The sequence below is a fragment of the Bordetella ansorpii genome (assembly GCF_900078315.1).
GTDB lineage: Bacteria > Pseudomonadota > Gammaproteobacteria > Burkholderiales > Burkholderiaceae_B > Bordetella > Bordetella ansorpii.
This window is the reverse complement of the sequence record NZ_FKBS01000025.1, coordinates 226,994-284,664: the sequence shown is the minus strand read 5'-3', so window position 1 is coordinate 284,664 and position 57,671 is coordinate 226,994. Positions and strand designations below refer to the sequence as shown.

Genomic DNA, 57,671 nt, shown 5'->3' with positions numbered 1-57,671 from the left:
GGCGTTCGTCCAGCCGGCGAGCGTATAGGCCGCGGTAGAACGTCGTGCCGACATAGGACCAGACAGGCTTGCCGTCCCGGCCGTGTGCAATCGCGTCACAGCCGGCATCCATCTGTCCAGCGTTCATGAGGCCCACGGCTCGGCTGGCGCAGGTATTCGGCACGCCGAAATGGTGGGCATGGCTCGACAGGGCATCAAATGCGCCCTGCGGGATGGCCACGTCGATGCACGCGGCCAGATCCAACTGTCCTTTTTCGACAACCATGCGCTCGACCTCGGCGCAGCGTTCGTCGCTCCAGTAGTCGCCCACCACTACCGGATCAGGCGATGTCCATTTCGTGATGCCCTTGCAGACGGTCGGCAGGCCACCGGCCAACTTGTCCGCATAGACAACGTTCTGCCCCTCGCCCTCCCAGCGGCCCAGGTGCTGCTGCAGCTCGGGACTGAACAACGTCAGGATGCCGGCGGAGATCAGGCCCAGAGCGCCGCCTGCGATTTTCTGGCCGGGCGTCATGCGTCACCCCTGCGCGTACCGCGCCAGCGGCGCCAGAGCTTCGGGATTTCCTCGCTGTAGCGGATGCACAGCAGGCCAATCTGCGCGACGAAATAGATGCCGGTCAGGATGGCCACCCACTCATTCAGCGTGAAGCCGGCGATGGACACGCCGGCAGAGGTGTTCAGGAGCAGCGTCTTTCCGGCGCTGCGCATATCGGGTGGTATCGCCTCGACCAGCGTGCTGGCGTGGGCGTCGATGTCGGGCGGCATGGCTAGTCCCAGAGGTTGACGGTGGGCACCGTCGTAGGTTCGGTTGTGGGCTCGGGCAGCTCGACCAACTGGCCGTGCGGCAGGATCGGTCCGGCGTCGGCCAGGCCCGGGTTCAGTTCATAGGTTTGTTCGACCACGCCGCGCGTGCGGCGCAGGTGCCGCCAGCACAGCGCGTCCAAGGTGTCGCCTTGTTGAGCGCGGACCTGCATCAGATCAGCTCCACGGTGGTACGCGGGCGGCCCAGAATCGCGGTGATGGCCCAGCTAGCATCACGGCGCAGGGCATCTGCCATGTCTTCGACCGGCTCGGTGCTGCGTTGGCCGGCCGCCGTCAGGTCGTAATCGGGCATGCGTTCCATCAGGTCGGCGTGGGCAGTGCTGTAGACCGCGCGCAGGTAGTTCTGCTGGTGAATCGGTTGGCCGCCAACGGCATCACAGGGTACGGCGGCCAGCGTGGCGTACCCGTCTGCCATGCGTGCGGCCTTCCACGGTCCCAGATCCCGGCCCACCTCGATGATGGCGGTGATGATGGCGCGCTCGAATCGTTCAGGCGTCACGGTGCCGTCCACGCGGCGCATCGTAGCGCGCGCCTTGGCGACATCGATATCGGGATACCAGCCGTCATTGAGAATCTTGGCGGGGCCTGGCGACGGTTGATTGGCAACAAAGCTCATAACGGGTCCAAGATCGGCGGTGGGCGGGGCGTCCGGTAGGGCAATGCCCAGCTTCAGCCCCGCGCCGCCGTGTGCGTTGGGGGCACTCGGTTATGCCTCGGGCGGCGCTTCACCCTGGGCGGACTCGGCCGGCGGCTTACCGTCCGTTCCTTCCTGGGGCGGTGCGCCGCCTTCGGCCTTCTTGATCTTGCGTTCCAGTTGCTCGGTCAGCTTCGTGACACCCACAGCAGAATGCAGTTGCTTGGCGCGATTCAGGTGCTGCAGCGCTGCCGCGGCGGCGCGCTGTTCGTCTTCGTCGGCCAGGTCGCCCGCCATCTGCGCCAGGGTTTCGCCCATGACGCGATGAAGCTTTGCGCGCGCCTGGTCCGGCGCGTCCTTGCCATCGGTCAGCACCTGCAGCCGCTGCAGCTCGGCCAACAGATCGGCGTCCATGGGCACGCGCTTGGCCAGCACCGCATCGGTGATCTCGTCCAGCAGCAGAGCGGGAACGCCGCGGTTGTAGTGCGGCGGCAGCGTCAGGCCGTGCCGCGTCACGTATTCCGCCAGCACCAGGGCTGCGCGGAATTGAAGCGTGTCTAGCAGCCACACCATGACGGTGACAATGACCTCATCCTGGCCGCCTGCGTCCGCCGCCAGCACGCCGTCCACATAGTCGCCGTACTGGTTCAGCATCCCGCGCTTGAGCTCGATCTTGCGTTCGATGGACTGCACGCCCTTGAGCGTGCGGCGGTCGTTCACCAGCGCATGCATCATCAGCTCATACGGGCCGGAGGTGGGCGCGGGGGCATTGGCCGGCGTCGAGGCCGCCGCGAGCGCCGCCGCGACCCGCATTTGGTGCCGTTGAACCAGGCCCGCCATTACTGGCCACCTTGGTCGATGGGGTTGCCTTCGGCGTCGAGCATCTGGACGTTTTCCAGCAGGGCGCCGCAGCCATAGTCCTCGATGGCGTAATCCTCGTTGGACGACTCGTAGAATTCGACACGGTCACGTTCGGGCGCTTCCTTGATGTGCCGGCGGCGACTACCTTCCTGCACGTAAATGGACAGGTTGTCCAGACGCGTCAGGAACACCGTGCCGGCGGGGAAGTAGGGTACCGTGACGGCGCGCTGACCGCCTACGCGTTTTTGGCTCATGATGATGTCGGTAGCCAGCTTCTCGGTGGGGGTGTCGTTGCCGTTGACCAGCGGGAAGTACTTGTCGTGCAGCAGGCCACGGCCGACGATGGCTACCAGCTCGGTGTCATCCTGAAACCACGGGTCCAGCGCCGTAACAAGGTCGAACACAGCGGCATCGATGTTGGCGTAGTCGCCACCCTTGCCGATGCGCACCTTGCTGCCTTCGGCGGCGCCCTGTCGGATGACGCGCTGTTCGGCGCGCTCGCGCATCTTCTGCAGCCAGCCCTTGTTCACGTCTTCCAGAAGCGGGTATTCCGACAGGTTGGTCTGGGCGGCGGCGTGCGTACCGTTCCACCCCACCATGATGCGGTCCAGGCCTTGGCGCTTCAGCACAGCGTCGCGGACCATGTTCTGGAACGCCTTGTGGCGCGCCCACGCGTCCAGTTTCGCGTAGCCCAGGTGCGTGTCGAAGTTGGTCTTGACACACTGGTAGCCGTTCGGGTCCATGGCAGTGATGTCGCGCGTCTCACGGCTCTTGGTCGCGGTGTCCGTGCGACTGGCGGCCGGGCCGGACACGCCCAGGCCAATTTTCTGGCCGAGCTGATCCACGACGATGGGCATGTTGATGCTTTGCAGGAAAGCCGAGCTTTCTTGAATTTTCTGTTCCATCGTCTGCTGGATGGAGGGATCGACGGAGAACGACGCCGAGGTGTCGCTGACGCCGTTCAGGTGGGCGACGCGCGCCCGGTACTTGTCGAACTGCTTGCGGGTTTCGTTGCGCATGAGGGGTGCTCCAGATGAGGGATTTGATTCGGGTGTTGCCGAGGGTCAGCAGTCCGTTTCCAGCTCGCCGTTGCCGCCGGTAGCGGGCGGGCGCTGGCGGAAATTGCGATCCGTTTTGTCGAGCTGGTCGCGCAGCGCGTCGAAGTCTTCGCGCGATACTGCCGTCTTCTTGAAGGCGTCGAGGGCGTCGTGCAACGCCTTCACCTGGGCGGTACTGGTCGCGGCGAACGTTTCGAGGGCCGATTTCAGATCGGCAGAGAACGCGCCCAAGCCTGCGGGCGCGGGCACCTGGGGCGCCTGGTTCACCGGCGGGGTGGGCGTCTGCTGGCCGCCCAGCAGGCTGAAGGCCTTGCTCAGCATGCCCATGAACGTTTTCGCCGCCTCGTCGGAGCCGGCGTCGGCCGTTTCATCGCCGAAATCCAGCGCGACCAGGGCGGCGGAGCTGAAGACGTTCCGCGGCTTCTGTTTCCGACCCGCCATGGGGTGAGCATCCTGGCTCTTGGTGGTGGCATGGAAGACCAGATAGTCGGTGCCCAGGCTGGCAGGCGAATCCGTCACGGCCAGGCCGACGAGACCGCATTTGCCCGTGCCTGCGAAATCGGGATCGATCTCGATGGACGTGTACACCTTCTGGCGCGCCTTGTTGAAGGCGATCAGGTCGGCCGTGGGATCGAGCTGGGCGAACAGCTCGGCCTTGCCCTCGGCGTTGTCTTCCACCTTCACCGCCAGGACATCGCCATACGACTTGAACGGGCTGTCCGGCAGCAGGCCGCGAACGTGTTCCATGTTGATGCGCGCGCCGTACTTCTGCGGGTCATAGGTCTCGGCGATGTCGGTCAGCCACTTCCGTTCGATGACACGGCCATCGGTGGTTTGGCCTTCCTGGGCGACGCGGAAAAACTTCTTGCTCATGGCGGTCTCTCGCTGGTGTGGTGGTGTGCGTGGTAGCGGTCTTTGAGTGTTGCCATGGTGGCCGGTGCGCCCGTTTGGCGCCACGTTGTAAGGATGTGCATCGGCCTGCGACACAGACGCTTTTCACGCGCGCGTGAGGATTGCCTGCAGCATGGCGACCATGTTGCAAATCTCCGAACCTTTGGACCCTCGGCGGCGCGCGCGACACCTCTACTGGATGGGGTGGCGCGTGTCGTCCATTGCCCGCGAGCTGGACGAGAAGCGCACGACGATTCAGAGCTGGAAGACACGCGACAAGTGGGATGAAGCGACTGCTGCCGAGAAGATCGAAAGCAGCCTGGAAACGCGGCTTGCCACGCTCATTGCGAAGGAGCGCAAGGAGGGCATTGATTTCAAGGAGATTGACCTTCTAGGGCGACAGCTTGAGCGAACCACGCGCGTGCGACGCTACGAGAGCGGCGGCAGGGAGTCGGACCTCAATCCGGCCATTGAGCGGCGCAACGCGGCTCCCAAGAAGAAGCCCGAGCGCAACGCGATCACCGAAGAGCAGGCGGCGGCGCTGCTGCTGGCCTTCGAGCGGGAGATCTTCGGCTACCAGAAGGTTTGGCATCGGAACTCGCACCAGCGCACGCGCATGATTCTGAAGTCGCGCCAGATCGGTGCGACGTGGTATTTCGCCCGAGAGGCATTGCTTGACGCTATCGCCACCGGGCGCAATCAGATATTCCTGTCTGCGTCGAAGGCACAGGCGCATGTCTTCAAGAACTACATCATCCAGTTCGCCCGCGAAGCGGCCGACATTGACCTGAAGGGCGATCCGATCGTGCTGCCGAACGGCGCACAGCTCATCTTTCTCGGCACCAATGCGCGCACTGCGCAGGGGCACCATGGGAACTTCTATTTCGATGAGTTTTTTTGGGTGCCGCGCTTCACCGAGTTGGACAAGGTTGCCAGCGGCATGGCGCTGCATAAGCAGTTCCGGAAGACCTACTTCAGCACGCCGTCCTCGATGTCGCATGAGGCGTTCAGGCACTGGAACGGCGACCAGTTCAACAAGCGGCGCGCGAAGGCCGACCGTCTGAGCTTCGACGTCAGCCACGCGGCGTTGAAGGACGGCATGCTGTTGGCAGATCGAAGATGGCGCCAGATCGTCACCATCCTGGATGCGGAGGCGGGCGGTTGCAATCTGTTCGATATCGATGAGCTGCGGCTTGAGTACAGCGAAGAGGATTTCGCCAACCTGCTCATGTGCGAGTTCATCGACGACACCGCCAGCGTCTTCCCGCTGAAGGTCATGCAGTCCTGCATGGTCGATGGCATGGTGGATTGGACAGACGTAGCCTGGTTTGCACTGCGTCGGTACGGTCACCAGCCTGTATCCATCGGCTATGACCCTTCATCAACTGGCGACTCCGCTGGCCTGGTGGTCATGGCATTGCCTACAAAGCCCGGCGCACCTTTCCGCGTGCTGGAACGCTACCAACTGCGCGGCGCTGACTTCGAGGTGCAGGCCGAGAAGATCCAGACGCTCATGCAGCAATACAACGTGGTGGACATCGCCGTTGATGCAACGGGCATGGGCCTGGGCGTCTATCAGATCGTGAAAAAGTTCTTCCCGCGCGTGCGCAAGTACCTGTACAGCCCTGAGGTGAAAACGCGCATGGTGCTGAAGGCCCAGGAGCTGATCCGCGCCGGACGCTTCCTTTTCGACGCGAGCATGAACGACATCGCGGCGGCTTTCATGGCGATCCGCAAGACCATCACCGCCAGCGGCAACGCCATCACCTACACCGCAGGCCGTGCAAAGGAAACCGGCCATGCAGACCTTGCATGGGCCTGCATGCATTCACTGGACTATGAAAGCCTGGCAGGCGAACGCGCCGGCCGGGGTTCGATGGAGATAATTTCATGAGTACGCTTTGCGACCATCGCGGCGCGCCGTTGCAGGCGCACGCATCACCCGCCGCCCGCGTGACAGCGGAGACGTTCTCGCTTGATGACGCCGTGCCCGTCATGAACCGGCGGGACATCCTGGACTATCTGGAATGCCTGGACAATGGCCGATGGTACGAGCCGCCCATCAGCTTTGAGGGCTTGGCGAAGAGCTTTCGCGCCGCCACGCACCACAGCAGCGCGATTTTCTTCAAGGCCGGCATTCTGGCCAGTACCTACATTCCGCATCCGCTGCTCCCTACGGCTGTGGTGAAGGAATTGGCGGTCAACTTTCTGACGTTCGGCAATGCCTATCTCGAACGGCGCGAGAGCTACACGGGGAAGCTGCTGGGCCTCAGGCACTCGCTGGCGAAGTTCACGCGGCCAGGCGTAGAGCCTGGCTCGCATTTCTTCGTGCCGCACTCCCGCATGGAGCATCAATTCGAGGCCGGCAGCGTATGGCACCTTCGCGAAGCCGACATCAATCAAGAGGTGTACGGCCTGCCCGAATACCTGAGCACCCTTCAGAGCGCCTGGCTAAACGAAAGCGCCACGCTGTTCCGCCGTCGCTACTACAACAACGGGAGCCACGCGGGCTTCATCCTCTACCTGTCCGACTCGCACACCAGCCAACAAGACGTAGACAGCATCCGTGAGGCGATGCGCAATGCGAAGGGGCCGGGCAACTTCCGCAATCTGTTCCTGCATTCCCCAGGTGGCGCAAAAGAGGGCGTGCAGGTGATCCCGCTCAGTGAAGTGGCCGCGAAGGACGAGTTCTTCAACATCAAGAACGTGACGAGGGATGACGTGTTGGCGGCGCACCGCGTCCCGCCGCAGTTGATGGGCATCGTGCCGGCGAACTCGGGCGGGTTCGGGGCAGTGCTGCCGGCGGCCGAGGTATTCGCGCGCAACGAGATTGAGCCGCTACAGGGGCGGTTCATGGAGCTGAATGCCTGGTTGGGCAAAGAGGTCGTGAGGTTCAAGCCCTACGTTGTTGGCAAGGCAGGCCAGGCTGGCAATGCCAAGCACAGCGCCCGCAGGCTGCGCCGCCGCTAGCGCCTTTGCATGGCCATGCGCGCAGCCTCGACCAGAAACCCGCTGCGCGTGGATCCATGGGCCTTGGCGTAGGTGTCAATCTGCGCCAACACGCGGCGCGGCACGGTGATGTTGATCTTCTCGGCGCGGCCATCGAATCGGGACACGTCCACGTCCACAACCGCCCACACGCCATCGGTGTAGTCGGGAACGTCGCGGTGTTCAACGATGGGACGCGGTACGGGCACGTCATGGCCATCTTCAACCAGGCCTTCAAGGTGCAGATCGATCGCTTCGAGGACAGAATCCAGAGCTTCCTCGAAGGTGTCGCCGGACGAGAAGCAGCCCGGCAGATCGGGGACCGTCACGCCGAAGCGCACACCGTCATCGGTGTGCAGGACAACAGGGAATCGCATGGTGGTGGTTCCTTTCACTTCCAACCCGCCTGTTTCTTGATGCTGTTCAGCGTGCCGGCGGGGATGTCGCTGTCAGGGTGCTTCACAGTCACCAGGCCGGGCCTGTTCGGATTCTTGAACTGGTGATGTGAGCCCTTCACGCGGGCCAGATACCAGCCGTCGGCTTCCAGTTGCTTGATGATCTGTTTGCTGTTCATGGTGGGTATTATACCCACCATTTCGCATTTCATCAACACTATACCTACCATTTCGGGGTCAGATGTCACCGTTGTTGGCCATGGCCCAGCAGCCCAGGGCCCCAATGCTCACGCGCGTGCATCTGCGTCGCCTGGCGCAGCGCCTCATGGAAGATCCCGGCGTCAGGGAAGAGTTCGAGCGTCGAGTGGCTGCGGACGGCCAGACCCGGCGGGACAGCGACAAGTCGCCAGCGCGTTTGGAGCCTCTACAGCGCGTCAAGCGCAGCTGAGTCCCTGCGGCCCAATGCGACCGCAACGGCCCGCCAGGGCCGTCTGGTGGGGCCGTAGGGCCATCGCCGGGTCGGTCCCCTCTGCCAAGGGCGCGCGAGGTCGGCGCCGGCCCGGCGCGCGCAGTACTCCCCCCTCCGCGCCTGCCCGCTAAATGTGCGGGAAAAGACTCACCCTGCATCACCCCTACGCCGCCAGGGCTGGTGCGGCTCTGCGGGGCGATGTCGGGCCTTGCCGGGTGACGCACAACGACGCACTACCGACGCAATTGGCGATTCGGATGCTCGTTCGGCATTCCTACGGAGCGTCGATTGCTCGATACAGCTTACGTGCAGAGACTGCTGGTAAGAAAGCTGGTAATTGAAGGTTCAGTACTTATAAAAGCACGGATTTAAGCGGCTTATGGAGCATTGTTCTGGTGACCCTCTGTCCGCCAGTTACCCCAAACTCTACCGTCCGGTAGAGGCTGGAAACCACCAGGAATCTCTGCTAAGTTATTGATTCTGCGTGGGTTTTTAGCCTCAATGCCGAACTAATAGCAACGGTAGCGATCGGTGGCACCTGGTTGGTATGTAGGTATCGGTGTAGGCATCCGCGCAAAACGGAGGCAGCGATGCCTACAAATACCCTCAGCGACACGCAATGCCGCGCTGCGCGGCCTGATGCGAAGCCTCGCAAGCTTTTCGACGGCGGCGGGCTTTACCTCTTCATCACCCCCAGCGGCGCCAAGAGTTGGCGACTCGCCTACCGTTTCAACCTATCCTCCAAGACCATGACTTTCGGGCTGTACCCGGAGGTGACGCTCGCGCAGGCTCGCGCCCAACGTGACGAGGCCAAGGCTATCTTGCGCCAAGGTCGAGACCCAGGCGCGGAAAAGGCCAAGCTGAAAGAGCCCGAAGTGGTGCTGACGTTCGCCAAAGCGTCGGAGGATTTTTGGGATGGCCGGCAGGATATCTCCGAAAGCTATCGCGCCAACGCGAAGAACGCCATCCAGCAGCATTTGGTCCCCCAACTGGGTCAGCGCGATGTCCGCACCCTCACCAAGCAAGATCTGTTGGATGCGCTCAACGTTATGGACGCAGCCGGTCTGCTCGACTACGTGCGAAAGACCCGGATGTGGGTATCCCAAGTATTCGAGCATCTGCTGGAGCAGGGCAAAGTCGCCAGCAACCCAGCGAACCAGATCAACCCGCGCAAGGCATTTCGTCGCAGGAAAGCTCAGCATATGGCCGCGCTGGAGCAGCGCGATATCCCTGAGTTCATGGCGCGGCTTGCGTTGGAGAATCCCAGCCTGTTGAGCGTTATCGCATGCGAAATGCTCGCACTGACTTGGACGCGCACCAAAGAACTGCGGATGATGAAGTGGGACGAGTTGGAGTGGGAACAAGCCTTGTGGCGAGTGCCAGCGGACAACATGAAGCGCGGCGAGTACCATCTGGTGCCGTTGAGCAAGCAAGCGCTTGCCTGCCTGGCTCAGTTGCGCCAGCGCAGTCGCGGCAGCGTCTATGTTTTTCCGCACGAGACACGGCTCGACAGGCCTATGTCCGAGAACACAATTCTGTTCCTGATGTACCGGATTGGGTATAAAGGCCGCATGACCGGCCACGGCTGGCGCAGTGTCGCATCCACCTGGGCCAACGAGCGTGGCTATAACCCCGACGCGATCGAACGCCAGTTGTCCCACGTGCCACACGATCCGGTGCGCGCTGCCTACAACCGGGCCGCGTATTTGCCACAGCGGCGGGAATTGCTGCAGGACTGGGCGAACTGGCTCGATTCATGCAAGCCTGATGCCGGCGTTGAGCAGGGTGGACAGTCGCCAGCCCTTCGTCTTGCGTGATAGGTCTACGTCCGGCGGAGGCAGTTTCCCTTCGAGGATCCACCGCCGGACGGTATTGGAGGAGACATCGAATTTTTGCTGCAAGTCCGGCCGCCAGATGATGCGATCCTCGAGCGGGGCCTGCACGCTGGTATGGGAAGCAATGGGCGGGATCGCGTACTCCGTCATTTGAACCTCCAAGAAGGTTGACCACCCCTGGTCGTGGCCGGCAGCGGCACAAAGTGGCCCTGCTGCTTATCATTCAAAAACTAGCCGCCTATCGCCTTGAGCAACGATGGCGTCGGTGACCAACTCCGTTGTGGATTCGTTAGCGGTCAGAGCTTGATCCAGTCCGGCAGTAGCTCGTTTTCCTTGGCATCTAACGGCCGCCGACCAGGAAGCCATGCCAGGCGATGTGTGGCCAGTAGGTTTGTCGCCAACTGCTCACTGTCTTTGGCATTGATCTGTAGCCGGCATCGGAAATGCCTTTGGGAGCCGTAAGGCTGCACGTCCATCGTGAGGGTGGCATCGCGGTAGCCGGTAGCATTGCTATAAGCCACCATGCTTGCTGCCGCTTCGAATTCGCCGCCAGGCGGGTCGGCAGTCAGCAGAGCATAAGTACGCGCCAAGGTCTTGGCTTCGGCCGCCAGGCGTTCATGTTCGGCAACCGCCGACGCGACGACAGCGATGACTGCTACCCAGGACGCCCCAACCCTGTCCAAGGCCTGGGGAATGGTGTAGCCCATGTCATTGAGCCAGTCGTGCCGGTTCAGTACCAGCGCGGCCATCAGCTTCTCGCCGATAGACTGCGCATTCCAGCCGCCGTGGGCAGCGTCGAGAACCTTGGCAACGATATGGTCGAACTCGGTCATGGGTCACTCCTTGTCGGAATACTCCGCCCTGACCAAGGCAGCCAGCCGGCGGCTTCCTCAAGCGGATGCCGGCTTATGCGCATTGCTCGGTCTGTAAAACGGGGCCAAGCGCCTATCGGGCAGCAGATAGCCCTGGCGCAGCTTGCGGCCATCTCGGGTGGGAAGGGGAAAGGGAATGCGCACAACCACGCACGCCGACAGGTTCGGCAATTGGACAGGCCGGCGTTTGGCTTCGCCCTCAAAGGGTGGGGCGGTGTCCCACAAGGGTCAGATCCACGTATGCGGTGAAGTCGGGCGCGTCTGCCTCGCGCAGCGCCGCTTCGACTTCAGCTCGGAACCAGCGGTCATAGCTGGCTGCTTGCTCTTCGGTCTCGAACTCCGAGGCAATCGGGGGCCGCACGTTGCCCATAACGTTCTCGATGATTTCCCCGGTCTACGGCTTTTCGCGTGCCGAGCGAGGATGATCGCGAATCCCTGGAGGCGACAGGGTCGGCGGCGCCGCGCGGGCGCCAGCGGTCAGGAATCCATTACAGTCGCAGCGGCACGCCGAAGATGCTGGCGGTGACGTTGAACACCAGCCTGACGTACCACCAGATGAACTTCAGCGCCGGCCACAGAAGATACCGCCACAGGCCGTAGGCCAGTCGTGGCAGCCAGACGGTGAACGCCGCGATCAGGATGGGCGCGGCCACGCGCCAGAAGGCGGCCCAGCGATCTTCTTGGATGGGTTCGAGCGACGAGGGCTTGGCCAGGTCGCGGACAGGGTGCGGAGCAGGCACGGTCAGCCTCCCACAGTCGACCCGCCCGGGGATCGGGTCGTTCAGCGATAAGGCGACGAAACCGCAGGCAAAGCAGGAAACGCTTGCCCAACAGATGCATCCCAGGACCACCAGCCGCCTACGTCGTATTTAGCATCGTAATACTGTACCTTGTCAGCCCGGTGACGCAAATAGTCCGGGTCGCTACGGCCCCACACTTCCATTGGAAAGTCCCGGCCCGCATCAGCCAGCCAGAAGTCGGGGAAGGTGTGCTCGCTGTCGGCGTCGAAACGCAATGGCTTCTCAAAGCGACGCCCCTGCGCGACCAACCAGTCGGCTGCCTGTGCTTCATAGGTCGAGTCTACGGGAATCCACTCGCTGGTCACGCGCATCAATGCGATATCCAGCACCGCGGCACGCATGATGCCGTTGACAAGGTCAGGGACATCGGTCTGAAAGACTGCAATTGTTCGGGCTCCCTTCCTCCAAGCGTTCAGTTCCGCGCCAAAGCGCTGGTTCAGGTCAGACCAGATGAGCGGCGTCACTGCCAGGTGGGGGATGCCATGAAAACTTGCTATCGGCAACGTCGCGCCGCCCTCGGCCTTTTCCTGATGACGCGCCAGTGGTGCGATGACAACCAGCCGACGAGATTGCTTCGATGCCGCCTCGGCGGTGCTGCGGTTGTGCTTGGCTTGGGCGCTGTTGGCTTGGGGCGTGGCAACCAGCAAAAAACGAGAGAGGCGGTTCCGACCCGTCAGAATGCTGTTCGAGGCATCGAGTAGGTGGTGATGCACGATGCCCAGGTTCCGTTTGCCAGCCATTTTTGGCGACCAACGATTAAACCCCGCTTGTGTCCAGACGAAGTGCAGCAGGCCAAGCAGTTTCATCGAGGGCTGCTTGGCTCCGCGTCCGCCAGGAGAGGGCTGAGCCGCTTGGGCCGGCGCGTCTTCATCGTCGGCTTGGCCGGGTGTGCGGCGCTGCAGTCCGTGTCGGAGCCGGATGCGCCATTCGCCGTCGTCGGTCTCGTGTACGACGCCTTGTTGATATGCGCCCAGGCCGGAACTGGCTGGGTCGGCATGCCAGTACACGCAGTCGGTGGCGTGGTGCGGGCCTGTGCCGGGGAAGCGTGCTAGGTGGTAGGTGTCGGCGTCCGCGCGGCATCGTATCGACAATCGCTTGTTGCCAGTGCCCGAGCAACTGCACGTCACGGTTGCCTTGCCGTAGTTTTGTTGAAGCACGCTCTTCCAGCCCTGCGCGAACTCGCTGCCGCGCTGGAACGCCGCGCTATAGGTTTTTGTGCCACCTTTCTGCTCGATGACTGCTGGATAAAGCTTGCCGTCCATCATGTTGCTCTCTATCTGGAACGCCCCAGTGTAAGGCGCGCCGACGGACACATTCGGGCCGGAGCGCTCATGGAACGCCGGTTCGGATGTGTGCATTTCGATTGGGCCGTCAGCAAGATGCCACGATGCTGACGGCCCTCGGCGGACTTTCACCGCGCAGGCTCGTTGGTCGCCGAGCCCATCGTCGCCTATCTGTTACCCGCCACAGTAGACCTGCTTCTCAAGCCGGGGCGCTCACATGGGACGGGTCTTGGACGACGATGCCTTGGCGCTTTCGCAGTCTGAACGCGAGCACGAAAGCGCCATGATGGTCAACGCTTGGCAGCGGCGCCACGTGTTCGGTGGACACGCGGGCTTGACCATCCCCTGTGAGACCAGCCTACCTGTCGCGCTCTGCACGCGACCCGCCTCTCGGCTGCTTGGTGTGCTGGATCTTGCCGCTGTCTTTAATGTCCGGGGCTGTGCGGCGTGCTACTCCCCTATCGCGGCGCCATCACGGCGGACGCGAGACGAATTGGTGATTCGCTGGTTAAAGATCGTCAGGCTGGCTTGCCCCGTTCTTGTCACATGGACAGACGTTTCGCACCCGAACCTGTTGGAACCAAAGGTATCGGGAAAATTTCGAACCGTCAAGAACTTTGGTTAGCAAAGTTTGTAAGTAAGTTATTTCGGTGGGGGCATGGTTGGCGTGTGCCGTTGCTTGGGGCTTCTGGCTTTCGTGGCTTATCTGTTTGCCAGCATTGCCCCGGCGATGATGTCCGCCAGGCGGGTGTCGAGTTCGCGTCGCGTGTGCGGTGGCAGTGATTCGTAGTCGGCCAAGCGTGCGCTATGAAAAGGCCAGTAGCCGCCAGACTGGGGCACTTCGCTTCGGGTTGTGCTCGGGTCGCCTGTCTTGAGCCATGCGAGCGGCACCTCCAGGGCTTTGGCCAGCTCGACCAAGTGGCGTGTCCTGCCGCCTTGTTCGATCTTGACGATGGTGGGGTTCGAGACGCCCAGGCGGGCGGCCAAGTCGCGCTGCGTGAGCTTCAGTTCTTTGCGGCGGCGCTGTGCCCGCTGCCCCATCTCTCGCCGCTCAATAACGTCGGCATCGGCGCCGCACGGCGGCACTGGCATCGGGGCCTGGTTGGGGTCTCCCGTCGTCAGCCAAGTAGCCGAGACGCCCAGTGCTTGCGCAAGCTCAGCGCCGTAGCGAGTGCCGTTGCCCTTCTCGATCTTGCGGATCGCGGTATCCGAGATGCCCAGGCGCTCGCTGAGCTGCCGCACGGTGAGGCCAAGTTCGGTGCGGCGTTGCTGCACCCGTTTGCCGAGGTTTTCAGTGTCCATATCCAGACATTTTATAACCACGGTGATAACTGAGCTAGCAACTTTTTGCGGTTATCGTTGAACTGTGATTACTAAAGTTCTACCATCTGACGTATGGGCCAGAAAGACGATGATCTCGACACGGCGCGTGGGCCTTCCTACCCGGGGTTGCTCCACGCAATGGAAGCGGCGGGCGGCACGCAGGCTGCCCTTGCCAATGTGCTCGGTATCTCTCAGAGCGCCGTGCATAAGATGCTGCGCAGCAAGCACCCCATTGACCCTCGGCACTGCACCAAGCTCGAGCGGATGCTGGGCATTCCGCGTTGGTACATGCGGCCCACCGATTACTGGACGATATGGCCCGATCTGCCTCGTTTGGGTGCAAAGCAGAAGGCTCGGCTCGCAGCTACTCGCCGCCGGTAGGGCGGGCAGCCCGCTTCGTCACGGTCTTGTTCGGTGGCAGTGTCGCGCCCGCAATGAATTCGGCGATTCGAATATCCAATTCCCGACGCTTGGCAGCGGACAGCTTCTGATAAGCATCGTAGGTGGACAGCTTGAACGGCCAAGCCACCCTGGGCGCAACCGGATCGGCATGTTCGTCCAGCTCCAAGTGTCGAATAGGCATGCCGACTTTCTTTTCCAGGCTCCTGGCACGCTTGGGTCCAAACGATTTGTTGCGTAGCAGGCCCGAGATCTCACCCTGGTTCAGGCCGTACTGGCTGGCAAAGGCCGTGACGGTCGGAAAGTGGGCAAATATCCATTGCCGCAATTTGGTTCTTCGCGTTTGTGTTTCGCGGTCCTCGGAGTCCATGCCGTATTGTCCAGCAGCGTTTGGTGTTTTACCAAAAGGAATGGTGATAGAATCACTAAATGGAATGCTGATCGGTATCAGCAAGCCGTAGGCGCACTGGTGGCGCAATAGGTCGGCCAAGCAGCCTGCCAGCGCTTATCTCTAAGCGGGGTAGTGAGGTTGATGGCTGGCGCCGCGCAGGGCTTGAGGGCAGGGCCGCGCTCTATATCGGCGAGGAACGGCAAGTGGACAAGCAGAGAAAACGTAAGAGACTTAAAGCCGGGCGCGACCCTGGCATCGACCCGCTGGCTGGGCGCTATTCGATGCTCGAGCTAAATCGTCACACGTCACAGATCATGCGGCTGGCGCGAAAGCGACCGATCTTCATTGACCGATACAAGCTTCCGTTCGTATGTGTCGTGCCTCACGACGCTTGGTTGGAGGCCATGAAGATCGATGACTTCGTGCCGAACCACCATCCCCTGGTCTCCATTAACAATGCGCTCGAGCCCTTGTTCAGGAGATACCAGAGACAACTTCGAACGCGGTGCGTGCGTGATCGACTACGGATTGGGCCGCAGACATTGGTACGAGGACTGCTGCTGCAAGCGCTGTACTCGTTGCCCACTGTCAGGGTCTTGCGTGACAGCCTGGTCAGCAACATGACGTTCCGATGGTTCGTAGGGATGGCGATGGGAGATCCGGTCTGGGATAGCGACCTCATGGCGCGCGAGATGCGTCTGCTTCTTCGCAATCGAGAGGTTGTGACGCTGCTTGCCCAGGCGATGGAGTTGGCTATTCCCTGCATCCCGGACGCCCTCAACGATATGCACTTGAACTTCAGCCTCATCGAGACTTGGCGCGCACCTCACGACCGACTTAAAGGTCACGGCGATGGCCCGTCCAAGTAAAGGTCGGTTCCAATCTTACGTATTTTGAGCAAAGAATAATTCACTGTCTTAATCGGCTTGTCATCTGTATGGTTTGCGCGATTCAAACATACCAGCAGGAGGCAAGAAGATGGTTGCGTTGAGTGCATTGGATCTGAACATGCCGCGCCAGCAAGCCTTGGCTGCTATGCGTGCAAGCGTGTCGCCGGATCTATGGGAAGAAAATGCGCAGTTTGTGGCAGCGTTGAGGGAGCAGGTGCGCACTCATCCCATCAGCAACCATCGCGCCCTTGAGTTGCTGACTTCGGGTGCGTTTAGCAAGGACCAGATGATTCGCATCCACCTCGAGTACCGCCATGCGATTGTTCAGATATTCACGGATGCATTGTTGGCTGCACAGTTGGAGGCCCGCCAGCTAGAGCCGCGACTGGCGCCGGCAGCCAAGATTGCGCCGCGCTTTCTGCTTGCCCTGAACGTATTTGATGAGTTCGGTTTTCGGCCAGGCCTAGATGGAGAAGGGTACTACCGTGGAAGCCCCTTGGCGGCGCACTATCCGCTCTTCGAGCAGGTGCTGGACAATTACGGGGTGACAGCGAAACAGCGCGCCAGCTACGAGCCCAGCGTGCTCGCCCGCGAGGTCCGGCGATGTCTGGCCGACTCTTACGCCACCTACATCGACGTCGTCGCGTTGCTGGCTGTGGGGGAACAGGAGGTCATTTGGTTCTCCCCCGCGCTACGCGACGCCACTGCCTTGCTCGGCATAGACGTGTCGGATGGCTACTACCGGGTGCATGGGGTCAGTACCGATCAGAACTCGGAGGCCGCTGACGATGACCATGAGGATGATTTGTGGCATGTCCTGACCCAGGCCTTGGTGCCCGAGGACTATGACCGTGTGCGCCGTCTGTGCGTGACCTACTCGGATCTTTGGGATGCGTTCTGGATGCACCAGATCGTCAGCGCCACATGAAGCCGTCGCCCGGACCTGCTGGCTGATCGGGTCGTGGCTTCTATCGCTCGCCGTGCGGTCGCTGGTGGGAAAGTTTGGACCCCGCGGACGGTATTCGTGATCCTATATCTCAAGCTTGGCAAGAGTGCCCACCCTCGCCATGCTCGCCCATGAAAACTGAGTCCGCGGGTCCAAATTTTATGCTACTTCGGTCACGTTTCTTTTATATGACCGTCATGCGACAGCTCGGGCGTTAGTGCAACAAATGTTGCATCAAGCACACATGTCTCGAGCATGCTCAGCCAAACCTGCGCCAGGCTTGCCTCTGCGCCCAACTGACCCGTAAAGCCAGCCATTTTTCCGGCTGACCGCGAGTAGCTGGTAAATAAAAGGTAATGCCAGTGGATTGCATGAAGAAAGTGCGTAGTTCGACGATTATGCCGAGAATTACGTATCTTTCACCACATCATTGAAACACCCCACGTCCATCATCGCAAGTCCGCTACAGGCAATCCTCTAAATAGCGAGCCTTCCGCGTATGGACTTGAAACGACGGTCACCCCATTGCCGCAAGGGCAGACAAGCAGGTTTCAGCCTCATCGAGATCATGGTGGTAGTAGTCATCATGGGTATCCTTGCGGCCCTTGTCGTGCCCAACCTCATGAGCCGTCCAGATCAGGCGCGGGTCACGGCCGCACGGCAGGACATCGCGGCCATCATGCAGGCGCTCAAGCTCTACCGGCTCGACAACGGTCGCTATCCTTCCTCGGAGCAGGGGCTGGGAGCGTTGATCGAGCAGCCCAAGAACGGCCCGCGTCCCAACAACTGGCAGCGATACCTAGAGCGCTTGCCTTCGGACGGATGGGGCAACCCCTACCAATACCAAAATCCCGGTGTGAACGGCGAGATCGACGTCTGGTCGTTTGGTGCCGATAGCCAACCTGGCGGTGACGGGTTGGACGCTGACATCGGATCCTGGCTGTTGTGATGGCCACGTGCGAAACGATCCGCGGCCAGGACAGGGACGCTCGTTGTCATCCGGCCAGTGCGATCGTGGCGCGCCAACGTGGCATGGCAGTGGTCAGCGCACTGCTGGTGGTTGCTGCTGTCACCATCATCGTCGTCCAGCTCTTGCACCAACAGTCGGCGCAACTGCGCACGGCCCAAAGCGACCAGACCCGCATACACGCAAGGTGGGTACTTCAAAGCGGATTGGCGTGGGCGCAACGCGTGCTGGTGGAGGACGCGAGCGCCAACGCGGTCACGCGGCTCGATGCCGCCTGGGCGCAGCCGTTGGTGGACTGGCGCTTTGGCCTGCCTGAACAAGCGGGCGGTGCAATGCTGTATTCCGGGCGCCTTGAAGACGAGCAAAGCAAATTCAATCTGCGCTCATTCGCCCGTCCCAATGGTGTTGATCTTGCGGCGGTCGATGCCTTCAAACGCCTATGCGCTCAGTTGGGCGTGCCTGCTCAGACGGCGGACAGGATCGTATGGCGCATGCTCATTGCGTTGCCCAGGCTCAGCCAGAACGAACCCAGCGCTAGCGAAGAAAACCAGGGTGAGGCTGAATCTGCGGGCGAGACCGCCGCGGGCAACCAGGCGCAACCTAGTCGCGCTGCTGCCCTGGCCCTTCCCGCAGTGGCGCGCGCGCCCATGATCCGCAGCATTGACGACTTGATCGAGGTACCCGGTGTGGAGCGCAGCGCGATCGAGCGCCTTCGGCCATTTGTGACGGTGCTGCCTTCGCCGGTGCTCGTCAATGCCAATACTGCTACGCCCGAGGTCTTGGCTGCGGTCATTGAAGGTCTCTCGCTGCAATCGGCCCGTGAACTGGTGCGCAGCCGCGACCAGGGCCAATGGTTCGTCTCTCGAGGCGACCTTGTCAACCGTCTGCGGCAAAACCAGAAAGACTTGCAGATCCGCACCGCGCAAGTCGCCGTCCGAAGCAGCTATTTCTCGCTGCATGCCGTCGCGCGCTCAGGCCCGCAACGCATTCTCTACCAGGCCTTGCTTGAGCGTCCTCGCACTGGGCAACCCACAGTCGTCTGGTCGCGGGAGGGCGTATGACGATTCTGCGCTTGCTCCTGCCACGGCTTGCCACATTGGACCCGCAGGCGGCCATTCCTTTCGTGCGCTTTGACAAGCGAGGCGCGGCTGAAGCCGGCCAAGCTACGTTGACCGACTTGGCGAGCCGCTGGCCGGGCACATCGCTACAGGCCATCTTGCACCCCACGGACGCCACCATTACCGAGGTGCGCATGCCTCCGTTGCCCCCCAGCAAGCTGCGCCAGGCGATGGGCGGGGTTATCGATGGCCTTGTTCTGGCCGGCCGGGCGACAGTTGTCGCCTCGCATGGGCCGCGCCTATCCAACGGACTGGTGCCAGTTGTCTGGGCCAATGAACAGGTTCTGCGAGATGCCTCAAAGCGGCTTCTCGCATTGGGTTTCGGTCCGGCGGTGTTCGTCCCGGCGCCATTCTGCCTCGCGCACCCCGCGCCAGCGCCGGCTGTCGCTGTTGCCGGGCAGGTATCGCCGTGGACGGCATGGCTGCACGCCGAAGGGTACATCGTTGTGCGCACAGGGACCTCCGGCTTTGTGCATCCAATCGTGGAAGAAAGCACCGAAGCGGCCATCAGCCGCTTGTTGGCGCGCCATCAGCCAGGTGACGTGTCATGGGTTCATGAACTGCCCCAAGCCTGGAATGCGCAGCACACGGCAGCCGCGACAATGATGCCCGTCGTCCAAGGGTGGGCAGGGGGCATTCCAACATGGGCATGCTTGCGCGCCGACGATCGAGACGCCGGCACCGCTGGCGCTTGGCGACGCCCGGCTCTCGTCTGGGTCGGTGCGGTTGCCGTCTGGCTGTTAGGGCTGAACTTGTACGCCGCAGTCCTGGCTTCGGAGGGACGCGAGATCAACCGTGCGATGGTTGACCGAGTGCGTGCCGAGTTCCCCGGCGCCGGCTCGGGCCTGAACCCGTTGCAGCAAGCCCGGCAACTGCGTGACGCCCAACAGCAAGCCGTCACGAATGCAGCCAGGGCGGAGTTCGGCGGGATGGTCGCCATTCTTGCCGAGCATGCAGGATTTGCGGCGGGCGACATTCGGACGCTGCGTTACGAGCCGGGCATATTGCACCTTGAGTTGGAACCCGATGCTGCGCCCGCCAAAGAAGGATCGCAACCGGACTGGACCGAAGCGATCTTGCAGGCTGGCCTGCGGGGTCAGCAGGAAGGAGACAAGGGCTGGGTGGTGCGTCCCGCTGAGCCCGAGGAAGGCGGGCAATGAAAGCCTGGCTGCGCGATAGCTGGCGTCTGTCGCGCGGCCGCGCAATAAGGCTCTCTCCCGCGACGCAAGCCAGGCTGAACAGCCTGCATGCGCAGCTTCTCGCGCAATGGCGCGGCTATACGCCGAGAGAACGAAGCCTTCTGATCGTCTGCGTAGTGACTGTCGTGACAGTCGCGTGCTGGATGTTGCTGATTTCGCCTCCGCTCGCAGCACTGTCCCACTGGAAGACGGAATTGCCGCGCTTGCGTTCGCAGCAGGCTGCGCTCGAGGCAGTGCTGGCCGACAAGCCACCTGCTTCCTTCAAGGCCTCGGATACGTTAGCCGGCCGGCTCGATGAAAAGACGATCCGAAACAACCTGGATGCCACGCCGCTAGCAGGTGCCTACATGCTGGCGGCCGCAGTGCCGCCGGTGCAAGGACAGGATGCTACGGCTTGGCAGATCACTGTCGAGGACGTCGACGCCACGGCGTTGATGGACTGGCTGTTGCGAGGGCTGCCGCAAACAGGCGGCAAGATCACCCAACTGCGCATCGAGCAGCCCGATCCCAACGACGACACGCAAGATCTCTCCCTGCCCGCGCCGCCTGCGGGGCGGGTCAATGCCACCCTGACGCTCGGCGCCGCCATGACGCCTGCGCCGGCCGACACATCAAACCAGGAACCGACACGATGAGCAGCCAACGTCGCCTTCGCAGCCCGCACGCGAGAAACGTAGTGGTGGGGTTGGCGGTATCCTTCGGGCTGGCCGGGTGCGCAACGCAAAACTCGACACCGAGCGCACCGGAGCGTGCTCCCCTGATCAATGCCGCTGCCGCGCGTGCCGGCCAGTTGCCGGCCGCGGTAGAAGACGAACAACGACGCCGCGAACTCGAGGAGCGTGCGAACGCACTCTCGCAGCCATCCCCGCAGGCGCCGCGGCCCTTGCCGCCCCGGCGTAACGCCTCGGTCCCAGCCGTGCGTCCCGCAAGCGGGCCGGCTGCCGGTTCGGTTTCCACACCGGCCCGGCAGCCAACCGCGCAAACCAACGCACAAGCCAGCGACGACGAACGGGTAAGCCTGAACTTCGTGGGCGCTGATCTGCCGACGGTACTTCGCGTGTTGGCACGGTTCACCGGCCGCAACTTCCTGGTCGATCCGCGAGTGAAAGGGGAGCTGACACTGGTCTCCGAGCAGCCCGTCACGCCGGCGGTGGCGCTCCAGATGCTGCAAGGCGCGTTGCGCATGCAGGGGTTCGCTATCGTCGAAGTCGGCGAAGTGACTCGGGTCATGCCCGAGGCCGATGCCAAGCTGCAGGGCGGACGGGTATTAGACACGACCGGCGCCGAAGCGTCCGCAGCAGGCGGGCAGGGCGGTCTGGTTACCCGCACGTTTCGCTTGAGCTACGAAAGCGCCGAGGCGATGGTTCAGGTGATCCGTCCGATGGTCTCGCCCAACAACCCCGTCACGGCCTATCCCAACAACAATACGGTGGTCGTGACCGACTACGTTGAGAACATTGATCGGATCGCGCGCATCATATCGAGGATCGATACCCCCGCGTCGCTAAACACCGATGTCATCCGCCTGCGCAACGGCATCGCCGTGGACATCGCCGCGATGGCCTCGGATTTGCTCGAAGGCGAGGGGAACAATCCCAATCAGCGCATCGTCGTTGTGGCCGAGCCGCGTGGCAATAGTGTCGTGGTGCGCGCGAGCAGCCCTGAGCGGGTCCGTCTGGCCCGCGAACTGATCGAGAAGCTGGACGACTCCCAGGTCGAGCCCGGCAATCTCCATGTGGTGTACCTGCGCAATGCACGTGCCTTGCATTTGTCCAACGTGCTGCGCGGTCTGCTGACGGGCGAATCGGGCGGCCTGGGCATGGAGATGGGCACGGGCGACCAAGCCGCTCGCGCTGCGCTGGGCGGCGGCGGAATGAACTCGGGGATTGGCGGTGCGGGCGGCGGCAACCGTTCTAGTTCGGGCAGTAATACCAGTGGTTCGCAAGGTAGTAGCAACAGCGGTAGCCAGTCCAGCGGAACGCGCACGGGTAGCGGCCTGAGCGGGGCATCCGGCAGTAGCGCGAGCGGGGCGCAAACCGGCGCGTCGGGCAGCGACATGACCGCGTTCTCTGCCGGAGGTGCGACGGTGCAGGCCGATGCTACGACCAACACACTGCTGATCGCCGCACCCGAGCCCGTCTACCGCGGCCTGCGCAAGATGATCGATTTGCTGGACCAGAGGCGAGCGCAGGTGCTGGTCGAGAGCTTGATCGTGGAGGTCACCGAGAGCAATGCGGCGGAACTGGGCATCCAGTGGATGACGGGCGGGCGGCGCGGCTTTTTCGGCGGCGCCAACTTCGATGGCACGGGCTTCAATGCCAACGCCAGCACGACGATCGATGCGCTGCCGGGCGGCCTGAACCTGGGCATCATGAACGGATCCATCACCCTGCCCGGTGTCGGCGAGGTTGCCAACCTGCGCTTGTTGGCGCGCGCCTTGCAAACGGACGGCGGCGCCAATATCTTGTCCACGCCCAATCTTCTGACGCTGGACAATGAAAAGGCCAGCATCATGGTCGGCCAGACCGTGCCGTTCATCTCTGGCCAGTACGTGACCGACGGTGGCGGAGGCAGCAACAACCCGTTCCAGACCATCGAGCGGGAAGATATCGGGCTCATGCTCAATATCCGGCCACAGGTGTCCGAAGGCGGCACCATTCAGCTCGACATCTACCAAGAGGTCTCCAATATCGATTCTGCGGCCTCGAGCAATGCGGGCGGTATCGTGACCAACAAGCGCGCCATCGAGACCAGCGTGCTGCTGGACGATGGGCAGATCATGGTGCTCGGCGGCCTGCTTGAAGATAGCGTGACGACCGGTGTCGATTCGGTGCCGATACTGGGCGACATTCCTTTGCTGGGCAAGCTGTTCCAGTACGACCGGCGCCAGCGCACCAAGACTAATCTCATGGTGTTTCTGCGACCGTACATTATTCGGAACGCTGCAGCGGGCCGCGGTCTGACCCAAGATCGGTACGACTTCATGCGACGCGCGCAAGCGCGTGTGCAGCCCGGCCAGCACTGGGCCCTTCCCGACATGAACGCGCCGATTCTGCCGCCCCCGGATGTGCCGGCCGCCGTGCGAGGCAATGCCGACTACGATCTGCGACCCCAGAGTTGGGACAAGACGCGCGAGCTGGTGCCGCCCACGATGCAGTCCGAGTCTCAAGTGCATCAAGTGCCGTCGCAGACACAGCCCCGTGAGGAAGACATCGTGCGCACGCGCTTGCCGCAGGGGCTGGCCGTCGCAACCGACCCAGGCACGCTGTATGGCCAAGCCAAACCGAACGTGACGGTCTTGCAGTTTGGCAACGAGTCTTCGCAAGCCGACGCTGAAACGATTGCCGAGCGCGCGCGGATCAGTGGCCTGAAGGCCTATACGATGGTCGGACCTGGCGGCATGGGCTACGTGGTCCGCACTGATGTGTCGCGTGATCCGCAGGCCGTCGATACCGCCGTCCAACTGCTGCGTGAACTGGGGTACCAGCCCGAGTTGGCTGTCGAGCCATGAATGCGCCCGCACCGGATCGTCACCTGTCGCTGCCCTACGCTTGGGCACGCGCCCACCGTATGGTCCTGCGCGCCGCTGACGATGCAACCGTGCTCACCATCAGCGACAGCACCCCCAGTTGGGCCATCATCGAGGCCAAGCGTCAATTCGAGGTGGCCCGCGTCGAGATCGTCGCCGATGCCGAGCTGGAAGCTTTGCTGGCGGCCAGCTATTCCGACGCGGGCGATGCCGCAGCCGTCGTTGGCGCGGCTGAAAGCGATCTGGACCTGGATCGCCTCATGCAGGACATCCCTGAGGTTATGGACCTGCTCGACGCCCAGGACGGTGCTCCGGTCATCCGCATGATCAACGCGCTGTTCACCCAGGCCGCGCGCGATGGGGCCAGCGATATTCACATCGAGCCCTTCGAAACCCATTCCATCGTGCGCTATCGGGTGGACGGGGCATTGCGCGATGTCGTCTCGCCCAACCGTGGGCTGCACGCCGCCTTGATCTCGCGCATCAAGATCATGGCAACTCTCGATATCGCCGAGAAGCGTCTGCCGCAGGACGGCCGGATTGCGCTTCGGGTAGGCGGGCGCCCGATTGATATCCGCGTCTCGACGCTACCCACCGGGCATGGCGAGCGGGCAGTGCTGCGCTTGCTGGACAAGGAGGCGGGGCGCCTGAACCTCGAAAAGCTGGGCATGGCCCCTTCAGTGCTGCAACCGCTGGACCGCCTGATCCATCAGCCGCACGGCATCGTGTTGGTGACGGGCCCGACGGGCAGCGGCAAGACCACTACGCTGTACGCGGCGCTGGGCCGGCTCGATGCCAGCACCAACAACATCCTGACGGTCGAAGACCCGATCGAATACGACTTGCCGGGCGTGAGCCAGGCACAGGTCAATAGCCGTATCGGCATGACGTTTGCCGCTGCGCTGCGCTCCATCCTGCGCCAAGACCCGGACGTCATCATGATTGGCGAAATCCGTGATCTGGAAACCGCACAGATCGCGGTGCAAGCCTCGCTGACGGGGCACCTGGTCTTGGCGACGCTGCACACGAACGATGCGGTGTCGGCGGTCACCCGGCTCAACGACATGGGCGTCGAGCCGTTCTTGCTCGCGTCCTCACTGCTCGGCGTGCTGGCCCAGCGCCTGGTACGCCGACTGTGTCCGCACTGCCGGCGCGCCGAAACCTCGCCGGACGGCCAGCTCGTGTATCGGCCAGTCGGGTGCGAGGCCTGCAACCATACCGGCTACAGCGGCCGCACCGGCATCCACGAGCTATTCGTGGTCGATGACGACATCCGCCGGTTGATCCATGAGGGGCAGGACGAGCAGGCCATGCGTGTCGCCGCCGCGGCCAAAGGCATGCACACCATGCGAGAGGACGGCCAGCGCTGGGTACTGGCAGGCGTGACGGCGCCCGAGGAAATCGTGCGCGTGACGCGCGATGCCTAAACGCGCAATCTCAGTCCGAAAAAGGGGATATACGCATGGCGTCTTTTCAGTTTGAGGCCTCGGACATGGACGGGCGCATCGAGCGCGGCGCGATCGACGCCGACAGCGAGCGCAGCGTCCGCGCCCAGTTGACCAAGCGCGGGCTGGTCGTGATCTCGGTAGCCGAGCGCGGTGCTGGCAAGCATGCTGGCGGTGGCCGTTTCGGGCCTCGGATCTCCAATGCCGAACTGACCTGGGCGACCCGAGAAATGGCCAGCATGCTCGCGGCCAGCATGCCGCTGGAAGCCGCGCTGCGTGGCGTCATCGAGGAAGCCGAGAAAAAGCCCACCCGCGACGCATTTACTGCCGTGCTCGAAGACGTGCTCAGCGGTACACCCTTCGCCAAAGCCTTGGCGTCGCGGCCTCGCGATTTTCCCGAGGTCTATCGGGCACTGGTCAACGCGGGTGAGAAATCGGGCGAGTTGGCCCGGGTCATGGAACGCCTGGCCGACTACATCGAATCGGCCAACGCGCTGCGCGCCAAGGTCGTGACGGCTTTCATCTATCCCATCATCGTGATGGTGATCTCGGTGTGCATTGTCGTCTTCATGCTGGGCTACGTGGTCCCGCAGGTGGTATCTGCGTTTACGCAGGCGCGCCAGGACTTGCCTTTCATCACGCAGGTGATGCTGGTGCTCAGCGGCTTTCTGCGTGACTACGGCTTTGCCGCGCTGGGTGGCCTGGCCGCAGCGTTCTGGTTGTGGCGGCTGTGGCTGAGGGATCCGACAGCAAAGCTGAACTGGCACGCGCGCATGCTGCGGCTGCCTATCTTCGGTCGGGTGGTGCTCGAGGTGAACACGGCGCGCTTTGCCTCCACCCTCGCGATTCTGACCGATGCGGGGGTGTCGCTGCTCGATGCACTGGCCGCCGCCCGCCAGACGATGGGCAATGAAGTGTTGCGCCAGAGCGTGGAGGCGGTCACTGCGCAGGTGCGCGAAGGCGCTGCGCTGGGGCTGGCGCTGCGGTTACAAAATAAAACAAGAAAGACCTTCCCGCCCGTGCTCGTTCGCTACGTCGCCAACGGGGAGAAATCAGGAACATTGGTGCCCATGTTGCAACGAACTGCGGAAACTTTATCCCGCCATGTGGCACAGCGCGTCATGGTCATGACCGCGATGCTCGAGCCGCTGATGATTTTGGTGATGGGTGGGGTAGTGCTCACCATCGTGCTGGCCATCATGCTGCCTATCATCGAGATGAACCAGATGGTGATGTAAGCCTCGGCCGGCGCATTTGAGCGGCGGATTGGCGACCTGTAAACCTTCCCCCAAAACTTGCGAAATTCGGTCTGAAATGTTGCGTAATTCCCGACTTTTTGACGTCACGCTGAATGGGCAACATAGGCACGTCATCACCCGATGACCACCCAAGCGGCAGGCTTGCCCAGGATCTTCTGATCTTAGCCGCGCCGTTTTGTTCCTTTGCCCAGTGAAAGTCGGATCGATTCCGGCCCCTATATCTCGTCAAGGAGTTTCGCAATGAAAGCGTTCCAAGTGAGCAAAATCGCCGCCGCCGTGATGGTGGCGGGTCTGGCCATGGCCAGCGGCGCAGCGTCGGCCCAATCCGCCGTGGTCGGCGGCGGTGCCACGCTGCCCGAAGAGCTGTACAAAGACCCGGTCGACGGCATCCTGCCCAGCAACTTCGAGTACACCGGTGTCGGTAGCGGCGCCGGGCTGCGGGCGTTCCTGAACAACGATGCGACGGAGTTCGGCGGTATTGCCGGCGACCCCATCCATTACGCCGGCAGCGATGCGCGGCTGTCGTCCAGCCAGATCTCGACGTACAACGCCGAGTACAACGACGGTGAAGATTCGACCGAGGAAGATTTCGGTCCGCTGATCCAGATCCCGACCGTCGTCACACCGGTGACGCTGCCCTATCGCCACGGCACCATCTCGGACCTGGACCTGACCACCGAGCAAGTGTGCGGCATCTACGCTGGCGAGATCACGACCTGGAACCAGATCCGCCCGGGCGCCGCTGGCAACATCAACGTCGTCTACCGCACCGACAGCAGCGGTACGACCGAACTGCTGGCGCGCTTCTTGGCGTCGGAGTGCTCTCAGCCCTTCGCCGTCTCCACCACCTTCACCAACGTCGTTGCCCCGGTGGGCGGTGTGCGTGCGGGTTGGGTGGGCGCCTCGGGTAGCGGCGGCGTGGCTACGGCCACGTACGCGGCAGCGAATCGCATCGGCTACGTCAGCCCGGACTACGTCCAGGTGTCGAATAACGCCCAAGTTGCCAAGGTCGACGGCGCCTTGCCCGAGCAACTGCCGCTCGAACTGGCGCTGACCGTCGTTCCCGAAGCCCCCGCCGTGGCCAACTATGCGAATCCCGAAGCGTGGTCGCCCAACTTCAACTACAGCGAAGTGCCGGCTGGCGGCTATCCGATCTTCGGTTTCACCAGCCTGATCATCGGCCAGTGCTACCAAGATGCTGGCGTCACGGCTGCCATCCGCGGCTTCCTGACCGAGCACTACACGACCAACAACAATGATGCCGCCATCGTCGCTCACGACTTCGTGGCGCTCGATCCGAGCTGGAAGAACGCTGTGCGCGATGCGTTCATCACCACCAGCAGCAACCTGGCTGTGGGCAACGCTACCGCGTGCGCCGACAAGGGTCGCGGTTAATACCGTGACGTAAAGCGAGTTTTGCCTCTAAAGCGAACTCGCTTTTTTTTCACCCTAATCGCCCGTTTTGGGCGATTAGGGTTTTTGTGAATGTGGAAAACAAAAGTCGTGAATTTTATTCAGGGCTGACACGCGAAAGTTAGGACAGGATATGAGACTCCAGCAAGAGAACGGTCGGAACAGTACGGTAGTGACGCATCAACGCAAAATGCGGGAAAGAAAACACCGCGTTTCGTTGACTCCTATCGCTGCCGCGCTGGGACTGTTTTTCTTCGCCGGGGGAACACCTGCGGACGCTGCACCAGGAGGCGGAGCATGGTTCGCCGCGTCAAACGCTGGAAAGCAAGCGCGCGCGGCACAACGCGGACCCATGCCCGGTGCGGCGACGCTGCCATCTGCGGCCCGTCAACAAGCTCAGGCGCGCCAACAGTTGTCGCGCTCGATCGCGAATCTAAATCGCACCGCCGCCGCGATCGCAGCGCAGCAAGCCGCCCAGGAAAGTGCCCGCGCCAATCCACAGAATGCGGACTGGGTGCGTGATGGTCTGGGTCAAGACGGCCTGGATCGCCTGGCAGGTGGACGTTGGGATGCCGCGGCGCCTGAAATTGACGTCAAAGATGGACGCCAGCAGGTGACCATCGCGCAAAACAGGTCTCGAGCAATCCTCGAATGGAACAGCTTCCATGTTGGTCGCAACACCGATTTGACGTTCAAACAGGCACCGACTGATGCGGTTCTGAACAAAGTAATGGGCGATACCCGCCCGAGCCAGATCCAGGGCAGTATCCGCGCCGATGGCACTGTGATGATTGCCAACCAGAATGGCGTGGTCTTCACCGGTAGCAGCCAGGTGAACGTGCGCAATCTGGTCGCTGCCGCGGCCAAGATTACGGACACTCAGTTTGAGAATGGTGGCTTGTACGTCGACGCCAACGGTACACAACCTACTTTTACCGAAGCGCTCGGTAAGGTAGAGATTCAAGCTGGGGCAAGCATCAACACCCATCGGCCTGATTCGGCCACGCAGGGCGGTGGGTATATCCTGATGCTCGGAAACGAGGTCGACAACGCCGGGCAAATTTCTACTCCCCGTGGGCAGGCAGTCCTGGCCGCAGGCGATCGATTCTATATCCGCAAAGGTGTTGGCACGGACGGCAACCAGGCCTCGACCACGCGCGGCAACGAGGTTGCTGCCCATCGTGATGCCGAGAGCGTTGCTGGCAAGGTTAGCAATTCAGGGCTGATCACGGCCACGGAAGGCGATATCACGCTTACGGGGCATGAGGTAACTCAGGCCGGTGTGGCTATCGCTACTACCTCCCAAACCGCGCGCGGCACGATACACCTGTCGAATCGCGCCAACAACGAAAACGGCCGCGTGACGCTGGCGCAAGGCAGCACCACCGCAATCTTGTTGGACACTACCGAAGCGACTGCCCTGGATAGTCAGCGTGATGCGGCTTTGGAAAAACTGACGGGCAACAATGCTGGCGGCAATTCTTTGGCCACGGGCAATTTCAACAATCTAAGTACTTTGGCTGATAGAGGAGACCTGTCACGAGTCGAGATCGTCAGCGGCAATACCATCGAGTTTCAAGGCGATTCGTTGACGCTGGCTACGGGTGGACAAATTGCCGTGTCTGCGGCCAAGCGCACCCTCGTCAATGACGGGGCGGAGTTGGATGTCGCGGGTGCAATTGGTGTGCGGGTCGCGATGGAAGCGAACAACCTGCAGATCAACGTGCAGGGCAACGAGCAACGGGATGCGCCGGTTAACCGCGAGAGCGGACAGTTGAACAGCAGCAATATCTGGGTCGACCGCCGAAGCCTCATTCATGTGCCGGCGGACTTTGACGAACAGAGCAACCCGTACGGCTACAAGACGGACCGCTGGTACACGGCGGGCGGCCTTTTGGAGGTCAGCGGCTACCTGGCAACCAACGGACATACTATTGGCGAGTGGATGGCGCAGGGCGGTACGGTAACGGTGTCGGGCGGGGATCTGGTCACTCGCGCGGGATCGAACGTGAACTTGTCAGGGGGAACGCTCGATGTGCAAGATGGCTATGTCCGCCAGAGCTGGTTGCGTGGGACGGACGGCCGTCTTTACGAGGTCTCGCGTGCGCCAGGCGACGTGCTGTACACCGGGCTGTACAACGGCTACGAAATTACCAGTGAGCGTTGGGGGCATACGCGCCGCTTTTACAGTCCTTTGATCGGGCCGAGCAGGCGTTGGGAGGCGGGCTATACGGTCGGGAGAGACGCGGGCAAGCTGGTCGTGGCCACGAACAGTGCTCTGCTCGAAGGCAATATCACGAGCGAGGTCTATCAAGGTCCCCGCCAGACGCAAGCCCCGCAGCCCGGTCTGGACGGCTACTACCAGTCGCAAACGGCCGCGGCGCGACGTGGCCAATTAGTGATCGGCAATTACGTCGCTCGCTATGATGCCGATTCCGGCATGCTGCGCCATGAATTGGCCGCCGTGCTCGATAGGGTGACGTTGGGCGGACAGTCAGAGAGCATCGCGGATGCGCTTGCGCTGGACGATGTGGTGTCGCCGGAACGGGCAGGCACGTTGGTCCTGGATGCTGCGACGCTCAACGAGTTCAGTTTGGGAGCCCTGCGTGTGGGAGCTAGGGACTCGATCGTCGTAGACCACGATATCGAGGTTGGGGCTGGCGGTGAGATCGTTTTGTATGGCCCGCAGATCGATCTCAACGCGAATGTGACTGCCCACAGCGGCACGATCTTCGCAGGCAACGTCTTGAACCAGTGGACATCCCAGAACAGCGGAAGCTTCCAGGATACGACCATCGCCGCGCCGCAAGGCACGAGTGCCAGCGTGCGCGTTAAAGACGGCGCCAAGCTGGACGCCAGCGGTTTGTGGACCAACCTGTCAATGGATGCCGGGAGCACCGGTGCGTTGCCTTATCGGAACGGTGGCCGGGTATCGCTACGCGGTAGTGCGGATATCACGCTCGAGCTTGGCAGTGTGGTCGACGTGTCCTCCGGTGCCGGTGTAACGATCAATGGCAACCCTTTGGGGGGCCGCGGTGGGAACGTGACGTTGCAAACCGGTCAGGGCAACGCGCCAGCCCAAGACGGGGGGACGTTGGCATTGGACGGAACCTTGATTGGCTACGGGGTTGACGGCGGCGGTACGCTGACCTTGCAATCCGGGGGGACGGTTGTAGCAGGTGGCCAAGCATTGCAGACCGACGGCTATTTGGCAGCGGGAGAACGGGCGCCGATCAGCCTCGCGTTGGGCGAGCCGATCACGATCAAGGCGGGCGAGATTCTGCTGTCAGCCGCGACGTACACAAGAATTGTAGGGGGTCAAGTGATGACCTCCCCCGTTACGTTCACGAACACTGGGCATACCCTGAACATCGTAGTGGGAGAGGGTGGCTGGGACCTGTCTGGTACTAATCTCGTAATTTATGCCAATGGTAGTAACTCTGCCGCCAACCGATATCGTGGTGCGGTGGTCGCTGAAAGCTTCGTGCCCGAAGGCACAATCATCACACGTATTAACGCAGGAACGTTGCCGACTGGTTATACGCTTACGGAGGCCGTGCAGGAGATCCCGACACCTGCATACAGTGTCGCTGCTGGGCAGAAGGCTGTGTTGGATACCGTGATTCCTGTTGGAACGCTGCTGGCCGTAGGCACGAAGCTGGATCAGCAAGTTGTGGTACGGAAGCCGTTGACGCTGCGACCGGAGTTTTTCCAAAGCGGCTTCAGCCACTACGACGTCACGGGTAAGCAAGGCATGCTTGTGGCTGAGGGTAGCCGCATCGACGTAATGATGCCTGTTTATCGCCCGACCCAAGATGCGTTGAGCTTGGCGACGGGTGCGAGCCCCTCCCGAGCGTTAGAAGTATGGACGCCCCCCCTATTTCTGCAGAACCCGCAGGATGCTGCGTTGACCCAGCGGGAGGGTGCGAGCGTGACGCTAGGGGCAGGCTCGAGCAGGTCTGACCTGAACGACATGAATACGGTGCAAGCCGTGGTAGGTAAGGGTGCAGTGCTGTCAGTCGATCCAGGTCAGTCCATTGCGATTGAGAGCGTGGGACAGTTGACTGTCGATGGCACACTGCGTGCGCTCGGCGGCCAGATTGCCTTGCGCGCCCGAAAGGGGGTGGATGAAGAAACAAACATACCGGTGAGGGATGCGATCGCACAAGGGCACGGGCGTTCGATCTGGGTCGGATCAACTGCCACACTTGACGTCTCGGGTTATGCCGAGACGGCGCGTGACGTCTCTGGTCGTCGCTACGGTCAGATCGTCGATGGCGGTTCGATTGTGCTGGGTGGCAAGATCGATCATGAGGCGGGTCTGGCGACAGCACCTCACCTGTTCGTCGTCGTGCAGGAAGGCGCCTTACTGAATGCGTCTGGCGCGAGCGCCGTGCTAGATATTCCTGGTGCGGGTCCGACGCCGGTGGCTAGCCAAGGGGGGCGTATATCCTTGGTGTCCAACAATGGCATTTATCTGGAAGGGACCGTTAAGGCTGAAGCTGGCGGTTTGGGGGCCGCCGGTGGGAGGCTCGAAATCGCACTGGAGACTCCTGAATACCGGGCTGAAACTGCCCAGGACCGAGTTCGTCGGCCACGAGAGCTGATCGTCTCTCAGGGGCATCGTGAAGGCGTGTTGTCTGGGTTTGCGACACCTGGCGATGCTGCAAATTCATTAGAGTACGGCTCCGCGACGATCAGCGTGGACCATCTTCAGCACGGTGGGTTTGACAACCTGTCGCTTCTTGTCAACGGCATCATGAGTTTTGACGGTGATGTCCGTATCGAGCTAGGTCAGAGTTTGTCTCTTTATACAGGCTCGTATGCGCTCGCCCAAGGCGCGACTGGCAAGCCGTCGGTTGAGCTGATCGCGCCCTATGTGCGTATGGCGGGGCCGACTCAAGTCGGGGCTCGAGATGGGTGGATTCGCCCAACTGTCATCGGTGGTAGTAGCGAGCAACCCTTATCCGGTTCCATGACGGTCCGAGCAAGCCTGATCGACTTTCGGGATGCGATGACAATAGGCGCGAATGGCGCCATCACGCAAACTGGTGAGGCCCTAGTCGTGGATCGTGCGGGCTTTGATCTCAATACTTTTGAAAGTCAAGGTGATGTTCGATTCTTAAAGCATGTTGCCAGTGGCGATGGCCAGATGACGACCTTTGATGCGGCCGGCGATATTGTTTTCCGTGCGGCACAACTATATCCGTCAACGCACGCTGAGGCGCGCGTGAGGGCAGGATTCTCGAATTCGGAAGACGGGGGGGCCTATGATCCGGCCCGGTCGCTAAGGATTGAGCTTGTCAGCGATGATGTCCCTCAGGTTCCACTTTCTGTTTTCGGACAGCTCACCTTGGGTGCGGCCACCATCGAACAGGGAGGCGTGGTGCGGGCACCTCTTGGGTTGGTGACGCTGGGCACGCAGCAGAGCCTCGGAACCACTGAAAAGGTGGTTCTGGCACCGCAGAGCATTACTTCCGCTAGTGCCGCAGGTTTGGTCTTGCCCTACGGTGGAACCGTAGATGATGAAACCTATACCTATGCAGGTGAGGAAGTCAGCTATTTGGGTGCAACGGGCACTGATATGTCTGGGAACACTCGGGGTGTGGCCCTGGCTGGTCAGACAATAGACGTCCAGGATGGTGCGCTAGTTGATCTTTCTGGTGGAGGAGATTTGCTTGGCGCGGGATTTGTGTCTGGGCGAGGGGGCTCAACTGACGCGCGTTTCAACCCCTTGGTCCAGAATCGTCAAGGGGGATTTACGCTCCCAGGTTTGGCGAGTAATCCTGTTTATGCCATTGTGCCAGGTGTACAGCCCGGCATGGCGCCGGTGGCACTAGAAGGTGGAGCAGTCGATCCGATTGTCGGGCAGCAGATAACTGTGGGTGCAGGAGTGCCGGGACTGCCGCCTGGCACCTATACCCTGCTGCCATCCACCTATGCGCTGCTACCAGGCGCTTTCCGGGTGGAAATCAATGGCAGCGCGAGTAGACCCGTAACAAGCGTTGGCGCCGCTGGAGGGCGCGCCACCCATGCCTTGCGTAATGGCTCCTGGACCGCTACCGGCCAGTTGTCGATTGCCAACACACACATCGCCGACAACTTGCCCAAGCAGATCATTCTGACCTCGGCCGATGTGCTGCGCACTTATTCCGACTACAACGAAACCTCATACGCACAATTCGCGGTGGCCGACGCCGCGAAGTTGGGTGTGCCCCATCCCTTACTGCCCGCAGATGCGATGCCGTTGATTCTCAGGTTCGAACCGGGCGGTCAGGGCGATGCGTTCAGTATGAATGGCAGTGCAGATTTCCGTCCTGCCGAAGGTGGTCGTGCTGGAATGGCGGTGGTGCTCGTCGGGGATGGAAGCGGAGGTGCTTTGGAGATCGTAGCGCAATCCGCGACACCGGGATTCGGCGGTGCATCTGTTCAAGCCGATGCGTTGAGTGCCCTGTCTGCGCCACGCCTTATTGTCGGTGCAACGCCTATAGCGACATATGGCCAAAGTGGCAACTTCATCGATTTTTCGGGCGGCGCGTCGGATATTTATCTGAGAGAAGGCGCGCATCTGTCCGCCGCCGAAGTGCTGTTGACGGCGCGTGGCCAATATACCGACGGCATCGTAATCGAATCTGGGGCGTCTATCGCCACGGTGGGCCAGGGTCAACCAGGCTTTGACTCGCGCGATGGCTTCGTTTACATGCCTGGGCGGCGTAGTGTCCTGGCGGTATCAAATGGTTGGCTACAAGTGCTGTCGCCTGATGCGCCAGACTCGACCTTCGCGGCAAGCCCCGTTCAAATTGGCGATTGTATCGGTGCAGGCTGCATCGCCAACACGTACTTGTATTCGGAAGGCACAATCGCTATTGCCACCGACAACACCTTTCAGTTGGGTTCGGACGTTCGTTATGGCACAGAAAACTTGATTCTCGCCGTAGGCGCGGTAAACATTGGCGAAGGTGATGTGCTCCAGTCGATTGACGATCGGGGGCGTTTACCGACAGGGCTGACCCTGAATCAAGGTTTGCTTGATCGCCTACTGCTCGGTGATACCGAGTTCAACGCACCGGCACTCAAGAGTTTGACCTTGACGGTCAGGGACTCGGTCAATTTTTACGGCACGACGGGCCTCAGAACGCGGGACGCGAGCACTGGAGAATCGAGTCTCGAGAGCCTGGTACTCGCTACCCCGGCCATTTACGGATATGGCGAGGCTTCCGATGTCGCCCTGATTGAAACTGATCATCTAGTCTGGCAGGGCGCAACTAATGCGCCTGGGGCGATTATTGCTGATGGAGCAGGGACGGGCCAAGGTAGCCTGGATATTCGCGCCAACCAAGTTACCTTCGGTTATGGTCCGTACGCACGACCCAACGTCAACGATGATCCGCAGCGCATTACGGTGGGGTTTGCCGATGTGAGTTTGACGGCCTCCGAGCGTGTGACCGCCAATCACCAGGGAACTTTCTCCGTTTACCGGGCGCGAGGTGCGTTTGTAGAGGGCGAAGGCGCCGAATACAGTGGCGGGAATCTGAACATTCGCACGCCGCTTATGACTGGCGCAGCAGGCTCGATCAACCGCATCCATGCCGGTGGGGTTGTCGTGATAACCGCTCTTGAGAATGCTGAGGCACGTGCTGATGGGGCCGTAGATGCCCTCGGTGCAGAATTGGCAGTCTCCGGTGGACAGATAACTTTGGATACCGCGGTGGTGCTGCCTAGTGGCAGGCTGACACTTCAGGCTGAAGGGGATCTGCACTTGACGGGCATGGCGCGAGTCGATATGGCAGGCCGGGCGGTACAGTTCGATGACGTCACCAGATATAGCTGGGGTGGGGATGTCATTCTGGGAAGCGAGCGTGGCAATATCTATCAGTCGGAAGCTTCGCGAGTCGATCTTTCCGCCGAGCATAACCAGGCCGGGCTATTGACGGCCATCGCGCTTAGCGAAGAGGCGGGCTCGGTGGAGTTGCTGGGGGATATCCACGGCACAGCGAGCGGCTATTACGACGCGGGCGGCACGCTGGTGCCGTATAAGGCCGGCGGCATAGATATCCGAGCCCAGCGCTTGAGCGACGGCGGTGCGTTGGACGGTGATTTTGCAGCCTTGAACCAACGCCTGAATGCGGGTGGTTTGATAGGTAGCCGTAGCTTCCAGCTTAAGCAAGGAAATCTGACCATCGGCGACGACGTGCAGGCAGGCGAGGTCAATGTCTCGTTGGATGGCGGACATCTGACGGTTGTTGGAAAAATCGATGCAAGTGGTGAACGAGTAGGATCGATCCGCTTGGCTGGTAAGCACGGTCTGACGATTGCAAGCGGCGCCGAGCTGGACGCGCACGGTCGCGTGTTGCGTGTGGACAGCTACGGCAAGATCATCGATGCGCCGAACAGGGCGATCGTGGAGTTGAACTCGGGTGAGGGCACCTTGATGCTCGCACAGGAATCACGCATCGATCTGCGACATGGCACCGATGCTGTCGTGGGTGCAGGACCTGGAGAGCATGATGGTGCTCAGCGAGGCACGCTTGAACTCAATGCGCCGCGCCTGGGCTCGAACGGAAGATATGACGATGCCGATGCGGAGACGTTCGGGGATATGGCTGTTGCCGCAACCGGCCCGGTGGACATCTTGGGAGCACGATCGATCTCGGTCAACGCCACTTACCGATATGACGATGCGCCTGTGGCTGAAGATTCGTTTACTGATGGCGAAGCATATCAATACATCGACCAGGCTTACCTGCAGGGTAAGCATGCGCAGAGCGAGACATTCATCAGCGAGGCCGTGAAAAACAGCACGCTACTGGGCATTAAGCTGGCGGGTTTGAACAACGATACCTATCGTGATGTTTTCCATCTGCGTCCGGGCGTCGAAATCGTCAGCAATGCCGCAACCAACCCCGGCGGCCGGATCGTCGTGCCTGGGGACCTTGACCTGTCGGGTTATCGCTACGTAAGCCTGAATCCCCACTTCGAACAAACGGCCGTTCGCGGCTCTGGCGAGCCCGGCGCACTCGCGATCCGTGCCGAGGGCGGGCTCGATATTTATGGCAGTATCACCGACGGCTTTGCGCCGCCGCCTGATACAGCAGAGATCGATGGCAATGGATGGCTTCTGATTCGGGGCGAACAACCCTTTGGCGGCGATTTGATCGTGCCAAGCACCGGTGTGGAGTTGGCGGCCGGCACGGAGTACCTGGCTGGAAAGGTGCTGAATTACGATGTGCCAATCCAGGCGTTTTCTCTGCCCGCAGGCTTCGAACTGCCAGTGCACGGTGTGCTCGATGCCGCCATCACGCTGCCGGCCAGTACCACGGTCCACGCCGCAATTCGCCACGCGGACGGCACGGTATGGTTCCCTGCCGGAACGGTGCTCTCAGAGCCGGTTTCGTTGCCGATTGGCACTAGGCTCGATGGTGGTACGCGACTTCCCGGTGCTGCTCGGCTAGCGTCTATGGTTTGGCCTCAAGGTAGGGCTTTGCCCGTCGCGGTGAAGCTCGCCGAGACGCTGCCGCTGAGAGTCGGTGCGCTGATCCCATCCGACACCAAGGTGGTGTTGCCTGACGACGCAGTGAGCGTGCCGTTGCGGGCAAAGGATGAAGCAGCGCAGGGGAAAAATTGGGCATTGGCCCCCATGTTGGAAGAGGGGTCGTTGTCGTGGGGGATGCGCCTTGTCGCCGGCGCGGATTTGCAAGCCGCCGATCCGCGCTCGACGCTCGCTGGACGAGCGTTGGCGTTGACACTGGCAGACACGCATTATCGTTTATTGGAAGAGGGTGGCGGGCAGCTAGTTTGGACGCCGGAAAGCCCTTATGAGGCAGGCACGCCGGTGCCGGATAACTTGTTGGCGCTTTGCCGCGTGCGCCCACAATACTGCACCGAATCGGGCGACGGGGTGTCTGGATATTTTGGTCTTGATGCTTTGCCTAGTGTTATCCGAACTGGCACTGGCGATCTAGAAGTAATCGCCGCAGGCAGTGTGGAGATGTCTTCTCCCTATGGGTTGTATACCGCGGGAACACAGTCTGCGGACTTAGGGCAAGCGTACCAGCAAAGCCGTGGTGCATTGGGTTCTGACGGCTCTGTGCTCGGGCCGGATGGAGCAAACCTGGAGCATCTGGTAAACGGAAGCTCCATTTATCAGGCCTATTATCCCGAGCATGGCGGAAACGTATTGCTGCGTGCCGGCGGTGATATCACAGGGGATGGCCTGGGCGAACGAACAGCGCCCTTTGCTGGTGAAAGGATCCAGAGGTCGGGAAGTGCAGTAGGCAACTGGCTGTGGCGGCAAGGCTCAGGGAGTGCAGTCGATGTCGAGCCTATTCCCACGGCTTGGTGGATTAATTTTGGCACATATGCAAATGAGCCTTATGCGGCACCGACAGAAACTAATGGAGGGCTTCCTTACTTTGTGGGCTTTTCAGGAGTCGGTACGCTTGGAGGCGGGAATCTAACCGTAGATATCGCTGGTGGGTTGGGTACGGGTGATGTCGTACGTACAAATTCGTTGAGCAATAAGCCTAGAAATGAAGGCCTCGTGCTGGCCGTGGCGTCAACTGGTCGCCAGCTTGACGACGGCCAATTGATACTGACTGGTGGCGGCGATCTGATAGTTAGCGCAGGCGGTTCCATAAACCGAGGTCTGCGCGACGCCAACAGGTTCTTGAGCAGTAACACGCGAAATGAACTGCACGACATGAACACGAAGCTTGTGAATCTTCGTGGAACGGTCAACTTGAATGTTGGCAGGATCGGGTCGATTAATACTATATACGGCACAAATTTTCAGTATTTCGACCGCGTCGAAGTCAGGCCTTTTGATCCGTTCTCGCCATCGAAGGCGATCTCAACGGGTGGCATATCGCTCGCACCCGGTGATGCGACCGTCAATATCAATGCACGCGGAGACCTAGTTGTCGGAGGTGCGATTGATCCGGGCCGGGTAAAGATTCAAAACACCACCCCATATCGAATGAGCAACGGAGAGCCAACAGTAGGTGGCGGCCAAACATGGTTTTCACTATGGACCGATAATACTGCAATTAATCTGCTCTCCGCAGGTGGTAATCTTACGCCAATCACGTACCAAGCTAGCGCGACACACGCCACTGTCATAACCGGAAGGGAGACCTCTCCTACGGACGGTGCGTTTGTCTATCCTTCCAGTTTGACGGCGGTGGCGGCCTCGGGGAACATCTATTATGGGCCGTCTGCAAGCGCTTGGAATACTAATGCGACCAATTTTCTCCGGTATGGGCTATTGCTTGCTCCCTCCGCAAATACTGACGCGCGGTTGGATCTACTGGCTGGTGATTCAATCTATGCGGGGGGCGCTTGGATAGCGAGGTCGGGCGCGGCGCTCAACGCGGTGCCTACGCCATTGAATCCGGCTTTTGTCGGACGTGATTCTGCTGGAACCGCTGTTGCGAGCAACCTGAACGGTTATGGTCTTGCGGCGAACGCATTAGGTCGATTCCCATTGATCGCCAAAGGGCCAAATAACGTATCCTCGATTACGCCGCAGTATAGCCAGCCTGTCCGGGTGTATGCGTTGGATGGTGATATCGTAGGCGTAGCGACTGGAGCGATATACAGATTCAGTGGCACTGGAAATGTGCTGAATGGTCAGACTTGGTACGTCGGCGCGAACCCTGTTCGGATGATTGCAGGTAGAGATATAGTGAAGTCCGGCATGGAACTGGGGGAATCGCGGTCGATTCCGGGCGAGGTAGGCAACCAAACCCCCTCTGCGGGCTCGTTCACGACCAACTTCTTTTATCACGATGACGTCAATGATGTATCTGTCGTCCAGGCCGGGCGGGACCTTCTGTACAGCAGCTTCGACGTGGCCGGGCCTGGCGTATTGGAGATCATAGCTGGCCAGGATATCCGCATGGAAGACCGTGCAAGCGTGAGGAGTCTGGGAGCCGTGGTGCCCGGAGATAGTCGTCTGGGGGCGAGCATCGTTATGCAAGCCGGCTACGCAAGTGTGGAGTTCGAAAACTTCTCGGATTTCCTGGACGCTTATCTTGATCCAGACAATCTCGCAGATCCGGCGCGGCCGCTTGCGGACCAGCCAGGCAAGGTCGTCACAGCCTATAGTGGCCAACTGACGTTGGCTGATTGGTTGCGGGCGGAATACGGCTACTCGGGAGAGGACGACGGCGCGCAAACGTACTTGCAGACCAAACAGGATGAAATTGATGCGCAACGCGGTAGCGGATCTACAGCGCCTCGGCGCGACCTGCAGCGAGATTTTGAGCGCGCCGGTTCCGTCTATCTGGTGAACTGGCTGTCGAGCCGATTCGATGACTTTGATCCGTTGGGTGATCCGCGTGCTTATCTGGTTGCCTTGCCCTCCGACTTGCAGCGCGACTACGCGCGCCAGATTTATTTTGCCGAGTTGCGGGCGGGCGGGCGCGAGTATAACGATGCTGATGGTCCGCGTTTCGGTAGTTACCTACGCGGGCGAAACGTAATCGCAGCGCTCTTCCCGGAGAACAATGCACAGGGTGAGCCTATCTCTTACGATGGCGATATCGTCATGTACGGTAACTCGGGGGTGCAAACACTGTTCGGTGGTGACGTGCAGATGCTTACGCCCGGAGGTGGTCAGACATTTGGTGTCGAGGGTGCCAACCCGGCATCGACGGCCGGGGTCATCACACAAGGGCAGGGAAATATCCAGCTGTATTCGCGCGACAGCATTCTGCTGGGCCAGAGTCGCATCATGACGACGTTCGGCGGCGATATCCTTGCATGGTCGGCCCAAGGCGATATTAACGCGGGTCGTGGAGCCAAAACCACAGTCGTTTACACGCCGCCCCGCCGCGTATACGACGATTTCGGCAACGTGACACTCGCGCCTCAGGTCCCCAGCACCGGCGCAGGGATCGCGACCGACGCGCCGATTGCCGAGGTTCCGCCGGGCGATTTGGATCTGATCGCTCCGCTGGGCACCATTGACGCCGGCGAGGCGGGCATCCGGTTCTCAGGTAACGCCAACTTCGCCGCGCTTCAAGTGGTCAACGCCGCCAACATCGTCGGTCAAGGCGAAGTTACGGGCATCCCAGTTGTTGCCGCAGTTAATGTCGGTGCCCTAACAAGCGCGAGTGCGGCATCGACTGCTGCAGCCACATCGGCGCAGGAGGCTGTCGCTCGCGCCCGAGCTGAAACTCGCCAGAACTTGCCGTCGATCATTAGCGTCCAGATCCTTGGGTTTGGCGATGAAGGCTCTTCGGCGCCAGCGAACCCCGAGCCGCGTGTACAAGCGCCTGCGCCTGTTAAGTACAACCCGAATGCCCCTGTGCAGATCATCGGAAACGGACGCTTGACCGATACTGCGCGAGTGAAATTGACAGCTCGGGAGCGTGCCAGTCTGGATTAGTCGCTGGGGCTGTCCTCAGGTCATGGTATTTGGAGTGGCCTGGGGGCAGCCAAGCCGTGCTGACGGTATCGCCCTCCCTGGCGGGGGCTTTCACGCACTATCGGAACTTGGAGCGCTGACGTATCTGTGCGATCACTTTCCGAAGCGAGCGCTGTTATTGCAGGCGGACCACACGTCGGTATCCACCGCCGCCTTGACCATCCCGCAAGGTAAACCGGACCTCGAGGGCTTCGGCTTGGCTGCGGCCCTGGGGGACCGTTGCTGCGGGAACCCAGCCCGCATCAGGTAGCCAGGCACGTACTTCAAAGCCCTGCACGCCCGTCAGCAGGGCCGTTGCGTCAGCCGCACGAGGGGCCGGGATCGGCAGATCATTGGTGCCGGGCGCGGCCGCGCGATAGAGCGTGCCGTTCGCGACCCACCATTGCACGCGCTGCCAGCGGCCAGGTTCAGCCGATGCCGCGCGCACGACGCCCAGGCGCGTTTGTCCTTGGCCAGCCCGCTCGACTTGCACGGACGGGGGCAGAAAACTGCGTCGCTGGCTCGTGGGCAGCGCGGCGGTCAGTTCCAAGGTGGCTCTGAGGCGCAGGTCCTGATCGAGCTGTCGGATGGCGCGCAGCACGGCGGCATTGTCTTCACGCGCGCTGGTCAGGCGATCCGATGTCGTGATGATGCTGTCCAGGCCCCGCCACGCCATCAGGCTCAGCAGCGCCATGACCAGCATCGCCACCATGATCTCGATGAGCGAGAATCCCTTTTGCCGCCGGCGGCCGTGCCGGGCCGGTATCATCGTGGCGCTCCCGGCATGGCCGGCACGACGACGCTGGTGGTGGCCAAGCGCGTGTTGCCGCGTCCGCCGTCACGCACAAACGCATTGATCGTGATGCGGCTCGCGCCGCCCTCAACACGTTGCACGATCTGCTCGCAGGCGAGCGGCAAGCCGCCCTGCGGACAAGGCACGACCAGGCTGCCGGTCTTGAGCGCCGTCACGCGCAGCAAGGCCTCGCTCAACTGGTTCTCGGCGGAGATCATGGCCAGCGAGCGGTCCCGCAACATGCCGGTGTTCTGCGTGATGGTCGCCGCTGCGCGCGCGACCGCGGCCATCGCAATACCCACGATCGCCAGCGCCACCAGCACCTCTACCAGCGTGAAGCCGGCCTGGCGACCGCACGTGCTGCGGCGCGGGCGCCGGGATAGAGGGCTGGGGATCTGCCTCATGGCGATACCACCACGAAGCGGCCGCTGGCCTCGCGCCGCACGATCACGACGTGGTCGCCATCCGAAAGACGTACCTCCCAAGGCGGGCCCACCCATTCATCGGTCAGCACGATGGGGCCCTTGGCATCGACGCGCCTCATGCGCGCTTCCCACTGCCGCGGCCGCAGCTCGTTGTCACGTGCGAAGGTGTCCAGCACCTGTGTGGAAGCGGTAGGAATCACGACGTTGGGCCGTTCGATCCATGAGGCGCGCGCAAACCGGTATCCCTTCTCATCGGCCTGCCAAACGATGGCGCGCCCGTCGGTGCGAACCTCGGTCTGTGCGATATCGAACAGTTGTGCAAGCCGCAAGGCATCCCTGCGCAGCACCTTCGATTCGTCCGGCGAGATCGAGAAGGTCACCGTGGCCGTGGCGATCCCCACGATCACCAGCACCACCATGATCTCGATCAGGCTAAAGCCCCGCTCGCCAGCGGCACCGATGGGCGGATTCCTTGAGCGGGTGGACATCAGCGCCTTTTTGTCATAACATACTGACAAGTCGATTTTGGCATTCTGGCTGCCAGCCAGAGCATCAGACAGCGGAGGTGCGCCCATGGCAGTGATCACTATTTCTGCGCGAGATTTCGCCCGGGACATGGCTGCCGCCAAGCGCGCCGCCGCGCAAGGCCCTGTGTTCATCACCGACCGCGGCGTGCCGCGCTATGTGCTGCAGACCGTGCAAAGCTACTACCACGCGACGACGGGGAAAGCCGAGCCCTCGCTGCTGGAGGCCATGCACGCATTGCCTGCTGCCTCGGACGACTTCGAGCCCCCCCGGCTGCCGGTCCAGTTCTCGCCGACATCCTTCGATTGAGGCGGGTTGCTGATGTTCCTGCTTGATACGAACGTCGTGTCCGAACTGCGTCCAGGCAAAAAGAACGCGGAGCCGCAAGTTCTCGCTTGGGCGGCGGGCAGCCAACTCAGTTCATACTATCTGAGCAGTGTGACCGTTTTTGAACTCGAATTAGGTATTTTGCGGCTCGAGCGAACCGGGCAGGGCACGCAGTTGAGGGCCTGGTTCAACGGCCTGCGAAACACCTTCCAAGGGCGCGTACTGCCTTTTGCCGAACAGGCCGCCTTGCTGTGCGCCAACATGCATGTGCCAGATCCGAAGTCCTACCGCGATGCCATGATTGCCAGCATTGCGCTGGAGCATGGTTTTGTCGTCGTCACCCGCAACACCGAGGACTTTTTGGGAACGGGCGTGCGCTTGCTCAATCCCTGGGAAAGCGCCTAGCCTGCCTGAGCCCGCGTGCGGCGAAGGAGCAGGCATGGAGTGGCTTGCACGCAAAACCATGACATATGGCTGACCCGATCCCGGTGATACGCTACGCGAAAGGAGTCCCGTCATGGAAAGCAGAATCGACGCATTGAAAGCGCACCTTCGCCCGAACGTGGTGGGCGCATTGGGCGGCGTTGTCGCTGTCGCAGGCCTGCTTTACTGGGGCGTCATGATGTGGCAGCCGGCGGACTCCACGCCGCCCAGCGCTGCCGCGCAGACGCAGCCATTGGATGTCGTGGCCACTGCCGCGACCTGGTTCACCCCGGAACCCACCGATGTGCAGGTCACGATGACCGGGCTGCTGCGCTCGAACACACGCGCCAGCGCCATGCTCTCGGTCAACGGCCGCCCCTCGCAGGCCTACGTGGTGGGCGAGCGCGTCGCGCGTGGCGTGGTCATCAAACACATCGAAGCGAATCGGGTGGTTCTCGAGCAAGGCGATCGCACGATGGTGGTCGAGTTGCCCGCACCCGAGGATGTGGGCCAGGCGCATATCACGCGCACCCAGCCCCGCTCATAGGGCGCCCGAGCAAGGTCTGGCACGCCGCCGCACCGGGTATAAACCCTATGCGGCAGGGTGTAAATGTTCTGTAATTTGCATCATCCGACTGTCGCCGCGCATCGGTAGAGTACCGGCTTTTATTCGCAAAGCGAGCCGGTGCGAGTGCCATGTCCAAGCGCGTCTCCGACCTTTCTGCCTTGCCTGCCCTGGTCGCGTGTGCGCCGACAGCCGTGGCATCGCCGTGTGCGCAAGCTCGCCTTGCCTTGTGCCACGTCGTCGAGACCCAATACTGCACGCTGCGCCAGCGCTTGGCCTATCTGCTCGAGTGCGACCAGCTCGCGGGCGATGTCCTGCACGACGTGTATATGCGGCTCTGTACCCACGCAGTGCCCACCCATGTGCGAGATGCCAAGGGCTACGTGCTCCAGATGGCATTGAATCGCGCCAAAGATCACCACCGCGCCTACGCGCGCACGACCCCCCTGGATGACTGCGACGATGTCTTGCTGGCTGAGCCGGGACTTGAGCCTGAGCGGCGCGCGCAAGCGCGCCATGCGCTACGGGTGCTGGACCTGTCATTGCAACGCTTGCCCGCCCGATGTCACGCGCTGATCTGCGGGATGTACGTCGACGGCGAAGCCTGTGAAGCGCTGGGCCGTCGCTGGGGGCTGTCCACAGCGGCAGTCAGACGCGAAATACGCCGCGGCCTGCGTGCCTGTCGGAAGGATTGCGATGAGGTCCCAAACGGGGCGAGTCAGCATCGCATGCGCAAGCAGAACTATCTTGCCCCTGCCGGGCACGCGCGCGCATGACAGGCACAGCGCGAAAGGTGGGCGCGCGGCCGAGGTCGCGCCTAGCCTTCTGTGGCCCGAGCCGTCCAGGCGTCGAGCAACTGATCGTTGAGCCGAAAGTCCGGCGCGTTCGGAAAGTCGAAACGCTGGGCATCCAGTGTCACCACCTTGACGAACGACACGACGCGCGCGTTTGTCGATCCGGCCCGCAGCGCGGTGCTGATCGTGCGCACATCCCAGACACAATCGGTCAGTTTCAGGCCCACGAACCAGCGTATCGGCATGCATTCGCGCACCGCGCGCGACAACGCCTCGTCCGAGCAGAGATGGCCATACAGGATGCGCACCAGCATCAAGCGCAGAATGGCCCTGGGCGAGATATGCAGGTGTTCCGGCGCGGTCAACTGCCCCAGGAGATCGAGGATTTCTTGCTTCTCCGGGTTGCGTGTCAGATGCTCGTCCACCGTGAAGAGCGGGTGCTCAGGGCACATGTAGTGCCGATAGTGCGGACGGTCCATCCAGTCCGAGTGCGACACCAGCCATACATGAGGAAGTTTGTAGCGCTCGACGTATACCGGCCCCGTGGCGATGGCGGCCTGGCAATGGTCTTTGATATGCCGAACGAATGCTGTCGCGTCAACGGGCACCATCGCCCTGGGCTCGAACCTGACCCACGATTCGTTGCGTTCCCGCGCAGCGGCGTCTTTTTGACGCTTGCGCTCGTCACGACGGGACTGTCGTGCGCCAGGCAGGTCAGGCGGGTGGTGTTTCATCAAATCTCGTGGGTGAACGGGATAGGACTGGTCCATGCGATGAGACTCCAAGAGCGTATCTGGCGCCGCAGCGGTACTGCGGCGACGAATCGGCAAGAGAGCGTAGGGGTAGGCATTCATGCCCATGAGCGCGGCAACCACGGCAAGTTGCTTACGCAATGTAGGCCGCGCCCCATGTCCTGTTAAGTGAAAAGTCAGCCGCAAATATGCGTCGAAGTGAAATGTGCGTAGTGTTTTGTTCAAAACAAAAAATGTCGCGTTTCTGTCATGAAATTGTTATCGAAACTTATCAAGATAAAAGGTTATTTTTTGAAAATCGATCGTTCTATCACCGGAGCTTGATATGCCAAACAGCATCGCGAGCGAGACAGCAAAGAACGGCAGCAAGAAGGAAAAAGGAGAGGAGAGGAGCAAACTGCGCAATGCCTTTGCCCGCCGAGCGACCCTGGAAGAGTTGCGTATTCTGGTCGCCGTGGCCGAGTGCCGCAGCTTCAAGTTGGTCGCCGACACCTTCCACCTTTCGCCGCCAGCAGTCTCCAAGAAAGTCGCACGCATCGAAGAATTGCTCGGCGCGCCCATCGTGCGGCGGCGCAAACAAGGCGTAATCGGGTTGACCGACTGGGGCGAGATGCTCATCGGTCGCGCACGCGAGGTGCTGGAGAAGTTTGACGCGATGGCCGCCTTGGTTGGCGCGCCCAGCCGACACACGCGTCTTCATGTCGGCCTGCAAGCCGACATGACCGGACCGCTGTTTCTGGAAGGGGTGGCCGAGTTGAACCAGGCGCTGCCCACTACCCAGTTGAGCGTCACGGCGTCCTTGTCCGAACAGCTGATCGGTGGCCTGGGCAACAGGGAGTTCGACGTGGCCTTGCTCACCGTGTTGGAGACCGCTTCGGCGTCGACGATGAAGGCGATGCCGGCTTGCGACTGGACCGAACTGGCGGTCGAGCCCCTGTGCTGGGTCGCTAATCGCCGGCTGTCCTTGGCCGATCTGGACAGCGTGCCTCTGGCGCTGCACCCGGACGGTTGTGTGTTTCGCAATGCTGCGCGCTTGGCCCTATCCGCGATCAACAAGTCGCACTGGGTAGCGTTCAACGGCGATGTCCATAGCGTTCGCGGTGCGGTGCAGCGCGGCATTGGCATCGGGGTCATGCGGCGTGCCGATTGCGGTGATGAAGGGGTCATTCTCTCGGCCGAGGATGGCTTCCCTCCCTTGCAGAATGTCCATTTGCTGCGTGCGGTACGCCGGGACGTACAGGACCGGGATGCTGCGGATCGCGTCGCCCAAGTGCTCGAAGCCGCGTGGCGGCGCAGCAATCCCCCGCTTGCCGAATCCCAAGTGTGAGCAGCTCAGGTATGCACGGGGAGCAACTCTTCGGATGCGCCCAGTTGCCCGTCACTTTTTTCATGCGACGGAGACATTCAGCGTGCAGCCTGTCGCCATTGTATTTTTTGTCTCGCATGCGATCAGGCACGGCCCCGCAATACCGCGCCGCCAGCCCGGCAACCGAGCGAGATCCTCTGGCTCCAAGGAACCGTTCTTTGCCGATGATTTGCGACCGTCCTGTCAACGACATGCCGATCTACCAGATGGCGCAGTTGGACAACCAACTGACCCACGTCATGGGCATCGCGCGCAAGCAGCCCGTGCTGATACAGCGGTACAACAAGCCTTTCGTCTGCATCTTCCCCTACGAGCAGGCCCCGCCGCAGATGCTGTTGGGAGACTACGTGTCCGAGCGTCACCCATTGCGGCCCGTCAAGGACTATCTCGACCATGAGATGGCGCGCCAGGCCGCAGCGCTCAACATGCTCCGGCGCCGGCATCTGTGGCCCGTGCCACCCAAGCCGCTGGTTCGCGCCGTGATCCTCTGGGCACTCTACTCGTTGGAGGACGAAGCCAGCCTGCATGACCAGATCTGCTGCAATCTCGCCTTTCGATGGTTTGTCGAAGCGGATCTGTTGGGACCCATTTGGCCCCAGGAGCAATTCGTCCGCGGCCTGCGCAAGCTGTTCACGCATCGCAGCAGTGCCATGACGTTTGCATACCGCGCGACGCGCACGATACAGCAGCAGTTCGCCGGCAAGGCCACTGAGTTCCGCCTGAATGTCCCGTTCGTAGAGTCCTGGGTCCGCCGCGAGATTGCCCGGCGGGAGCCTGGATCATGAGGACGCGCCTGAGCAGGCTGTTCGCCGGGCCGCAAGTGGCGAGGGTAGCAATTCTGTCATATTTGACAGCGCAAAATGTCAACACCCAGGTCCACGCGCAGGGGAGACCCAGCTATTCTCAACCCCTCGAACAAGGCAATAGGTAAGTCTCGCAAGAGCTTTCCACCGAGACGTGTATGAAAAAGCGAAAGCCAAAGCCAAATCTGTCGGTGAGCCTGCGCGAGCTGGCCGAGGACCCGGTCTCATGGTTTGAGCGTGCTGCGGTCGAGCCCGTAGCGGTTCGTGACTCAGAAGGCGATGAGCCGAACTTGGTCATGATCTCGGAAGCGGAGTGGCGCGAAATGATCGCGCCTTACTTGGCACTCATCCCAGATGATCACCCCTTGGTGCGTGTCCATGAGGAAGTGCAGCAGCAAACGCGCTGCTGGCACGGGACGGGCCTGTACTTGCCGGGCGGGTTCCGCGTACTCGACCCCACGACTCGGCTGCATGTTGCCGCATTTCGCGCTGCCGTTTTGCAGACCTTATACGACATGTCCTTGCCGCAGATGCACGACGAAGCGACATACAACATCATCTACCGTTGGTTCATCGGCGAAGAATACTTGCTCGCGCACCTGCCCAGTGTCCAAGAATTCGAGGCTCTCTCTGCCGATCTGCAAAAAGAGCCTTCGATCTGCCGTCAATTGGTCGAAGCCGTTGGGCATGGCGGGCGCGAGGATCCGCAGGGCGATGTTTTTTTCATCAGCCATACTCGCCTTGCGTTTTGGGCTGAACGCGCAGCCGCCTGAGGTTTTCCTCCTTTCGCCGACCCGCTGATCGCGTTCGCCGCGCGGCAAGATTTCATCCACGCTTTTCGGTTATTGCCATCGAGGCGGGCGCGGCCCTGCCCACTTCGACCGCTCCCTCCGCGCCCGGCTTCCCCTCGCGCGCGCCAAGGGAGCTTGCAAGGCTTGACCTCATGACAACCGCCTTGCAGTCCCGTACAAACGCCTGTTGTACGTCACTTTTTTTTCCTTTCTGCAATCTGACATCCCCACTATGGCTCGACGTGCAAGGGTGCAGCACTCGACATACCAACTCGACCGCTTGCCGATCACAACGATAGGCGCCGGTGCAGCCCCCGATGCCGTGAGATGGCTGTGTCCGACTGGCCAGCACAACATGAGATCGAGGAGGCTATGGGAAGGGGCAAAAAAAGAGCTGGCCGGCCTGATGACAGGGCGCAGGGAGCATCCATCGATCTGTGCAAGCGGCGATTCTCCACCCGTGAGCTGAACCGGCATTTGGGCGCATTGCTTCTACTGGCGACCAAACAACCCGTCCTCATCGATCGCTACGGGCAGCCCTACGTGTGGCTCGTCTCGCACGACACCTGGGTCGAGACTGGCGTCACGGTCGACGACTATGTGTCGGGTCGACATCCGTTGGTAGCCGTTGCCGCCACTGTCGACCCCATCATCGACCAGCACAGCACCTTTCTCCGTAACCTGAAGGTTCGCCACCGCCTTCAGATCCCGCCAGGCGCGTTGCTGCGGGCGCTGATGCTCCAAGCCCTCTACTCTGTGCCCACCGAAGGCGCCCTCTACGACCAGATCGGCAGCGATATGGCTTTTCGGCGGTTCGTGGGCCTGGGCATCAAAGAGCGCCTTTGGGATCTTTCCCGTCTCACGCGCGAAATGCGCGTCATGCTGCGCAGCCACCACGCCGTGCTGGTCTTGCAGTTGCTGTTGCGATCTGCGGCGCCGGTGGCGCAACGGCCCGAAAACGGCTTGAATCTCAATGGCGCGCTAGTGCGCGCTTGGATGATGCGCCATCGCGAATTCGATTTGAGCATGCCGGCAAGAGAATGGCTCCCAGGCATGGTGTGATGACGGGCCGGCCCGCAAGGCCCGGCCCCATGGCCCGTTCGCCAATATGTCATGGCGCCTTACGGGTGGCTCGGTTCGAGGAGACGGACACGCACCCGGCTCCCGTCGACTTGGCCGACTACTTGTGTGCCCATTACGACAAGCTCAAACGCATCTTGGCGAGCCAACTGGGCTGTGCAGACTGGGCCGCCGAATGCCTGCACGAGACATGGATAAAACTGCGTGGTGTGCCGACGCGGATGTCGCTGTACCCCACCGCCTATGTGCGCCGCGTGGCGCACAATGTTGCGCTGGACATGATGCGCAGCCGAGGTATCGAGCGCATGGGCCGCGCCGAAGAGAGCGAACTGTTCGAATGCAAGGACGAGGCCCCGGGGCCGCAGGATGTCGCGCAAGCGCGTGCGGCAGTGTCCGCCTTGATCGAGGCGATGAATCGCCTGCCACGGCGCCAATGCGCCATTCTGCTCGACGTCCGTCTGGAGAAGCTGACGCAGCGCCAGGCTGCGGATCGATATGCCATTTCGCTGGCCGTGCTCAGGCGTGAGTTACGCCGCGCCGAAACTTTCTGTGCGCAGCAATTGGCGCAGCACGGCTCCCGATGAGGGGGAGGGCGCTGCCTGCGGTCAGGTGTTTTGCCAGCAGAAGACCATAAAAGCTCGAAGCGGAGCATTCAGCCTCTTGCGTAATAGCGGCACTCCCTCTATTGTAGTGAACATCACTACCTTTTCTGGGGGCGGCTATGGAAGAAGTTGTCTCTTCGGCGGATGCCAACCGCGACTTCTCGCGTATCTTGCGAGCAGTGCGGGCGGGAACCAGCTATGTCGTCACGTCCTATGGGTGTCCGGTAGCGCGCATCCTCCCTTTCGACACGGATGAGAAAAATCTCCCGGGGGCACGCACCGCGCTCATATCGCGACTGGACGATCAGCCTGTGATCGACATCGGAGGCTGGCGGTCCGAGGATCTCTACGGGGGCAAACCGTGAAGGTGGCTATCGACACCAGCGTTCTCGCCTATGCCGAGGGCCTGCACGGGATAGACAAGCGCGATACCGCGCGCGATATCGTGCGCTACTTGCCGCAAGGCGCCGTCGCCATTCCCGTTCAGGCGTTGGGGGAGTTGTTTGACGTGCTCACGCGCAAAGGTGGCCGAACACCGGTCCAGGCCCGAGACGCCGTTTCGAGTTGGCGCGATGCCTTCCAACTCATCGAGACGACACACGACGCCATGCTGGCCGCGATGGACCTGGTGGTCGTTCATGATCTAAGCATCTGGGACGCAGTCTCTTTATCCGTCTCCGCGAAGGCCGGCTGCCGCTTGTTCCTGTCCGACAAGCTTCAGGATGGCTTTACCTGGGGTGGGCTCACGGTCGCCAGCCCCTTCGCTTGCACACGCCATGCGCTGCTTGTCGAACTGATGTCCCCGAGAACGAGCCACTGACGTGAGCGCCCGTGTAGCCGCTGGCCAGATGCGGGCCAGGCTGCACTCGAAGACCTATCAACCGGTCTGCTCGCGGTCGATACACCGCCTGCTCGCGCCTTGTTGCAGGACCGCAGCGGGCAGCGCCGAGGAGGGGGATAGGACGCCCGCGCTTGGCGGGATCAGCCGTTCAGCGGCGCTGTCAGCCAGGTTGGCCTGGGCACGCCAACGATGCAGCAGCGCGTCATCGATGCGGAATTCGCGCCCATTTTCACTTTCCGTGATGGGGTGCGCGAGCACGATTTCCGCAGGCGCTGCCATCAGGCTGGACTGCGACATGGCCCGCGCAGCGCGCTCGAACTGCCGGTAAGGCCACAGGCAGCCACAAGGCTCGACCCCGACAAAATGGCGAAAGGCCAGGTTGTAGCCGATCTTCTCGTACAGCTTCTTGAACGTGTCGATCGAATAGAGCATCTGTAGCAGCAGTGCCCTGGACAAGCTCGCAGGGATGATGCCCAAAGGCGGATCGGCAACCGCTTGCCACAGTGCGATCGCGTGTGCGCCATCCAGTTCCAGCGCCTTTCGCAGTTGCCGCAACGGATGCTTTGCCGGGACCTGGTGCGCTTGCGCATTGGCCTTGAGGGTAACGATGCGCACCCACGGCTTGTTCCGGTTCGTCACGAGTACCTGGCCGTTTCGTGCTTGCCGGATGATCTTGGACAGTTTGCGGTCCAGCTCCAGCAGCGACACGGTGTTTTCTTCCTTCATACTTGTCCTCATCGTGGATGGCTGGCACAAGCCGGGCGTCCATCCGAGCGGCGACGGCTATCGCCTCGATGAACTTGTCGTGACAACTTCTTGTGCCTAGCGTCCAGTCTATGCAGCAGGCCGAGAGAGGCAAAATCGGAAATTCGATCTGCAAAATAAGTTTTCCCGAAAACTGTGCGCCAATCGTTCCTGGGTGTGCCGGGAAATCAGAATGTTATGTATTTTGCGACATCTAAAATTCATACGAAGGGCGCAAAAATGTCATAGCCTTATGTTTTGAAAGCCGCGACCCTTTCGCTACAAGACGGCCTCACTGAAGCAGCGATGAACCATGAGGCTTGAATGCGAAGATTGGAAGAACCTCATGCCCCATCGCCACCGCCGGCGCCTAAAAAGAAAACCATCACGTTGGCTCAGTTGCGGACTTTCGCGGCTATCGCGGATGCGGGCAGTTTCCAGGTCGCCGCGAAGGTCTTGTTTCGGTCCCAGCCCGCTATATCACAGCAGCTCAAGCAGCTCGAGCGAGTCCTTGGCGCGTCGCTGCTAAGTCGCAGCCAGGGTCATGTGGCGCAGGTCACAGCCGCCGGTGAGCGGTTCTTGGCCGTAGTCAAAGAGGCTCTGGATCAGCTCGACGGCGCGATCCATGCGTTTCAACGCGCCGCAGGGGCGCCTCAAGTACGGCTGGGCGTACCGGCCGACATATTGCCGATCGTGTTGCGGGCATTAGGCAAATCCTCGACGTTGGGGCCGGACCTTGAAGTGACACTCGTCACCGGACTGTCCGCACAGTTGCTCCGCGGCTTCAAACATCAAGCGTTCGACGTGATTCTCTACCGATCGCTGCAAAGCGTCAGCCAAGGGCTTGAAGAGTGCCTGCTCGAGGCCGAGACGCTGCATTGGATTGCTGATCGTGAACTGTGCATCGACCAGTTGCCGGCGGTGCCTTTGGTCACCTTCCCCGAAGAGAACCTGTATCGGGTCGCAGCAATTGGCAGCTTGGACGGCACCAGCCGTCCATGGAGCATCCGCTGTACAACGGCCGAGATCGATAACGTGCGCGCGGCAGTGCGCGCCGGTCTGGGTATCGGGACTCTGCCTGGCCACCTGTTAGACCAGAATGTGGTCGTGCTCAACGAACGGCATGGCTTTCCGCCGCTGCCACCTGTGCGACTTTCAATGGCGGTACACGGCCAATCACATCCATTGGCCGGACACGTGGCTGAACTACTCGCCGCGCAGTGGTCCGTGACCGCCGAGTAGTCCGATCTTGCATGATTCCATATCAGCTATCTGGGCCGCGTCGCTGCGTGGTTGCCCTGGTCTCGATCCGTCGCCAGCAGAGTAACGGACTGGGCGACCCGCTCGTGCAATCCAATGCCATCGCAGCGCAGAATACCCATTTTCAGAAAAGCGCCAAGGTAGGGAAAAGAATAACGAAATACGTTGGCATTCTGACGAATAGGTTAATTGGTTTATGTAGTGCGGCGCGTAGAAAACCGGAATATGGTGCGAACTTGTTTAAAAGTGGGGGGTTTCTACATAACATTCGGCCATTTTTGTTTGGAAAACGATTAATTTGTGCGTAACGGCGTGAGTTTAGATTTACGTTTCAACTCGGATGTCGAGGGCCGATCTCTCCGTTCGAGTACGACTAACCGCGTGACATCATTGGCGCGCTTGTCGAACCGAAACAAAGGGAACACGTCATGCTGCAAGCTCCCGCGCGCCGAACCGTTGCGCTATCAAAATACCCAACTGGAATGAGTGTGCATGCGCTGGCAGCCAGCCCCAAGCTGAGCCTGGCTTTTCTGCGTATGAATAACATATGCAATGCCAAATGCGAATTCTGTGATGTGTGGAAAACCCCCCAGGTCGATGCCGATGCGCGCATCGATATGCTGGCGCTGTGGCGAGATCTTGAGCAACTAAATCCGTCTGAAGTCAATGTCCATGGGGGCGAGGCATTCTTGTCTAGGGACTTCTTCAATATTCTGGATATCAACGCCAAAACACCCATCTCCATCACGACAAACGGTACTGCATTGTCTCCAAAGCTTCTGGAGCGCATACGCTCGCACGGAAGTTTCCTGAAGAAGTTCTACGTTTCCATCGATCATGTGGACCCGCTGCGCAACGCAGATTCGCGCGGGATTCGTTGGCTCAACTCCAACCTCTATCCCGCTCTGCGTTACCTGAAACAGCAGATCGACGACACCATCATCATCGTCAATCATGTTGTTAGTGCCCTGAACTACGACAGCATCGATCGACTCTTGTTGGCCATGCGCGATGTCGGGGTAGACAGCGTCAACCTCATTCCGATCAAGGATTATCCGTCGCTGTATCTGCGCCCGGATCAGATCACGACCTGCATGCAGAAGATCGACACTCTGCTGGCACAAGGGCACATCGATCGAGACTTGTTCATGGACGGCAACTACCAGATATTCGGCTCATCGGCCCAGGATTATGTGCGCGCGTCTCAGGGGGTATACAACGGCGCGACCAAGAGCGCCTGCGCCATTCCTGCCACCTCGCTATTCATTGATGCAGTCACGGGAAATGTCTATCCCTGCGATACCACCATGTATCGGCCAGACCCGGATCAGTACGTCATGGGGAATGTGCGCGAGCAGTCGCTGCAGGCGATATGGGGCGGTGCCAGATTCAATGCATTTCGAGCAAAGATGTTCCCGGCAATCACCTGTGAATGCATCAACGGCTGCGATCCGGCCAACTCTCTGAGGTAGCTATATGGCAACCGAACTCGTGGTCAATGCGCACCGCCAGTTTGCCCCAGGCAAACCCGTCCTCTTCTGTATTCCTGACATCCGCGATAGCGTCGGATTCGTCAATCGTGGGTACGAGCTGGGCCTAAATCTGATTTTGCTGCTCAAGCCCAAGTGGCAAAAGACCACGAACCTGGATGGATGCCTGGCCTACATCATCGTCGACGACGTCAAACAAGAGAACGTGGCCGATGCGGTGACAGCGGTACAAAAACTTCAGCAAACCTTACCCGGGGCAGAAGCGATTGACTACTACCTCGCGTTCTCCGAACTGAATATGGATTTTCTGGGCGCTTTGGTCGAAGGGCTCACGGGCACTTGCGTACACCAGCCCGGGGCACGCGCTTTTCGCGACAAGCGTGTGATGCGCGAGCTGGCCCAGGCCAAGGGCTTGCCTTGCCCGGTTTTTGCTCCGGCCGATCAACTGCTCAGCGCCCGGTCGCGATTTTCCAGCTTCGTCGGTGACGTCGGGCGCGCAGCTGAGCGCAAGCGCGCGCCCGTCGGGTTCGTGCTCAAGCCGCGTGATAGCTGGGGCGCGCGCGGTGTAGAGGTGTACGCGGACAGCGAGGCGCTGTGGGCGGCGCTATGTGCGTTGCAAGAGCCGCAGCAATATCTGGTCGAGGAACGGATCGTTGGCACTTTGGTGCATGTCGACTCGGCGGTATTGCATCGCCAAGTGATCTATCACGGCATGGGTATCTACCTCTACAGCTTCATTCGCAGCGAAGTAGAGGGCCCACACTTCATGTGGCACTCCGTTGCGCCGGACGGTGCGCTGGGTCGCGCATTGACGCTCTTTAATCAGAAGGTGGTGCAGGCCTTTGGACTCGACTATGGATTCACCCACACTGAGGTGTTTGTCGAATCAGGTACGGGTGACCTTGTTCTGTGCGAAACCGCCTCACGGCCGCCGGGCTTGCAGTTGCTCGATCTGCACGCAATGTCGCAGGGCTCGCATGCCTATGATCATTTTCTCGACGGCCTGGTCGGGCAGACCACGGCCAGCGCCAAGCGATTTCACACGCCGCGTACTGTCGGCTTGGTCATCTTCAACCCCATGCCTGGAGTTCTAACTGAGGTTCGCCCGTTGGAGGAAATCCTGGACGAACACGTCATCGCCTGGGAGCAAAACGCGCAGGTTGGGACCAACTACGAAGAGAGCCATTACACGGCGGAGCTGGGGCGCATTGTCTGCGCGGCGCCGACAGAGGAGGAGTGCAGGCCCCTGCTCGAGAACTACATCAGCCGTTTCCATTGCAGCTTCGCCGACGTTGCGCCGCAGCCATGAACATCCGTTACCTGTTCCTCGGCGTCCTGTTCGTCAATGGGGCAGGTTCGAGCATCCTGGCAGTCGGATATCCCTACGGCTTGCTCGCGGGCGAGGCCTCCATGTCGCGCTACTACCTGACCATGGGGGTGGTCTTCCTGTTCATCTCGCTGGGCACATTGTTCTGGGGCAGGCATATCGATCGCTCAGAGAACATCTGGCAGATGCGCATGCGTATCCTGGCGCTGGAACTGGCGTGCTCACTCGCCCTGTTGCTGCTTGTGCTGTCCGGTTGGGATCTATCCGCCTTGCAGTTGCTGTGCTTGATCGCTGTGTTGGAGTTTCTCTTTGCTTACGAGATTCCATGGTCGCGCGTTGCCTGGCACGAACTCAACAGTTGGTCTCATGCGCGCGGCGCGCCCAAGATCGACCATGCGTTCGCCATCGTCGCCACTACCTCGCTGATATCCGCGATCGGGCCAGGTGTCGGCGCTTTCCTCGGCATGGAGCACGGGCTGGCCGTCCTGGCCGCAATCAAGACCGCTTCCTTGGTGCCGTACAGCGTCGTCTGCTGGCGCTTGATGCGCGTTCAGATGCCTCGGGTGCAAAGCGCCGGCGGCGCAACGCGGCCGCGCAACGCCAGCCTGTCCGCCGTCTTCGACCTACCGAGCTACCGGGTGCTCGCCGCAACGATAGCGACCACCCTTGTCGCCAGTGCGTTTCTCATGGTTGCGTTGCCGGTGGAGGTCAATCGCAGCCTGCTCGGCATGAATCCGATCTGGGTGATCGCGTTCTATCTGCTCAGCGCGGTGATCCCCATCTGGGTTGCGCACGCGCTCGGACGCATGGGCCATCGTGGGCCGGTCTCTGCCCAGCCCGCCTCGACCTTGCTCGGGCTACTGGTGCTGGGCTGCCTGTTCTTCACGGCCGACTCTTTCTATGCCAAATGCTTGGCCTACGTTCTCTACAACGTGGCGATCGTGTTCTTCAACATGATGGTGACCGATGTCATCTACCAGAAGGGCCTGGAACGTCACCAGGGAAGGCTTTTCGCTCTGGTGCAGGTGGTCTCCGGCTTCGCCTATCCCGTCGCTGCGGCCATCGCCGCCGCGCCGCTGTCCTGGCAAGGCCAACTGCCGCTGGTCAGCTTCGTGGCGATGTCGCTAATGGCATTGACCTTGTGCTGGCTCTTCCAGATCAACAAAGTTGTCGCAGCCGCGCGCGGATAGCGCGGCTGCCCGTGCAGGCGAGACCCATCCCATGTCATACCTCAAACCGTATCTTGGCAACACTTGGATATCCCAGCGCGCGGCAGAACACGTGCAATCGGTGGTGCAGAGCAACGCCGTGTTTCGCTATACGCCCGAAAGCAAATACTGCCGGACCGTAGAGGCGCTCGCTTGCCAGGCGCTCGGGGTGTCGCATTGCTTGCTAGTGACCAATGGCACGGTAGCGCTACGCGCGGCCTTGCTTGCTCTTCGGCCACAGCCCGGGCAACTGGTCTTCATTCCGTCCATCACGTTCATTGCCACGGCCAATGCCGTACTCAACTGCGGATTGGTGCCGGTCCTGGTGGATGTCGACGAATACGGCATGCTGTGTCCGCA

At 61.2% G+C, this 57,671-nt stretch carries 51 protein-coding genes (2 of these 51 running past the window's edge); 31 read left to right on the top strand and 20 right to left on the bottom strand.

From position 1 onward, the window contains the following. From A7W11_RS18885 to A7W11_RS18855, 7 genes are all read right to left on the bottom strand, one after another. Window positions 1-514, bottom strand: the 5' portion of a protein-coding gene (locus tag A7W11_RS18885) for a lysozyme (protein WP_066417144.1). 26 nt of this gene lie to the left of the window's left edge; the window shows 514 of its 540 coding nt (coding positions 1-514); its start codon is at window positions 512-514; its stop codon lies off the left edge, out of view. After that, window positions 511-765, bottom strand: a complete 255-nt coding sequence (locus A7W11_RS18880) for a hypothetical protein (protein ID WP_066417141.1) — start codon at window positions 763-765, stop codon at window positions 511-513. Before A7W11_RS18880 ends, A7W11_RS18885 begins: the two co-directional genes overlap by 4 nt. A 2-nt stretch (window positions 766-767) precedes the next feature. Then, window positions 768-974 (bottom strand): tail protein X, encoded by a 207-nt coding sequence (locus A7W11_RS18875; RefSeq protein ID WP_066417138.1) that lies wholly within the window; start codon window positions 972-974, stop codon window positions 768-770. Further along, the gene (locus tag A7W11_RS18870; protein ID WP_066417136.1) at window positions 974-1,438 is read right to left on the bottom strand and encodes a head completion/stabilization protein; all 465 of its coding nucleotides are present in this window, start codon (window positions 1,436-1,438) and stop codon (window positions 974-976) included. The genes A7W11_RS18875 and A7W11_RS18870 overlap by 1 nt, the downstream gene beginning before the upstream one ends. 90 nt (window positions 1,439-1,528) lie before the next feature. After that, a complete protein-coding gene (gene gpM / locus A7W11_RS18865) occupies window positions 1,529-2,296 on the bottom strand; it encodes a phage terminase small subunit (protein WP_066417133.1) in 768 nt (255 codons plus the stop codon). Then, complete coding sequence (locus tag A7W11_RS18860; protein WP_066417127.1) at window positions 2,296-3,336, bottom strand: phage major capsid protein, P2 family; 1,041 nt, start codon at window positions 3,334-3,336, stop codon at window positions 2,296-2,298. The genes gpM and A7W11_RS18860 overlap by 1 nt, the downstream gene beginning before the upstream one ends. 45 nt (window positions 3,337-3,381) lie before the next feature. Beyond that, window positions 3,382-4,248, bottom strand: coding sequence for a GPO family capsid scaffolding protein (locus tag A7W11_RS18855; RefSeq protein ID WP_066417125.1), 867 nt, complete (start codon window positions 4,246-4,248; stop codon window positions 3,382-3,384). A gap of 160 nt (window positions 4,249-4,408) precedes the next feature. Between A7W11_RS18855 and A7W11_RS18850 the strand changes: the two genes are divergently transcribed. Together A7W11_RS18850 and A7W11_RS18845 are read left to right on the top strand one after the other, a co-directional pair. Then, the gene (locus A7W11_RS18850; RefSeq protein ID WP_066419223.1) at window positions 4,409-6,160 is read left to right on the top strand and encodes a terminase large subunit domain-containing protein; all 1,752 of its coding nucleotides are present in this window, start codon (window positions 4,409-4,411) and stop codon (window positions 6,158-6,160) included. Further along, window positions 6,157-7,236, top strand: a complete 1,080-nt coding sequence (locus A7W11_RS18845; RefSeq protein ID WP_066417122.1) for a phage portal protein — start codon at window positions 6,157-6,159, stop codon at window positions 7,234-7,236. The genes A7W11_RS18850 and A7W11_RS18845 overlap by 4 nt, the downstream gene beginning before the upstream one ends. Here A7W11_RS18845 and A7W11_RS18840 read toward each other — a convergent pair. Further along, complete coding sequence (locus A7W11_RS18840; protein WP_066417119.1) at window positions 7,233-7,631, bottom strand: type II toxin-antitoxin system HicB family antitoxin; 399 nt, start codon at window positions 7,629-7,631, stop codon at window positions 7,233-7,235. The genes A7W11_RS18845 and A7W11_RS18840 overlap by 4 nt on opposite strands. A gap of 14 nt (window positions 7,632-7,645) precedes the next feature. Continuing rightward, on the bottom strand, window positions 7,646-7,828 hold the full coding sequence (locus A7W11_RS18835; RefSeq protein ID WP_066417116.1) for a type II toxin-antitoxin system HicA family toxin: 183 nt from the start codon (window positions 7,826-7,828) through the stop codon (window positions 7,646-7,648). 880 nt (window positions 7,829-8,708) lie between these two features. Between A7W11_RS18835 and A7W11_RS18825 the strand changes: the two genes are divergently transcribed. After that, a complete protein-coding gene (locus A7W11_RS18825) occupies window positions 8,709-9,935 on the top strand; it encodes a tyrosine-type recombinase/integrase (protein ID WP_066417110.1) in 1,227 nt (408 codons plus the stop codon). 314 nt (window positions 9,936-10,249) lie between these two features. Here the strand turns inward: A7W11_RS18825 and A7W11_RS28465 are convergent, their stop codons facing one another. The 5 genes from A7W11_RS28465 to A7W11_RS18805 all read right to left on the bottom strand — a co-directional run bounded on the left by A7W11_RS28465 (window position 10,250) and on the right by A7W11_RS18805 (window position 14,210). After that, complete coding sequence (locus A7W11_RS28465) at window positions 10,250-10,786, bottom strand: hypothetical protein (protein WP_066417100.1); 537 nt, start codon at window positions 10,784-10,786, stop codon at window positions 10,250-10,252. 238 nt (window positions 10,787-11,024) lie between these two features. Further along, a complete protein-coding gene (relB, locus tag A7W11_RS28530; RefSeq protein WP_218188617.1) occupies window positions 11,025-11,195 on the bottom strand; it encodes a type II toxin-antitoxin system RelB family antitoxin in 171 nt (56 codons plus the stop codon). 118 nt (window positions 11,196-11,313) lie between these two features. Continuing rightward, entirely contained in the window at window positions 11,314-11,565 is a 252-nt protein-coding gene (locus A7W11_RS18815) for a hypothetical protein (protein WP_066417098.1), read from the bottom strand. Window positions 11,566-11,606: 41 nt separating this feature from the next. Beyond that, complete coding sequence (locus tag A7W11_RS18810) at window positions 11,607-12,890, bottom strand: DUF1173 family protein (protein ID WP_066419222.1); 1,284 nt, start codon at window positions 12,888-12,890, stop codon at window positions 11,607-11,609. Between the two features lie 720 nt (window positions 12,891-13,610). Then, a complete protein-coding gene (locus A7W11_RS18805) occupies window positions 13,611-14,210 on the bottom strand; it encodes a helix-turn-helix domain-containing protein (RefSeq protein ID WP_066417097.1) in 600 nt (199 codons plus the stop codon). A gap of 93 nt (window positions 14,211-14,303) precedes the next feature. On the opposite strand from A7W11_RS18805, the gene A7W11_RS29160 reads away from it, so the two are divergent. Further along, a complete protein-coding gene (locus A7W11_RS29160; RefSeq protein WP_066417095.1) occupies window positions 14,304-14,612 on the top strand; it encodes a transcriptional regulator in 309 nt (102 codons plus the stop codon). On the opposite strand, the gene A7W11_RS18795 is transcribed toward A7W11_RS29160, so the two are convergent. Next, window positions 14,596-15,120 (bottom strand): hypothetical protein, encoded by a 525-nt coding sequence (locus A7W11_RS18795; RefSeq protein WP_156523161.1) that lies wholly within the window; start codon window positions 15,118-15,120, stop codon window positions 14,596-14,598. The two genes, A7W11_RS29160 and A7W11_RS18795, sit on opposite strands and share 17 nt — an antisense overlap. 104 nt (window positions 15,121-15,224) lie before the next feature. Here A7W11_RS18795 and A7W11_RS18790 point away from each other — a divergent pair, with 104 nt between their 5' ends. The 11 genes from A7W11_RS18790 to A7W11_RS27580 all read left to right on the top strand — a co-directional run bounded on the left by A7W11_RS18790 (window position 15,225) and on the right by A7W11_RS27580 (window position 41,177). After that, the gene (locus A7W11_RS18790) at window positions 15,225-15,890 is read left to right on the top strand and encodes a transposase (RefSeq protein ID WP_066417091.1); all 666 of its coding nucleotides are present in this window, start codon (window positions 15,225-15,227) and stop codon (window positions 15,888-15,890) included. Window positions 15,891-15,999: 109 nt separating this feature from the next. Beyond that, on the top strand, window positions 16,000-16,839 hold the full coding sequence (locus tag A7W11_RS18785) for a hypothetical protein (protein ID WP_066417088.1): 840 nt from the start codon (window positions 16,000-16,002) through the stop codon (window positions 16,837-16,839). Between the two features lie 517 nt (window positions 16,840-17,356). Further along, the gene (gspG, locus tag A7W11_RS18780; protein ID WP_066417086.1) at window positions 17,357-17,806 is read left to right on the top strand and encodes a type II secretion system major pseudopilin GspG; all 450 of its coding nucleotides are present in this window, start codon (window positions 17,357-17,359) and stop codon (window positions 17,804-17,806) included. Between the two features lie 83 nt (window positions 17,807-17,889). Then, window positions 17,890-18,885 (top strand): type II secretion system minor pseudopilin GspK, encoded by a 996-nt coding sequence (gene gspK, locus A7W11_RS18775; protein ID WP_066419220.1) that lies wholly within the window; start codon window positions 17,890-17,892, stop codon window positions 18,883-18,885. Further along, window positions 18,882-20,102, top strand: a complete 1,221-nt coding sequence (gene gspL / locus A7W11_RS18770; protein WP_066417085.1) for a type II secretion system protein GspL — start codon at window positions 18,882-18,884, stop codon at window positions 20,100-20,102. The genes gspK and gspL overlap by 4 nt, the downstream gene beginning before the upstream one ends. Beyond that, a complete protein-coding gene (gspM, locus tag A7W11_RS18765) occupies window positions 20,099-20,776 on the top strand; it encodes a type II secretion system protein GspM (RefSeq protein ID WP_082887367.1) in 678 nt (225 codons plus the stop codon). Before gspL ends, gspM begins: the two co-directional genes overlap by 4 nt. Beyond that, window positions 20,773-23,652, top strand: coding sequence for a type II secretion system secretin GspD (gene gspD / locus A7W11_RS18760; protein ID WP_082887366.1), 2,880 nt, complete (start codon window positions 20,773-20,775; stop codon window positions 23,650-23,652). Before gspM ends, gspD begins: the two co-directional genes overlap by 4 nt. Continuing rightward, window positions 23,649-25,097, top strand: a complete 1,449-nt coding sequence (gene gspE, locus A7W11_RS18755; protein ID WP_066417080.1) for a type II secretion system ATPase GspE — start codon at window positions 23,649-23,651, stop codon at window positions 25,095-25,097. Before gspD ends, gspE begins: the two co-directional genes overlap by 4 nt. A gap of 35 nt (window positions 25,098-25,132) precedes the next feature. Further along, the gene (gspF, locus tag A7W11_RS18750; RefSeq protein ID WP_066417077.1) at window positions 25,133-26,353 is read left to right on the top strand and encodes a type II secretion system inner membrane protein GspF; all 1,221 of its coding nucleotides are present in this window, start codon (window positions 25,133-25,135) and stop codon (window positions 26,351-26,353) included. A gap of 276 nt (window positions 26,354-26,629) precedes the next feature. After that, the gene (locus tag A7W11_RS18745) at window positions 26,630-27,769 is read left to right on the top strand and encodes a substrate-binding domain-containing protein (RefSeq protein WP_218188616.1); all 1,140 of its coding nucleotides are present in this window, start codon (window positions 26,630-26,632) and stop codon (window positions 27,767-27,769) included. A gap of 151 nt (window positions 27,770-27,920) precedes the next feature. Continuing rightward, complete coding sequence (locus tag A7W11_RS27580) at window positions 27,921-41,177, top strand: filamentous haemagglutinin family protein (RefSeq protein ID WP_082887365.1); 13,257 nt, start codon at window positions 27,921-27,923, stop codon at window positions 41,175-41,177. Between the two features lie 154 nt (window positions 41,178-41,331). Here A7W11_RS27580 and A7W11_RS18710 read toward each other — a convergent pair whose 3' ends face one another. Genes A7W11_RS18710 through gspH form a run of 3 tightly spaced genes read right to left on the bottom strand, consistent with a single transcriptional unit; the run spans window position 41,332 to window position 43,000 of the window. Beyond that, window positions 41,332-41,964, bottom strand: a complete 633-nt coding sequence (locus A7W11_RS18710; RefSeq protein ID WP_066417035.1) for a prepilin-type N-terminal cleavage/methylation domain-containing protein — start codon at window positions 41,962-41,964, stop codon at window positions 41,332-41,334. Continuing rightward, the gene (gene gspI, locus A7W11_RS18705; protein ID WP_066417026.1) at window positions 41,961-42,392 is read right to left on the bottom strand and encodes a type II secretion system minor pseudopilin GspI; all 432 of its coding nucleotides are present in this window, start codon (window positions 42,390-42,392) and stop codon (window positions 41,961-41,963) included. The genes A7W11_RS18710 and gspI overlap by 4 nt, the downstream gene beginning before the upstream one ends. Beyond that, window positions 42,389-43,000: a type II secretion system minor pseudopilin GspH gene (gene gspH / locus A7W11_RS18700; protein WP_235816916.1), complete on the bottom strand. Its 612-nt coding sequence runs from the start codon at window positions 42,998-43,000 to the stop codon at window positions 42,389-42,391. The genes gspI and gspH overlap by 4 nt, the downstream gene beginning before the upstream one ends. Here gspH and A7W11_RS18695 point away from each other — a divergent pair. From A7W11_RS18695 to A7W11_RS18680, 4 genes are all read left to right on the top strand, one after another. Next, window positions 42,987-43,247, top strand: a complete 261-nt coding sequence (locus A7W11_RS18695; protein WP_066417023.1) for a hypothetical protein — start codon at window positions 42,987-42,989, stop codon at window positions 43,245-43,247. The genes gspH and A7W11_RS18695 overlap by 14 nt on opposite strands. A gap of 12 nt (window positions 43,248-43,259) precedes the next feature. After that, window positions 43,260-43,670 (top strand): type II toxin-antitoxin system VapC family toxin, encoded by a 411-nt coding sequence (locus tag A7W11_RS18690; RefSeq protein ID WP_066417017.1) that lies wholly within the window; start codon window positions 43,260-43,262, stop codon window positions 43,668-43,670. Window positions 43,671-43,782: 112 nt separating this feature from the next. Beyond that, complete coding sequence (locus A7W11_RS18685) at window positions 43,783-44,235, top strand: type II secretion system protein N (RefSeq protein WP_066417010.1); 453 nt, start codon at window positions 43,783-43,785, stop codon at window positions 44,233-44,235. A gap of 149 nt (window positions 44,236-44,384) precedes the next feature. After that, window positions 44,385-45,029 (top strand): RNA polymerase sigma factor, encoded by a 645-nt coding sequence (locus A7W11_RS18680; RefSeq protein WP_156523159.1) that lies wholly within the window; start codon window positions 44,385-44,387, stop codon window positions 45,027-45,029. Between the two features lie 41 nt (window positions 45,030-45,070). Here the strand turns inward: A7W11_RS18680 and A7W11_RS18675 are convergent, their stop codons facing one another. Further along, entirely contained in the window at window positions 45,071-45,817 is a 747-nt protein-coding gene (locus tag A7W11_RS18675; RefSeq protein ID WP_162270292.1) for a transposase, read from the bottom strand. Window positions 45,818-46,124: 307 nt separating this feature from the next. Here A7W11_RS18675 and A7W11_RS18670 point away from each other — a divergent pair, with 307 nt between their 5' ends. The 7 genes from A7W11_RS18670 (at window position 46,125) to A7W11_RS18645 (ending at window position 51,261) form a co-directional block, all read left to right on the top strand. Next, window positions 46,125-47,126, top strand: a complete 1,002-nt coding sequence (locus tag A7W11_RS18670; protein WP_066416988.1) for a LysR family transcriptional regulator — start codon at window positions 46,125-46,127, stop codon at window positions 47,124-47,126. A 230-nt stretch (window positions 47,127-47,356) separates the two neighbouring features. Further along, complete coding sequence (locus tag A7W11_RS18665) at window positions 47,357-47,950, top strand: transposase (RefSeq protein ID WP_156523158.1); 594 nt, start codon at window positions 47,357-47,359, stop codon at window positions 47,948-47,950. A 176-nt stretch (window positions 47,951-48,126) separates the two neighbouring features. Next, on the top strand, window positions 48,127-48,741 hold the full coding sequence (locus tag A7W11_RS18660; RefSeq protein ID WP_156523157.1) for a transposase: 615 nt from the start codon (window positions 48,127-48,129) through the stop codon (window positions 48,739-48,741). 345 nt (window positions 48,742-49,086) lie between these two features. After that, window positions 49,087-49,821: a transposase gene (locus A7W11_RS18655; RefSeq protein ID WP_082887363.1), complete on the top strand. Its 735-nt coding sequence runs from the start codon at window positions 49,087-49,089 to the stop codon at window positions 49,819-49,821. Window positions 49,822-49,931: 110 nt separating this feature from the next. After that, window positions 49,932-50,423 carry an RNA polymerase sigma factor gene (locus A7W11_RS18650; protein WP_162270291.1) on the top strand — a complete coding sequence of 164 codons (492 nt, stop codon included), beginning with the start codon at window positions 49,932-49,934 and terminating at the stop codon, window positions 50,421-50,423. A gap of 137 nt (window positions 50,424-50,560) precedes the next feature. Further along, on the top strand, window positions 50,561-50,806 hold the full coding sequence (locus tag A7W11_RS29155; RefSeq protein WP_082887361.1) for a type II toxin-antitoxin system Phd/YefM family antitoxin: 246 nt from the start codon (window positions 50,561-50,563) through the stop codon (window positions 50,804-50,806). A 2-nt stretch (window positions 50,807-50,808) separates the two neighbouring features. Then, window positions 50,809-51,261: a PIN domain-containing protein gene (locus A7W11_RS18645; RefSeq protein WP_218188615.1), complete on the top strand. Its 453-nt coding sequence runs from the start codon at window positions 50,809-50,811 to the stop codon at window positions 51,259-51,261. Window positions 51,262-51,318: 57 nt separating this feature from the next. Here the strand turns inward: A7W11_RS18645 and A7W11_RS29150 are convergent, their stop codons facing one another. Beyond that, window positions 51,319-52,008 (bottom strand): type II toxin-antitoxin system prevent-host-death family antitoxin, encoded by a 690-nt coding sequence (locus A7W11_RS29150; protein ID WP_066416959.1) that lies wholly within the window; start codon window positions 52,006-52,008, stop codon window positions 51,319-51,321. A 351-nt stretch (window positions 52,009-52,359) separates the two neighbouring features. On the opposite strand from A7W11_RS29150, the gene A7W11_RS18635 reads away from it, so the two are divergent. The 5 genes from A7W11_RS18635 to A7W11_RS18615 all read left to right on the top strand — a co-directional run. After that, a complete protein-coding gene (locus A7W11_RS18635; protein ID WP_218188614.1) occupies window positions 52,360-53,268 on the top strand; it encodes a LysR family transcriptional regulator in 909 nt (302 codons plus the stop codon). A gap of 446 nt (window positions 53,269-53,714) precedes the next feature. Beyond that, complete coding sequence (locus A7W11_RS18630; RefSeq protein WP_082887358.1) at window positions 53,715-54,758, top strand: radical SAM protein; 1,044 nt, start codon at window positions 53,715-53,717, stop codon at window positions 54,756-54,758. Window positions 54,759-54,762: 4 nt separating this feature from the next. Next, on the top strand, window positions 54,763-56,085 hold the full coding sequence (locus tag A7W11_RS18625) for an ATP-grasp domain-containing protein (protein WP_066416950.1): 1,323 nt from the start codon (window positions 54,763-54,765) through the stop codon (window positions 56,083-56,085). After that, window positions 56,082-57,293 (top strand): hypothetical protein, encoded by a 1,212-nt coding sequence (locus tag A7W11_RS18620; RefSeq protein WP_066416945.1) that lies wholly within the window; start codon window positions 56,082-56,084, stop codon window positions 57,291-57,293. The genes A7W11_RS18625 and A7W11_RS18620 overlap by 4 nt, the downstream gene beginning before the upstream one ends. 31 nt (window positions 57,294-57,324) lie before the next feature. Further along, window positions 57,325-57,671, top strand: the 5' end (the start) of a protein-coding gene (locus A7W11_RS18615; RefSeq protein WP_066416941.1) for a DegT/DnrJ/EryC1/StrS family aminotransferase. The gene runs 796 nt beyond the window's last position; the window shows 347 of its 1,143 coding nt (coding positions 1-347); its start codon is at window positions 57,325-57,327; its stop codon lies off the right edge, out of view.

Coding starts and splice junctions, on each gene's coding strand:
- A7W11_RS18880 (WP_066417141.1), bottom strand. CDS start 765: ATGCCGCCCGACATCGACGCCCACGCCAGCACGCTGGTCGAGGCGATA.
- A7W11_RS18875 (WP_066417138.1), bottom strand. CDS start 974: ATGCAGGTCCGCGCTCAACAAGGCGACACCTTGGACGCGCTGTGCTGG.
- A7W11_RS18870 (WP_066417136.1), bottom strand. CDS start 1,438: ATGAGCTTTGTTGCCAATCAACCGTCGCCAGGCCCCGCCAAGATTCTC.
- gpM (WP_066417133.1), bottom strand. CDS start 2,296: ATGGCGGGCCTGGTTCAACGGCACCAAATGCGGGTCGCGGCGGCGCTC.
- A7W11_RS18860 (WP_066417127.1), bottom strand. CDS start 3,336: ATGCGCAACGAAACCCGCAAGCAGTTCGACAAGTACCGGGCGCGCGTC.
- A7W11_RS18855 (WP_066417125.1), bottom strand. CDS start 4,248: ATGAGCAAGAAGTTTTTCCGCGTCGCCCAGGAAGGCCAAACCACCGAT.
- A7W11_RS18850 (WP_066419223.1), top strand. CDS start 4,409: ATGTTGCAAATCTCCGAACCTTTGGACCCTCGGCGGCGCGCGCGACAC.
- A7W11_RS18845 (WP_066417122.1), top strand. CDS start 6,157: ATGAGTACGCTTTGCGACCATCGCGGCGCGCCGTTGCAGGCGCACGCA.
- A7W11_RS18840 (WP_066417119.1), bottom strand. CDS start 7,631: ATGCGATTCCCTGTTGTCCTGCACACCGATGACGGTGTGCGCTTCGGC.
- A7W11_RS18835 (WP_066417116.1), bottom strand. CDS start 7,828: ATGAACAGCAAACAGATCATCAAGCAACTGGAAGCCGACGGCTGGTAT.
- A7W11_RS18825 (WP_066417110.1), top strand. CDS start 8,709: ATGCCTACAAATACCCTCAGCGACACGCAATGCCGCGCTGCGCGGCCT.
- A7W11_RS28465 (WP_066417100.1), bottom strand. CDS start 10,786: ATGACCGAGTTCGACCATATCGTTGCCAAGGTTCTCGACGCTGCCCAC.
- relB (WP_218188617.1), bottom strand. CDS start 11,195: ATGGGCAACGTGCGGCCCCCGATTGCCTCGGAGTTCGAGACCGAAGAG.
- A7W11_RS18810 (WP_066419222.1), bottom strand. CDS start 12,890: ATGATGGACGGCAAGCTTTATCCAGCAGTCATCGAGCAGAAAGGTGGC.
- A7W11_RS18805 (WP_066417097.1), bottom strand. CDS start 14,210: ATGGACACTGAAAACCTCGGCAAACGGGTGCAGCAACGCCGCACCGAA.
- A7W11_RS29160 (WP_066417095.1), top strand. CDS start 14,304: ATGGGCCAGAAAGACGATGATCTCGACACGGCGCGTGGGCCTTCCTAC.
- A7W11_RS18785 (WP_066417088.1), top strand. CDS start 16,000: ATGGTTGCGTTGAGTGCATTGGATCTGAACATGCCGCGCCAGCAAGCC.
- gspG (WP_066417086.1), top strand. CDS start 17,357: ATGGACTTGAAACGACGGTCACCCCATTGCCGCAAGGGCAGACAAGCA.
- gspK (WP_066419220.1), top strand. CDS start 17,890: ATGGCAGTGGTCAGCGCACTGCTGGTGGTTGCTGCTGTCACCATCATC.
- gspL (WP_066417085.1), top strand. CDS start 18,882: ATGACGATTCTGCGCTTGCTCCTGCCACGGCTTGCCACATTGGACCCG.
- gspM (WP_082887367.1), top strand. CDS start 20,099: ATGAAAGCCTGGCTGCGCGATAGCTGGCGTCTGTCGCGCGGCCGCGCA.
- gspD (WP_082887366.1), top strand. CDS start 20,773: ATGAGCAGCCAACGTCGCCTTCGCAGCCCGCACGCGAGAAACGTAGTG.
- gspE (WP_066417080.1), top strand. CDS start 23,649: ATGAATGCGCCCGCACCGGATCGTCACCTGTCGCTGCCCTACGCTTGG.
- gspF (WP_066417077.1), top strand. CDS start 25,133: ATGGCGTCTTTTCAGTTTGAGGCCTCGGACATGGACGGGCGCATCGAG.
- A7W11_RS27580 (WP_082887365.1), top strand. CDS start 27,921: ATGAGACTCCAGCAAGAGAACGGTCGGAACAGTACGGTAGTGACGCAT.
- A7W11_RS18710 (WP_066417035.1), bottom strand. CDS start 41,964: ATGATACCGGCCCGGCACGGCCGCCGGCGGCAAAAGGGATTCTCGCTC.
- gspI (WP_066417026.1), bottom strand. CDS start 42,392: ATGAGGCAGATCCCCAGCCCTCTATCCCGGCGCCCGCGCCGCAGCACG.
- A7W11_RS18695 (WP_066417023.1), top strand. CDS start 42,987: ATGGCAGTGATCACTATTTCTGCGCGAGATTTCGCCCGGGACATGGCT.
- A7W11_RS18690 (WP_066417017.1), top strand. CDS start 43,260: ATGTTCCTGCTTGATACGAACGTCGTGTCCGAACTGCGTCCAGGCAAA.
- A7W11_RS18685 (WP_066417010.1), top strand. CDS start 43,783: ATGGAAAGCAGAATCGACGCATTGAAAGCGCACCTTCGCCCGAACGTG.
- A7W11_RS18680 (WP_156523159.1), top strand. CDS start 44,385: ATGTCCAAGCGCGTCTCCGACCTTTCTGCCTTGCCTGCCCTGGTCGCG.
- A7W11_RS18675 (WP_162270292.1), bottom strand. CDS start 45,817: ATGGACCAGTCCTATCCCGTTCACCCACGAGATTTGATGAAACACCAC.
- A7W11_RS18670 (WP_066416988.1), top strand. CDS start 46,125: ATGCCAAACAGCATCGCGAGCGAGACAGCAAAGAACGGCAGCAAGAAG.
- A7W11_RS18665 (WP_156523158.1), top strand. CDS start 47,357: ATGCCGATCTACCAGATGGCGCAGTTGGACAACCAACTGACCCACGTC.
- A7W11_RS18660 (WP_156523157.1), top strand. CDS start 48,127: ATGAAAAAGCGAAAGCCAAAGCCAAATCTGTCGGTGAGCCTGCGCGAG.
- A7W11_RS18655 (WP_082887363.1), top strand. CDS start 49,087: ATGGCTGTGTCCGACTGGCCAGCACAACATGAGATCGAGGAGGCTATG.
- A7W11_RS29155 (WP_082887361.1), top strand. CDS start 50,561: ATGGAAGAAGTTGTCTCTTCGGCGGATGCCAACCGCGACTTCTCGCGT.
- A7W11_RS29150 (WP_066416959.1), bottom strand. CDS start 52,008: ATGAAGGAAGAAAACACCGTGTCGCTGCTGGAGCTGGACCGCAAACTG.
- A7W11_RS18630 (WP_082887358.1), top strand. CDS start 53,715: ATGCTGCAAGCTCCCGCGCGCCGAACCGTTGCGCTATCAAAATACCCA.
- A7W11_RS18625 (WP_066416950.1), top strand. CDS start 54,763: ATGGCAACCGAACTCGTGGTCAATGCGCACCGCCAGTTTGCCCCAGGC.
- A7W11_RS18620 (WP_066416945.1), top strand. CDS start 56,082: ATGAACATCCGTTACCTGTTCCTCGGCGTCCTGTTCGTCAATGGGGCA.